Raw genomic sequence first — 47,242 nt, forward strand, 5'->3', positions numbered from 1 at the left:
AAGAAGGTCTTTGACCAATGGGGACTCGTGTCGTTGCTTGATACAGTATTACGGCTTCAGTGCCGACCATGAACCGCCGTATACGGAACCGTACGTACGGTGGTGTGAGAGGACGGCGGGAGTAATCCCGCCTCCTACTCGATCCTGTTTCCTGTCCAATAGATCTCCTGCAGTCGATGCAGATATACTGGCATCGTGCCGACTGGAGATGCGCCGGAGCGAACGTCTGTAAACCGCTGAACAGGAAACGAGCTTATGTCTGGAAATGAACCTTTTGACTGGTCATCGACGCCCGCCGCGGTGTGGCGTCGCCATCGCGCAGGTTTGCGCGCAGTGCGAAGACTCGACCCGGTTCAGTGGGGCTCTTTGACCGGCATTGAACGCCAGCAACAGGCGCTTGCGCGCAACACGGAGCGCTTTCTTGCCGCAGAACCTTCAAATAACGCGCTGCTCTGGGGCGCCAGGGGAACAGGCAAGTCTTCCCTGATCAAGGCGTTGCTGAATCGCTACAAGGAAAAGGGCCTGAGAATCATCGAGGTGGACAAGAACGACCTGGTGAACTTGCCGGAGATTGTCGATGACATCTGCGACTTACCATTTCGCTTCATTATTTTCTGCGATGACATGTCCTTTGATGCGGGCGAATCCGGTTACAAAGCTCTGAAAAGCGTGCTTGAGGGCTCGCTGGAACTGCCGCCTGAGAACGTTCGTGTCTATGCAACGTCCAATCGTCGCCATCTGATGCCGGAATACATGTCAGAGAATCTCAAAAGCAAGGCGCAAGATGGTGAGATACACCCGGCTGAGGCGATTGAAGAGCAGGTGTCGCTGGCCGACCGTTTTGGTCTTCAGCTTTCCTTTTATGCATTTCCTCAGGATGTTTATCTGCAGGCAGTAGATGCCTTGTTTCCAAACGCGACTGACCGGGAAAATCTGCACCGAGAAGCGATCCGGTTTGCCACCTCCAAAGGGGTTCGCAATGGCCGCACCGCGCAGCAGTTTTATCGGCAGTTTGCGGGGGATGAATTCGCCCGCTAGAGCGGGTTCTCCTGGTGCTTGATCAATAATGGGTGGGCGGGATAATAGCCCGGAAACAGACGCCGTCTACACCGTCACGTGTCTCATTCAGTGCCTCTACGCGACCGCCGTGAAAATCAACGATCAACTGAACTATCATCAGGCCCTGACCAAGATGGCCTTCTTCCCGCTCATCTCGTACCGACACGAAAGGGCTGAAAATACTGGTGTCGGGATGGTCAGGCAGTGTTGATCCGGCGTTGAAAACGGACAGGGAAACAGACGGCTCTGCCTGTTCAAGACCGATAAGAATCCGTTCGTTGTGCGGAGTAAAATCCCGGGCATTGTCCACCAGTTTATCAAGCAGTTGCACCATCAGCTCGGGAGAGCCGGTCAGGCGGATGCCGGATTCCGGGCCGGTATAATGAAACTGATGATGTGGGTCCAGAGACTGGTAGGCCGCCGTTGCCTGGTGGATAACATCGGCAAGATCGAACACTTCTTTTTCAGCATGATCAAAGCTCTGCTCCAGCCGGGTTGCCTCGCTCATGCTGTGCAGAATCTGGCGCAGTCGTTCGGTGGCTGCGGCTGCGCGCCCGATGTATTGCGAGCGTTCTTCTTCGGTGTTGCTGTGAGACAGATTTTCCAAAGATGAACGTACCACGGCGACCGGGGTTTTGAGTTCGTGGGACAAACGCCGCGAAAAGCTCTCCAGATACCGGTTATAGCCGTGCAGTCTGTCGGCCATTTGGGCGAAATGGTTTTGCAACTGCCCCAGTTCATCCCGGGCTCCGGAATCCGGCAGAGTGCCGATAATACGTCCATCCTTATCAATGCTGGCGCTGACCGCACGTTGTAAACGGGCAATACGCCAGGATAACCAGCTTGCGTAACCCAACAATACCAGGGTCAGGGCAATGATGATGACGGTGCTGCGAGCAATGACTGAGCCCAGAGTAGAGCCAGACAGCGTCAGCAGTTGATCCAGGGATTGCTCCAGCACCAGAGTCCGGCCGCCGAATACGGGCTCGGTGGTCATCAGCCAAACACTGTCGTCACCGTGACGGACCAGACCTTCTCGGGGAAGGGTGTTCATGTCTAGCTTGCTGGCATCGGCCGCTATAGCCGTGGGCTTGGGTTGGTAAAGCCGCACCAGAGCCCGAAGCCCGTTGAGACTGGTGTGTTCAATAACCTGCAAAGGGCTGAGAGCTTCAAATTCCGGCCGTACCTGGCGGGATGGTGTCGCCTGCTGTGCAATGACCCAGCCCGCTGGCTCCACCAGGCGCACTAGCTGCCCTCCGTCCATTCCCGGCGAAAGGTGCCGTTCCAGCAATGCGTTCCGCGTGATCAGAATCGGTAATGGATCCGTGGACGTTGATGTCTGCGTTGAATCCGCATTGACCTGCCACTGAGCGGCAAACCCCAGACGGCTTCCTTGAGGCGGGTTGGGCAGCTCCAGCTCGAGCTGCCAACCGTTGCCTGCAGGTTGCCAGGCCCCGTTCACCCTGTAGTCCGGTGTATGTTCGGGGCCCGTGGTGGCATAAACCTGGCCGGGTGCGGGTGTGCGGATTAACCATGAATCAGGACGAAGGTCGGGTTCAACCGTTCCGTCCGGGGGCGCGAGCCAGATATTGAGCCGGTCATAGGGTTGGTCGGGATCGCCCGGATTGAAGAACACAGGTTGACGATTGTTGATGCGTATCAGCAGGTACAGATGGCGTTGGTCGGTCGCTGCCTGCCAGTGAAGAGTGGGTTGCCCCGCGCGTTCAGATGACGGGTCGGGCTGTCCCGACGGTTGCCAGAGCTGATTCTGTTCGCCCTGATCGTAACCGGGCCAGTCGTCGCTGTAGCCGTCCAAGTTAAGAGGCGCGTTCAGGTTTTCCACATAAATCGCAGGGGTTTGCGGTGCTATCAAAGGCTGGCCAAGGCTGAAGTCTCCGGCGATGTTGGCCAGTCGTTCCGCCTGATCCTGCAACTGCTGAAGGGCCTGCTGGCGCAGCGCCTGGTCCAGCTCAAGCACAAACTGCAAGCCAGCCCAGGGAATCAGCAACATTAACAGACTGGCTACAAACAGTTGGCGCTTGAGCGTCACGACTCAGAACTCACGGGCATTCCAGCGATAGCCCATTCCATAGGCTGTCTGGATGCTGTCAAAGGTGCCGTCTATCTGCAGGAATTTGCTCCGGATGCGTTTGATGTGGGAGGTCACTGTGTTGTCATCCAGAAACGTGTTGGCAGCTTCCATCAGTTGTTCGCGGCTGCGCACGTGGCCTGGATGCTGTACCAGTGCGTGCAGCATCCAGAATTCTGTCACGGTGACATCGATAGCCGCCTGGTTCCACGCAACCGTCATGCGATCGACGTTGAGGCTGAGCCGACCGCGGATGACCACTTCTTCCGGCTTCTGAAGCGCCTCTGCCCAGGCATCGGCCCGGCGCAGCAGAGCAGTCACCCTCGCCAGCAGGTGCTCCATGCTCATGTCCTTGGTGACGTAATCGTCAGCGCCCAGGCGCAGGCCGTGAACGGAATCAATGTCGCTGTCGCGGGCCGTCAGAAAAATGATGGGCAGCGTTCCGGAGAGTGAGCGCAGGTCCTGGCACAGGGTAAACCCGCCTTCCGGTTCATTCCCCAGGCCAACGTCAATAATGGCAAGGTCGGGCAGGCTCTGGCGCAGCACCTGCCATGCAGACGACCGGTCACCGAAGGTGGATACGCGATACCCCCGGCGTTCAAACGCGGCGCGGTAGTTGTCGCGAATGGCGGGTTCGTCCTCAATCAGGACAAGGTGTTTCTTCATGGCGTTGGCGTGATCCGTCGATGCTGAGGCCCTATTTAAACACGGCGAGCGGTGAGAGCAAGGTTAGCTTGCGGTGTTGCCATAATTCATCATTTTTTGTGTGCGGAATGTCCGATTCTGCCACGGGAGCTCCTTTTCGAATTGCTGAAATGACGGTGTCTTGTTTGTCATGCAGCCAAAGGATCTTGTCATGATGTTTTCTGCCATTTCGTCGAAGCATAGCTCTGTATCGTTTCTTCAGAGTCCGCCGTCCCGAGCGGCTGAGGCCTCTCCCGAAACACGCTGTGAATACGTCCGTGTACGCTCGGCTCCGCCATCCATGGCTCCGCACGGTTTCGTGAGAGGCCTCAGCCGCCCGGGAGGGTTTAGCGCAGGGCGCTCGATACGTGTTCGGCGCTTTATGGAGGGGGTCAGTTTGTGGATGGCCATATTGCTGCTGCTGTTTGTTCAGCCTCTTTATGCCGAAGCTAGTACCGGCGGTGATGACACGGCGGGTGTTCTGCATTTTGTGGATGATAACGGCCAATGGCAGGAACCGGCGTTAGTGTTAGGGAGTGATTTTGATGTTCAGGTCAGCGGGCTGATTGCGGACAGTAAATTGGTACGCACTTTTCGGAACACCAGTGATCAGTGGCGTGAAGGTGTGTTCGTGTTTCCGCTCCCGGAGAAAGCCAGCGTATACGGGCTGGTCATGAAGGTGGGGGAGCGCACGATTGTGGGGGAGGTTCAGCCCCGGGAGGAGGCGAAGAAAACCTACGAGAAAGCCCGGGATTCCGGGCGTTACGCCGCAACCGTTGAGCAACAGCGGCCCAATCTGTTCACGACCCGTGTGGCGAATATTCCGCCGGGTGGCACGGTCAGCGTGGAACTTGATTACCAACAACCGGTGCGTTATCAGGATGGAATTTTTGAGCTGAGTGTGCCGACAACGCTGACGCCAAGGTACATGCCGGGCGAGCCCTTGGCTGCAACGGCACAGCAGTGGCAGGGTGGCTGGGCAGTGCCGACCACGGAGGTGCCGGACGCCGATGCCATCAGCCCGTTCACGGTTGATGTGGCGGATGTGGCTGCTGACAGTCATCGGGCGTCGGTTCGGTTTACGATTGATGCCGGTCTTCCTTTGGCGCGGGTATTCAGCCCAAGCCACGAGGTAAAATCACAGACAGATGGCCAGGTGGTGACGGTTCAGCCTCAGACCGGGAACATTTTAATGAACCGTGACTTCGTACTGCGTTGGCAGCCCCTTGCGGGTCAGGAGCCAAGCGCCGCTGTTTTCCATGAACGCTGGAAAGGAGAGGACTATCTTCTGGCGATGTTAGTCCCCGGGCAAGCCGGTAACGTCCGCTTGCCCCGGGAGCTAACGCTTGTGATTGATACGTCCGGGTCCATGGCTGGCGAATCCATACGCCAGGCTAAGGAAGCCTTACAGCAGGGCTTGGGGACGTTGGCTCCCGGTGACCGGTTCAATGTAATTCAGTTTAACTCCCAGCCCCATGCGCTGTTCACACAGCCCGAATTAGCAACAGCCAACAACCTCGCGCGCGCTCGACAGTACGTAAGCCAGTTGACGGCGGATGGCGGCACGGAAATGGCCTCGGCGTTAACCATGGCGCTCGAGAGTGCCGGCGAGAGTGCTGGTGAGAGTGCTGGCGAACCACACGAAGCCCGGTCATTAGAGACATCAGAGACATCAGAGACATCACCAAGGGTGCAACAGGTGGTGTTTATGACCGATGGCGCGGTTGGCAATGAGTCAGCGCTGTTCAGTCAGATTCGCCGTCAGTTGGGCGACCAGAGGTTATTCACGGTCGCTATCGGTTCGGCGCCCAACAGACATTTTATGCGTGAGGCCGCGCGCTGGGGTCGTGGCACTTATAAGGCGGTGCAGAGTTCTGCGGATATCAGCGGACCGTTGACGAGGTTGTTTACGGCCATGGAGTCGCCGGTACTGACGGATATCGAGGTGAGCTGGCCGGGTCAGTCCGCATCGGCACGGAAAAACAGTTTTCCCCTGCGCCCAGGCGATCTGTTTCAGGGCCAGCCCCTGCTACAAGCCATGCGAGGCGTGCCGTCCGCCGGTGAGTTAACAGTGTCAGGCCGGTTGCCGGGTGGCGTTAAATGGCAGCGACGACTGGATTTGCAGCAGGCTGCGGTTGGCTCGGGCCTTCATCGTTACTGGGCGCGCGAAAAAATCGACAGCCTTCTCGATGAGGCACGGGTGAACGCACGTGAGCCAGACAAAACAGCGGTGACCAAGTTGGCGATCGAGCACAGTCTGATGTCGCCTTACACCAGCTTTGTGGCCGTAGACGCAACGCCGGCCAGCGACTCTGTCCGCGCCTCTCTCCGAAACCCCGAAAGCGCTTTTATAAAAGACAACCTGCCAACCTTGCGTCCGGCGGGAAGCCAGCCCAGTATGACACGCTATCCGCAAACCGCCACAGCAGCGCCTCTGTTTATTGCTCTTGGGCTGCTCGGGTTGATGTTTTCTGTTGCTATCGGGCTGTTGCAAAGGCGGGCGTACCCATGAGCCGCTTCATGTTGCTGCTCATGACAAGTTCTGCTGCTTTGCTGGTTTTCGGGCTGTGGATTCCGCTGAAAGCCGTGGTGGCCCAGGAGCTGCTGGAGATTGCCTGGGCTGAGAGCCAGGCTCGGCAAATCGAATCCCGGCCGTGGCCTTGGGCCGATACCTGGCCGGTCGCAAAGCTGTCCATGCCAGCGTTGAACGATTCGATGATCGTGCTGGCGGGTGTTCATGGCGAAAGTCTGGCCTTTGGGCCTGGTCAGATGATGGGGATAGAAGGTCAGGAGGGCGCGGTGATTATTGCCGGCCACAGAGACACCCATTTCCGGCCCCTGAAATACCTGGAGCCGGGTAACGAGCTGCGGCTGCAAAGCCGTGACGGGCGCTGGCAAAGTTATCGGGTGTTCGAAACCAGAATTGTGGATAGCCGTTCCGAATTCATCAATACCCGCGCGCTACCGGCGCACACTCTGCTTCTGGTTACCTGCTATCCATTTGACAGCCTCGAGGCTGGTGGACCGCTCCGGTATGTCGTAGAAGCACGAGCTGATGATGTTCCCCGCCCGAACGTCACAGGGAAAGCCGACACTGTTGCAGGCCTGTAAACTTGGCGTACACTTGTGCGCCAAAATCCTGTTACCGAGTTGTCTCTATGGGTGTTTTACGAAGTCTGTTGGCCTGGTTGAGTGTTCCGGTGATCTGCATGTTTGCTTTGCCAGCGTATATTGTGCGGCCGTTCAACCCCGACAACAACCGACTGCTGGGCTGGACCATGGCGCGTGTTGGCAGGGCAATACTGGGCATGAAGCGCCCTCTTGACGGCGCCCACAACATGCCCGTAGACCGGCCGGTTGTGGTCATCGCGAACCATCAGTTTAACGATGATCTGTTTGTGATGGGTGATCTCATGCCACCGCGCACGGTTACGGTTGGAAAATCAGCGCTGATCTGGCTGCCGTTTTTTGGTCAGGTATTCTGGCTTGGCGGCAATGTGATGCTTGATCGCGCGCATTCACGCAAAGCGATTGCGGCCATGCAGGCCACGAGCAACGCGATTATTCAGGATAACAAAAGCCTGTGGGTATTCCCGGAAGGCACCCGCAGCCGTGGTCGCGGTTTGCAGAACTTCAAAAAAGGTGGATTTTACGCAGCGGTAATGGCCGGGGCGCCGATTGTTATGGTGTGCAACGGTGAGTACCACAACAGAACGCTGGGCTGGTCGGGCAGGCGCGAGCCCGTGGCCATTCGCATTTTGCCCCCGGTTGAAACCGTGGGACTGACCGTCGACGATGTTCCAGCCCTGATTGCGAGCTGCCACCAACAGATGGCAGACGCTGTAGCCTCCCTTTGACGCACAGGACCCGTTTAAAGCCACATCGGAAGAGGTTGAAGCACCCGTAAAAACAGGGCAGTCTTCGCCACACTTGAGGTTTTTTAAAGAACTCCCCAACAATGTTCTGCGATGAAAGGTAAGAGCTAAATATGATTGTTCCTATTACTGGCGTGTTTGCAGCTGTTCTCGGTATTTTGTTGTTGGTGCTTTCAGTTCATGTTGTGAAGTTTCGCCTGAAGCACAACAAGAACCTGGGTGTTACCGATGATCGCGATTTTGAAGTCGCCGTTCGCGCCCACGCCAACCTTATCGAGTACGCGCCGCTGGCGCTCATAATGTTGGGCCTTGCGGAGCTGAATGGCGTGTCCAGCGGCTTTGTTTACTGGACAGGCATGACGCTGGTGACCGGTCGTATTCTTCATGCCTGGGGCATGGTTAATGGCCATGGTGAGTCGCACAAGGCACGGGCGATTGGCATTGTCATGACCTGGCTGGCCATTTTGGCGGCCGCGATTCTTCTGCTTTGGAATGTCTGGCAGGTGTATGTTTGAAAGAGTGAGCCTGATGGAGTGACTCAGCGCCGCCGGGGTCGCCCGTTCCGGCACCGGGCTGATGTCTCGTGCTAGAGCGCTTTTGCCATATCGAGAGTCAGATATTCGAGCTCTACCCGGCGGTTGGCGGCCCGATCATCGGGCGTCGCCAGAGGACGAGCCGAGCCCCAGCTTGCAACGAGAATGCGCGACTCGTCGATGCCTTCTTTAACCAGAAGCCGGGCCACCGCGCTCGTGCGCAGTCGTGAAAGAAAGCGATTGTAGTCCTCGGCACCAAAATTATCGGAGTGGCCGTGAATTTGAACACTCACGCTCGGATGCTGGCGCAGATAGGCCGCATGTTGGCAAACGGTGGATCTGTCTGGCTGGTCCAGTGAGTGCTTGTTGAAGCCGTAATGAAACCTCATCCGGTGTGGGCGGTTGCCTTGGGTCGCAAGGGCGGCCGCATCAAAGCCAGATGCCACTGCCGCTTTGGCAATTAGCTCCGGGTTGTCTAATACGAGTACGGTCATCTGCAGTATCCTTGCTTCAAATCTTCGGTTTTTATTGTTATTCCTGCTTACTATTGGTCGAGGCAGCAATAACGGCAATTGGCGGATGGTCGACATAACCTCCGCGCTCAAAATCATTTAAGCGCGAAAATAAGACACTGGTATGATAAAAACCTGCTTTTCAGGGACAGATTATGATGAATTGTGACCATCAATGTTGATTATTCCTGCTGAGAACGCTGTTAACTGGAAACGCCCGCCCTGGGTTACCCTCGGCTTGATGCTTTCGTGCGTTCTGGTTTTCCTTTTTTATCAGGCCGGAGACAGTCGCAAGCTCCAGCAGGCAGTCGACGCCTACGTGAGTTCCGATTTGCCATTGCTGGAAGAGCCCGCTTACGAGGACTACCTGCAGCGGAAGATTCGTTTTGAAGGCGAAGATGACCAAGCGCTGGAACTGCAGCGATTTCAGGAACTGAAAGCCGGGGGCGAGCGCGCCTGGCTTGCGGCGAGCCTTTTGATGGATCGCGAGTTTTACCAGTACCTGCTGCGCAATCGCGATATTATCTGGGCCCCGGCAGACCGCGTGCTCTGGCTGGAACAGCGCAGCCGCATTGAAGAAACCTACATGGAGCGTTTGAGCGCTCAACAACTCGGGCTGATTCCGGCACAGCTGTCTTTGGGAACCCTGGTTACCTACCAGTTCCTGCACGGCGGCTGGGGCCATATTATTGGTAACCTGATTTTCTTGTTCCTGCTGGGCTTTACGGTTGAAAAAGCACTCGGCCCGGGCCGGTATCTTCTGGCTTATCTTTTGTGCGGCGCATTATCCGGCGCCGTCTTCACCGTTTTCTCGCTCGGCAGTTATATCCCGCTGGTGGGCGCGTCCGGCTCGATTTCCGGGCTGATGGGCATGTACGTCGCCATTTACGGGTTGAAAAAAATTCGTTTTTTCTACTTTCTCGGTGTGTATTTCAACTACTTTCGGGCGCCCGCGTTGGCCATACTTCCGGTGTGGCTGGGCAAGGAAATATACGATTACTGGTTTGCCGGCGCGACCGGAGTTGCCTACCTGGCGCACGCCGGCGGTTTGGTGGCAGGTGCAGGATTAGTATGGCTGCTGGGTAAAAGTTGGCTTCAGGTAAGCGAGGCGTTTTTTGAGCCGCAAGAGAACGAACAGGACGAACGCTTCACAACCGGCTATGCCCAGGCCATGGCAAGTCTGGGGCGCATGGATTTTGATCTGGCCAGACGCCAGTTCGAGGCCATGCGTGAACAGTACCCGGACAGGCCTATTTTGCTGGAGCACCTGTACAACCTGGCCAAACTGCGCCCGGACAGGCCTGAATACCTGTCTCGCACCCGCGAACTGATGAACGACACCTTGAGTCGCCGGCAGCCCGAGCAAATGATTGCGACCTGGCAGGAATACCTGAGCAAAGGGGAAAGCCATCACCCGCTTGCCGCGCAGGATCACAACCGAGTGTTGTTCACCAGCCTTCGGCAACACGATCTCAAGGCTGCAGAAAAGGCCTTTGAGCGGCTGCGAGGTGCCGATGATCCGGTGTTGACGGCAGAAGCCTGTCGGCTACTCGCCGAAGAATTCGAAAAGCTGCAAATGGCGCCCAAAGCACGCCATTACCGGCAGTTGCTTCAGGCGAGTTGATGGTGGTCGGGAAACTGAGGGACGGGTGTTCCAAAACACGCTGTGAATACCTCCCTGTACGCTCGGCTCCGCCATCCATGGCTCCGCACGGTTTTGGAACACCCGTCCCTCAGTTTCCCTGGTCCGGCGTTGCGAATGACGCCTTGGGACCTTTCAAGAGTTCTCGCTTCTCAATCTGGTCCAGAAACACCGGAATCTGCGGGTGCAATGGGTGATTGGTGCAGCGCTTCTGGATAAACGTCAAAAAGGCCCTCGCCTTTTCCCACTGGCTCAACCCGTTGGCCAACGTTTGTGCAACCAGCAGGTAGGCCGGGGCTAGCTCGTCGCTTTCCGGGAAACGTTTGTGGAAATCCTGCAACAGTCGCAGCGCCTGCTTGAAGTGCCCCTTTTGATAAAGAAAACGAGCGCAGCGAACGGCTAACTCCGGGTCATCCAGTTTGAAACCCGACTCCGCAAATTCCAGAATACCGAGAACGGACGCTATGCCTTCTCCGTCGTTTCGATCCGCCAGCCAGCCCAGAATTCGTGGGTGGTATTGGTAAAGTTCAGTCGCGTCGTTTTGGGCAATTAAAAGCTTATAAAGTTGGCCGATACGCACCGGATCATCCCGGTTTTGTTTTAACGTCTCCTTGAGCATGCTCTGGACGCGATCGTAGTTGCCGTCTTTCAAATTCATATCAATGTCTGCATCAAAGCGGTTGCCTCGATCCCGCTGGTGCCTATCCGCATTGGAGGCATCGTCTTGGGTATCGGCAGAAAATCCTAATTCCTCCTGATACTGAAATAGCAGATAGCCAAGCATATTGAACAGAATCAGCGTAAAGGTGCTGTTCAAAAAGCCGGATAAGGGTTGGGATAACCAGAACGGAAAGTGGGTCAGCGCAAAGTCCTGCGCCACACCGGAGGCCATCGTCAGCAGAATGAGGTAGCCGTACAACAGGAAGTAGGGCGTGCCTATGCGGGAAATCAGCACCGCCAGGTTCATGGGGTTAACCGCTGCGCCCACAGAGCGCTCCATGGCCAGCACCATGATGCTGGCGGGCAGCGCCAGTAGCACAAACGCCAGCGCCAGCATCATCAGCCCCGGGCCGCCCAGCATGGCAGCAGTGCCAACCAGCCCGCCCATCACAATGAACACCAGCAGTTGGAGAATAACGATGTTGAATCCACTGCCGGTAAACGCAACAGACACCGACGGCGGCTTCAGATGGCCCTCGGCCGTGTGGTTGATCACTGCGTAAGTGTATTTGAACAGCGCCAGTGCCAGTACCAGCCAAATCAGGATGCCAATCAGGTTGGCCGGGGCAAAAATCGGTACCAGTGTACAGATGGCGATAACGATTAACGGATCAGTGTGAAAAGGATAACGAAAAAAAGATCCAATCCGGTTCCAGAATGGTACTACCTCAGTCGCAGCACCCAGATACCGCATGGCTTTGCTGCATGCAGGGCATAGCGCCTTGCGCTTTCGAGTGTCGGCGTCTGGCATGCAGCGGGTGCAGTAGTGAATCTGACATTCACCGCAGTGCCATTTGGCAGGGTCGCCCGGGTGGTAATGGCAATCGTGTTTCATGGTTGAAGAAGAGCCTGCCTGGATAAAAATAGGCCTTCATGATCGCAAATATAGTGACTAAAGAATACGTCAAGGTGGCCGCATAACACTGGGTTGGCGATACTTTTCCAAAAACGGGGCAACCTACTTTTTCATGGCAAGACGGCTCATTTGAAACTCATTCCGATTACGTTAGTACTGATCGCCTTTATCCTCGCCGCCGCTTTGCCCTTTGCCCAGAGCCGGCTTGAGCGTGGTGTTTTTCGGGTATCGGAGCTGCGTCACCCGATCTGGATTTGCCACGGGTAAGCGCTGACCTGGCACGGCTTTTGGCAAAGGTTGGGGGTTAAGCGTCCAGGCCAGGTTTTCTAAACAACATGAGTCGCCAGCACAGGTCTGGTTTAAATATGAGGTGTCAATGTGAGTTCAATCAATAACATTCAGGGATTGCGTCAGCAAGAATTGCTCAGAGTGGATCGCACGATCTTCTGGCTGTTACTGGCGCATGTGCCGATAGTAGGCCTGTTGGTGCCCTGGAACTACGGAACCTATAGCTTTGCCATGGTGGCATCGCTTGTAATTGGTGGGCTGGTCGTTGTCGGTTACAGCTTGCTGCGAGGCACTCGGGCCTGCGGCGTGCTGTTTTGTCTGTGCCTGATGCTGTTCTCTGCCACCATGATTCAGGCCCAGCTTGGGCGTATTGAAATGCACTTTCATATTTTCGCTGCGCTGGCGTTGACCATTGCTTATCGTGATTGGTTGCCGGTGTTCGCCGCAGCGGCGTTGATAGCGGTGCACCATGTTGTGTTGACAGCGCTGCAGCTCTCGAACGTTACAATCGGCGACATGCCCATTATCGTGTTCAATTACGGCGGCAGCTGGTCGATAACTGGGTTGCACGCGGCGTTTGTGGTGTTTGAGGCCAGTGTCGTGTCGTTTTTTGCCGTCAGAATGGCCGCCGAACAGGCGCGTTCCTGGAAAATGATTGCGCTGGTCAACGCGTTTGACGACGAACAGGATCTTCGCGGTCGTCTGGATAACCCGACACACGATCTGGCCGCGAGCGCATTCAATACCATGATGGCGCGATTCGCCGAATTGATTGTGTCTGTGCGGGCGCTGTCCGGTCAGCTGCATAACAGCGTTTCAGCGCTTACCGCAGCCGGCGCCTCTACTGGCCGCATTATGGATGCTCAGCAGGTTCAGACCGACCAGGCTGCCGCTGCCACTAACCAGATGACCGCAACGATCCAGGATGTGGCGCAAAACGCGCAGTCTGCAGCCGAAGCGGCAACGCGCTCGGCGAGTGCGTCTACCGAGGGCGCGCGCCATATCAAGAGCGCGATTGTCATGACCGAAGCCACCAACACGGCACTGATCGACGCCTCACGTATGGTCACCGAGCTGGTAGATAAGGTGCAGTCTATCGGAACGTTCATTACCTCAATCAATGATATTTCAGACCAGACTAACCTGCTTGCACTGAATGCGGCAATCGAGGCTGCCCGCGCCGGTGAGCACGGCCGTGGTTTTGCCGTAGTGGCGGATGAAGTTCGTAACCTGTCGCGGCGAACCCAGGATTTCACTACGGAAATCCGCGCCACGATGGATGGCTTGGCAAACGTTTCGGAAGCCACTCTGGCGGCGATCGAAATGGGGCAGACCCGATCCAGGGAAACCCTGGGTGCCATGAGTCAGACCGGCACGGCCATTGCGGATATTGAAGCGGCGATTGCTGAGGTAAACGGCATGAATCTGCAAATTGCCTCGGCCACCGAACAGCAGGCGGTTGCGTCCGGGCAGATAAATGGCAGTGTCCAGCAGGTGGCAGAGCAGAGCCAGAGTGTGCTCCGGGAAGCCGCGAAGTCGCAGGCCATGGTTGCAGATGTTGAGCGCATGATTGCAGAAGTTGATGCGTTGATCGCCGATTACAAAGCGTGATAACGGCTTTTCGGCGAAGGCATTCAGGCGTTCCATTCACCGGCTGAATAACGAACATTGCCGGCGGAGAGTTGAAGTCTGCCGAAACAATGCGATAGTAATAGGATAGCCACTCGTCGCAGGAGGCATTACATGTCGAACGTTACTAAAAATCAGGACAGCCTGAATACTCTGAGCAGTTTGCAGGCAGGCAATCGCACATACCATTATTACAGTTTGCCCAAAGCGGCTGAATCGCTCGGCGATCTCAGCCGTCTTCCTTTTTCATTGAAAGTGCTTCTGGAAAACCTGTTACGTAATGAAGATGGCGTAACGGTAGATCAAAGTCACATCAATGCCATGGTTCACTGGCTCAAAGACCAGCGCTCAGACACCGAGATTCAGTTCCGCCCCGCCCGTGTATTGATGCAGGATTTTACCGGCGTGCCCGGTGTGGTCGATCTGGCTGCCATGCGTGAAGCGGTCAAACGGGCTGGTAAGGATCCTGCGCTGATAAATCCGCTGTCTCCGGTGGACCTGGTGATCGATCACTCGGTGATGGTCGACAAATTCGGCACTCCCTCTGCGTTCGGGCAAAACGTCGCCATCGAGATGGAACGCAATCAGGAGCGCTATGAGTTTTTGCGCTGGGGCCAGCAGGCCTTTGATAACTTTAGCGTGGTTCCGCCGGGAACCGGTATCTGCCATCAGGTGAACCTGGAGTACCTTGGTAAAACCGTGTGGCATAAAAAGCAGGGCGATAAAATCATAGCCTATCCGGACACGCTGGTGGGAACCGACTCCCACACCACCATGATCAACGGCCTCGGCATTCTTGGCTGGGGTGTTGGCGGTATCGAGGCAGAAGCCGCCATGCTTGGGCAGCCGGTTTCCATGCTGATCCCGGAAGTAGTGGGCTTCAAGGTGTCTGGCAAACTGCGTGAAGGCATAACGGCTACGGACCTAGTGCTTACTGTTACCGAAATGCTGCGCTCAAAAGGCGTGGTCGGGAAGTTTGTGGAATTCTACGGTGATGGGCTTAAAGACATGCCTGTGGCAGATCGTGCCACCATTGCCAACATGTCTCCTGAGTATGGGGCAACCTGCGGGTTTTTCCCTGTGGACGAGCAAACGCTCAACTACCTGCGTTTGACCGGCCGTGAAGACGAGCAGATCGAATTGGTTGAGGCCTATGCCAAAGCCCAGGGCTTGTGGCGTGAACCCGGTCATGAGCCTACCTACACGGCCACCCTTGAGCTTGACATGGATGATGTGGAAGCCAGTATGGCCGGCCCGAAACGCCCGCAAGACCGCGTTGCATTGAAGAATATGAAATCGACGTTTGAGTTGCTGATGGCAACCGCCGAAGGTGCGCCGGAGGCGAGCGATGGCCGTGAAAGCAACCTCGAATCGGAGGGTGGCCAAACGGCGGTGGGCGTGGATGACAGCTACCACCACCCGTCGAGCCAGCATCTGGAGCTGAACGGAACGAAAACCCGGTTGGACCCGGGTGCAGTGGTTATTGCCGCTATTACGTCGTGCACCAATACATCCAACCCCAGCGTTATGATGGCCGCTGGCCTGATCGCCCAGAAAGCCGTCGCCAAAGGCCTGAAAACCAAACCCTGGGTGAAGACGTCCCTGGCTCCCGGCTCCAAAGTGGTAACCGACTACCTGCGTGTAGGCGGTTTTCAGGACGATCTGAACGAACTCGGGTTTAATCTGGTTGGTTACGGTTGTACTACCTGTATCGGTAACTCCGGCCCGCTGCCAGACGCCGTTGAAAAAGCCGTTGTTGATGGTGACATCACTGTGGCCTCCGTGCTTTCCGGCAACCGCAACTTTGAGGGCCGAGTGCATCCCCTGGTGAAAACCAACTGGCTGGCATCGCCCCCCCTGGTTGTGGCTTATGCCCTGGCGGGTAATGTGCGCCTGGATATGGACAAGGAACCACTGGGCGAGGACAACGAAGGCAACCCCGTATTCCTGAAGGACCTGTGGCCAAGCCAGCAGGAAGTGGCCGAAGCGGTAGAGAAAGTGAAAACCGACATGTACCGCAAAGAATACGCCGAAGTGTTTGACGGTGACGACACCTGGAAGGCCATTAAGGTACCTGAGAGCAAGGTGTATGAGTGGTCGGAAAAGTCTACGTACATTCAGCATCCTCCATTCTTTGACGGCATGAGTGAAGAGCCTGAGCCGATTGAAGACGTACAGGACGCGCGAATTCTTGCGCTGTTGGGTGATTCGGTCACCACCGATCACATCTCTCCGGCCGGTTCGTTCAAGGCCGATTCTCCGGCGGGCAAATACCTGCAGGAACACGGGGTAGATCCGAAAGATTTCAACTCGTACGGCTCCCGCCGTGGTAACCACGAAGTGATGATGCGCGGCACCTTCGCCAACGTACGTATCCGTAATGAAATGCTGGAGAACGTTGAAGGTGGTTTCACGAAATTTGTGCCCACCGGCGAACAGATGCCCATTTACGACGCCGCCATGAAGTATCAGGAGCAGGGCACACCCCTTGTTGTGATTGCCGGTAAGGAATACGGCACTGGCTCCAGTCGCGACTGGGCCGCCAAGGGTACGCGGTTGTTGGGCGTCCGCGCGGTTGTGGCGGAGTCTTATGAGCGGATTCACCGTTCCAATCTGATTGGTATGGGCGTTATGCCGTTACAGTTTCCCGAAGGCACGGATCGCAAGAGCCTGAAGCTGACCGGAGAAGAAACCATCACCATCAACGGATTGTCTGGTGAGATAAAGCCGGGTCAGACCCTGACCATGACGGTGACGTATAAGGATGGCGCAACCGCAAGCTGCGATCTGAAGTCGCGGATTGATACCGCCAACGAGGCCGTGTATTTCATCCACGGCGGCATCCTGCACTATGTGGTACGTGAAATGCTGAAGTCTGTCTGAGCCCACTGTAGTCCGGTTCAGATCAAAAACGGCAGCTTTTTAACAAGCTGCCGTTTTTTTATGGCTATCGCTGTTTGCCAGCGGCAGGCGTATCCAGAAGGTGGCGCCCTGGCCCGGCAACGACTCAAAACCGATGCAGCCCGCCATCACGGAAACCAGTTCGCGCGTAATGGCAAGCCCAAGACCGGTCCCACCCTGGCTGCGGGTGTCGGAACTGTCTGCCTGGGCAAAACGCTGAAAAATCTGATCCCGGAAAGCTTCGGGAACACCCTGGCCGTTGTCCCGAACAGCAATCGTGACGGTTGGCTTCCCGTCAGACACGTCATGCCAGGCTGACAGATGAACACGCCCCCTGTCTGGTGAGAATTTTATCGCGTTGGAGATCAGGTTGTTCAGCGCCTGCAACAGTCGCTGACCGTCCACCAGCACCTCGGCTTCGGGGAGGTCGGGCGCAAGATCAATGGTGATTTCACGCTGCACGCCATAGGACTGATTAACCGTAACCGCCTGCTCAAGAAGAGGCTGTAAAGGCTGTCGCTTCAGATTGATGTCCAGTTTCCCCGCTACCAGTTTCTCGATGTCCAGCAGATCGTTGATCAGCGTGGCCAACTGCCGGGCATTGCGCTCGGCGATGGCCATCATGTCCCGTGCTTTTGGGGTAAACTCCCCGGCAGTGCCGCTGGCCAAGAGGCCTATGGCGCCGATAATCGAGGTGAGTGGTGTACGCAGCTCGTGGCTGACGGTAGACACGAACTGGCTTTTCATGCGCTCTACCTTTTTGCGTTCAGAGATATCCTCTACCAGCACCCAGAGCAGTTTGCGCTCGGATGAGCTGCGTATCAGCATACTGTGAACAATGGCGGGGTAGCTGCCGCCGTTGCAGTCGACCATTTCCCGCTCGACAGGGCCAAAATAGCCTGTCGCCCCCAACTCGTTCAGCGCCTCGGTTCGCTGCGATGGATGGCTCGGTGCAAGCAGTTTGCGGTAGTCCAGCTTCAGGAATTCGTCCTTGCGGTAACCGGTCGATTTGAGCATGGCGGCATTCACATCGATGATGGTCGCCGTGTGGTAGTCCGCCAGAATGATGCCGCCAGGCGCGAGTTCGAACAACCGGCGAAGCTGTTGTTCGCTCTCTTGCAGCCTCAGCAATGCCTGTTTCTTGCCGTCAATATCTTCCAGATAACCGTGCCAGATGATACTGCCATCGGAAAGTGTCTGCGGTGTAGAGTGGCCTTCAAACCAGCGCGAGGTGCCGTTCTCAGCACGTACCCGAAACTGCACCGACCAGGTTGTCAGCAACCTTGCAGATTCTTCGATAGTGGTCAGCACCGCCGGCAGGTCTTCGGGGTCGATCATCGCGAATATCGCCGCTGCGTCTTCCCGGGCCTGCTCCTCCGTGACACCAAACGAGCGCTCAACGCCCTTACTTGTAAACGGAAAACTCATACGGCCATCAGGATAGCGGCGAAACTGATACAGCCCGCCGGGCAACATGTCGGCAAGTTGCCTGAGCATAATCAGAGATTCATTCTGTTGTGCCAGTTCCTGCTCACGGTAGTGGATAGCCAGTTCGCGGGCGCTGATCTGTTCTTCGGCACAGTCGGCGAGGTCTCTCAGGCATTGGCGCTCCTCATCGCTGAGCGTGCGCGGTTTGCGGTCGATGATGCACAGGGTGCCCAGAGCGTGGCCGTCCGCGCTGTGAAGAGGCGTGCCGGCATAGAACCGGATGTTCGGGTAGCCCGTTACCAGGGGGTTATCGAAGAAGCGTTCATCTTCTCGCGTATCCTCAATCACCAGCGGTTGCCGGTCGAAAATGGCGTGACCGCAGAACGAGATGCTTCTCGGGGTTTCGCTGACGTCCAGCCCGACACTCGATTTGAACCACTGTCGGTCACGGTCGATCAACGAGATCAAGGCAATGGGCGCATCTAACAGGCGTGCGGCCATCCGCGTAAGCCGGTCAAAGCGCTCCTCCAAAGGGGTATCAAGAATTCGCAATTGATCCAGTGCGGTTTGTCGTGCGCTTTCATTGTTTGGCAGATCGGGTGCTTTCACAAGGCCTGGCCCTCCGGTGGCGTGGGATGAATTGGCGAGAGGCGATTCAAGGGCAGCTCCACCCAGAAATGTGCGCCATCACGGTTGTAAAAACCGACATCGCCGTTCAGCAGGCGAGCCAGCTGTTGGCTGATAGCCAAGCCTAACCCGGTGCCGCTGGTTGCACGGGTGGTGCCCACTTCTGCCTGGGCAAAACGACCGAATATCTGGCTCTTGAAGGATTCCGGTACACCCGCGCCCTGATCGCTCACGGTAATGCGCAGCCGGTTACGATCGGTTTTTTCGGTGTGGATGGTGACCAGACCGTTTTGCGGTGAGAATTTGATGGCGTTGCTAATGAAGTTATCCAGAATCTGTCGCAGCCGATGACCATCGGTGTTCAACTGTATTTCAGGTGTGTCACTCAAAACCAGTGTAATGCCGGATTCCCGTGCCGTAGCTTCGTTACTGTTGGCGGTTTCTGCCAGCAGTTTTGGCAGGTTTTCGAGCTGGAAGCTCAGGCGCATCTGGCCGCTGGCGAGCTTGTTGAAATCGAGCATATCGTTAATGAGCAGTTGCAGTCGCTCACCGTTGCGCAAAGCCAGTGTTGCCATGTCTTTGGCTCGCGCTGGAAGCTCGCCCGTTGTACCGGATTGAAGCAGTCTCAAGGCGCCATTCATCGACGTCAGCGGTGTTCGCAATTCATGGCTGACATTGGAAACAAAGTTGTCCTTGAGCCGGTTGTTGGCGTCCCGTTCATCCATTAACTGGTTAAACGCCTGTGCCAGGTCATATACCTCTGGCGCTCCTTGCTCCTCAAGGCGGCGTGAGGATTCGGGTTTCTGGATCATTGAACGTATACGCCCAGTCATCTGGGTAAGGGACGCGGTTGTTGAGCGAAGCGCCACGTACGTCAGCAACAATATGCCCAGTGTTAATCCGATACTGATCTGGAAAAACCGGATGAAAGCCTGATCGGCGGGGGCCGTTGCAAGGGACTTGGGAACCGCGCGAATAAACAACCACCCAAGGCGTTGAAGATGACTGGTTGCATAGATCAGCGTCTCACCGGATTCGGCTTTAACTTCCCCGAAACGAATGCCGGACAGTGCGGCATCAATCAGCAGGTTTTCTCCCGGATCGGGCAGCTCCTCGATAATTTTCCCCGCACCGGAGCCCTCCACGAACAGGAAGTTGTCTGTATCTACCACCAGGAAGACAGCGTCTTTACTGGCGTCTCTCCTTACGTAATCCGGTATCAGCAGCGTTTGATCCATGCGGATGCTGCCGCCCACAAAGCCCAGTAGCTGTCCGTTATCACCCATGATTGGCACAATAAAAATCATTAGAGGCACACCCGTTGAACGGCCGATCACCGGGCGACTGATCACTGGGCGGAGCGTTCGTATGGCTTCTTTCCAATGGGGCAGGTCGCCAAAATAGGTGCCTACTCTGCCTGGCACAAACGTGCTCTCTGCAAGACTGGTAGCGTCGGGTGAGAATATGATCAAACTGTGACGGAACAACTCGGTCAGTTTTTGCTGCCGTTTCAGGAGCCTTTGTAGCTGTGTCAAAGGCAGCAACTGGTTGTCTTCGTGCAGCAGAGAAGCAAACTGGACCAACACGTTAACCCTGAACTCCAGGTTCTGGCTGACGAGGCTGGAAACCCGGGCGGTTTCGTTCGTCTGTTGCGCCGACAAATTGTTTTCAAAGTCCTCCAGCAGTGCTCCGTAAGCGGCATAGATAACAGAGCCCACGGTTGCCAGACTGCCAAGTATTATGATGACGGCAAGGCGTGTTCCCAGAGATAAATGAGTCAAAACCGGCTCCTATCTGGCTATTTTGCGAAAAACTTGCTTTGATTGAACCGTAATTGAGCCAGAATTCACAGCGTTTGCGCGCGATAATCAACAAGAGCCCTTATGCCTCAAAGTCCTTCGTCGGAGGTACGGAAAAAACTGGAGACTCTTCGTAACCGTTTTCGGGACAAAACGGTACGTGAAATAGAAGGGTTGGTCGCCAGTATCTTTAACGCATCCCGGCATCCGGAAGCCATCGAAGAGTTGACCGCAGCCTATCAGCTATTGCACAGGCTGGCGGGCTCGGCGGGCACCCTGGGCTATACACAGCTTGGCGAGCAAGCCCGAAAACTTGAAATCGCTATCAGGCCACTGGCAGACCAGATCGCTTCAGGCGCCGACAAAGAACATCTCCGGCTCCAGTTGGCGCAGCTCCTGGATGCCGGTTGTGACGAGCAGGTTACCGGCCTTGGCAATCTTTTAATAACGGCCGAACCCGTCTCAACCGAGTGGCATCGGCCGAGGCCTGCCGAGGCCGAAAATCAGTCAGTGCTGTTGATCCTTGAGTCTGACCAGGAACTCGCGGAGCTGATATCCCAGGGCTTGGCGTTATACGGCTATCAGTTGCGCAACCTGAGCAATGGCGAACAGTGGCCAGACAACATGGACGATGTTGATCTTGTTATGGTCAGGGATACGCTTTTGCAGGGCGAGGGAGCGGATTGGCTGCACAAGCTGCATAGCCTTCCGGTGATCTGTTTCAGTGACGCCCATGATTTTGCCACGCGTTATCGGTTGGCGTGTCTGGGCGTTGATGCCTGCCTGGATGAGCCTCAGGATATTCCCGCCCTTGCCGACCGAATAGAGCATCTGCTGGCCGAGGGGTTGGCCACACTGACCGGCCGCGTGATGATTGTGGACGACGACAGCGAGCTGCTGGAACACTACCGAGTGGTTCTCACCAGCGGTGGTCTGGAGGTTCGCACTCTGGCCGACCCGTCACGCTTGCTGTCGGAGTTGTCTGAGTTCCGACCGGACATTCTGCTCATGGACGTGCAGATGGGGCGTTATGATGGCCCGGCTATGGCCCGAATGCTGCGGTTTCAGGCCGAGTGGCTCAGCCTGCCTATTATTTTCTTTTCCTCAGAAGAAGACCGCAACCTGCAACTGGATGTTCTGGCCCGTGGCGGCGATGATTTTGTGACCAAGCCGGTATCCGATGAGTTTCTGTTGCGCACCGCCCGGATACGATGCTATCGCGCCAGGCAGCTCGGCAAGCTGGTCTCGCTCGACAGCCTCACCGGTCTTTTGAAGCATGCACTCGCGAAAATCGAACTCAACCGTGAGTACGCGCGCTGTAGCCGCACCGGGCACGATTCCGTTGTTGCCATGCTCGATCTGGATCATTTTAAACAGGTCAACGACTCCCACGGCCACGGAACGGGCGATATGGTCATCAAGGCGTTGGCAAATCTGCTTCGCCACCGGTTACGCAACACGGATATCATAGGCCGTTATGGCGGTGAGGAATTTGTGGTTGTGCTGCCCGAGTGCTCGTTGGAAAAAGCAGTTGAGGTGTTCGAAACACTGAGCCAGGACTTTGCCCAGCTTGTATTCAGTGGCTGCAAAGAGGAGTTTTCAGTGAGTTTCAGCGCCGGTGTTGCCACATTGAACGCTTACGAATCGGGCGAGCAGGCTATTGACGCTGCGGATAAGGCACTTTATCAGCGCAAACGTGCGGGGCGTAATGGCGTTACTGTGGCTTTGCGGGATGTGCGGTGATGCTGCGCCGCGAGCCGGGAAGGCCACAATGAACGTGTTGATTGTTGACGACGATGAGCTCATTGGCGATCTTCTGGAGACGGTCGTGGCGAGTGCCTGTCCGGGCGCTCACATCCAGATTTTTACGCTGCTGCAGTCTGCACTCCGTTACTGGCAACAACAGCCCGCAGACCTGGTCATTACCGACTGGAATTTGCCTGATGGCTCCGGGTTGGAGTTGATTCGTGCCGTCAGGAAAACCAGCGATAGTATCCCGGTTCTTATGATCAGTGGCCGCGCTGACCGTGAGTCTATTCTTGCCGCTGCTCATCTGGGCATCAGTGGATACATCAGCAAGCCTTTTCAGGTTGACGCCCTCCACAAGCGTCTGATCGAGCTGGTGCCGGCTTCGGCCATTCAGCACAGCGGAATAAGCACTCTGGATGAGAAAATGGAGGCGGCCTGTAGCTCTGCGATTCAGTTGCCTGGCCAGATCGATACGGCTGAGGTGCTGATGTTGATGCACAAAGACGACGCGCTGGATGCGGGGATGCTTGCGGAACAATGGAAGCGTGAGCCTGCCCTGATTGCGAAGATGCTGGATGTGGCAAACAGCGCATCTTTCCGGCGCTCGGGCACGTCGGTGAAAACACCAAGAGAAGCGATCAGCGTGATAGGGGTTTCCATGGCGCTGAACCAGGCGCTCGCGCTGTCGTTGGATATTGCGGGCAAGCTTGCATGCCCGCCGTTGGCCGAGCGCGCGCGCCTTGAACAGGAACAGGCGTTGCGCATTGCAGAGTCGGCCCGGGCGTTGGCGCAAAAGATCGGAGATAGCCCTGCGATTTACTACACCGCTGGGCTACTGAGCAGGTCAGGAGAGTTGGCAGCGCTGAAAGTGTTGCAGAATCACTGCGACCAGAGTGGCGAACCGCCGGAGCTTGAGCAGATTGACTCCGCTATTGCCTATTGGGCGGAAAAATTGGGCAATCGAATCAAGGTGCAGTGGCATTTGCCGCTTGATCTCAGGGAGTTGATCGGCGCCGTGTATTTTTTAAGCAAGAGCAATGTCAGCCGTTCAAAATTGGTGATGCGCGCGGCCGCCTTGCTGGCGGCGGAACAAGTTGAAGGCCTCGAGTGCCGCACATTATTGCGAAGGCTCGGGATTGAGCACCGTGAAAAAGGTCAAGACGATGCCAGACAGCAGTCTTAAACGTATTCTGATGATTGAAGACGAACCGGATATACGCACAGTAGCGGAGCTGGCCTTGGAAGCCATTGGCGGATTTGAGCTGACAGCCTGTGAATCGGGCCAACAGGCGCTAGAACGTATAGAGGATTGCCGGCCCCAACTCATCCTTCTGGATGTCATGATGCCGGGCATGGATGGCCCTGCGACACTGAAAGCCATCCGACAGTTGCCCGGGTATGCGGAGACACCGGCCGTGTTTATGACCGCGAAAGTTCAAAGCGATGAAATTCAGGGCTATCTGGCGCAGGGCGCAGCGGGGGTAATACCCAAACCGTTTGACCCACTGGCGCTGGCCGACCAGATAAGGGAAATCTGGAATGAAGCCTGCGCAATCGGTTAACATCTTGCCGGTTTTCACTGTCATTATCCGAAAAGGTTGTCATGTCGTCTTCCCGCAATAACGATGAAATCAAGGCCAGGCTCAACCTGGAAACCTCTCATATACGCTGGCATGAGCTGCAAACCTACTATGCACGGGGCCAGGTTGTGCGCGTGAGCAGCCGTTTGGATCTGCTGGACGTGGCCGCCGAGTTGACGGCCGATAACCGTGCCCAGTTCGAACAATGGCTTGCGACGGGCGCCGTAGGGGAGGTAACGCCTGACACGGCTCGTGCCTGGTACGACTGCAACACCGAACTCTGGGCCCTGGTGGTCGCACCGTGGGTGTTGGTTCAGGATCGCTCAGACCCGACGGTGCATTAATGCTGACGGGTGCGTTGCTGATTCTTGCGCCGCTGTTTTTCGGCTTTGCCCTGGCGTTGAAAAATCGCAGGTTGATGACGATTATCCATTACTCGGTAGAGGCATTGGTGTACTTCATCCTGGCGCTGTTGGGGCTTGGCCTGGGTCAGATGCAGGGGCTGTCGAGCCAGCTTGGCGCTATGGCTGGCCAGGTGTCGGCGCTGGTTATTGTGTTGTTTGTTGCCAATATGGCTGGGCTATGGCTGCTTCACCGATGGAAGCCAATGCTTTCTGAGCCCAGGGATGTTGCCCGTGGAGGTGCCGGTTATCTGCGGTTATTCATGGCCGCTCTGAAGCCTCTGCTTGCGGTTCTGGTGGGTGTGTTATCCGGCTACTTTGTGCTGCCGGAACTTCCGCAAACGGAGCAACTGGCCACTTGGTCCCTGATGCTGCTTCTGTTTTTGATTGGCCTGCAATTGCGCAACGCCGGGCTTTCGTTGCGCAAGCTGTTGATGAACACTCAGGGGTTGGGCATTGCGCTGGTGCTTGTGATCAGTTCTTTGCTGGCGGGCTTGCTTCTGGTTCCTTTGCTGGATATGCCCTGGAACCAGGTGCTCGCGCTGGCGTTCGGGTTTGGCTGGTATTCGCTTTCGGGCATCGTGATCGGTGATTCACTGGGCCCCGCGTGGGGCGGCGTGGCGTTCTTGAACGACGTGCTTCGTGAAATCATTGCGCTGGCTATTATCCCGCTGGTGATTGGCAGCCGGCCCGGCATGGCCATCGGTTATGGTGGCGCCACCGCCATGGATTTCACGCTTCCGGTGATTCGCAGCAACGGAGGGTTGGGCTGTGTGCCGGTCGCGATTGCCTCAGGCTTCCTACTGTCTTTTCTGTCGCCGGTTCTGATGGGGGTTTTTTTGTCTCTGGGCTAGATCAGTAACAGGCAAGTGTGCCTTGGGGAAAACGGCGTCAGGAAAGGAACTTACGCACATCAATTTTGTACTCGTCCGGGTCAGCGGCGCGCACAATACGGTCCTGATTGCCGGCTTTTGAGAGATCAATGGTGCTAACGGTGATCGGCATCCGGAATTTTGTGTGGTACATCACTCGCACGACGGGCAGCCGCTGATCTTCCTCGTTGATTTCAACCACAACACCCAGCCGCCCGCTGTCGAGTAACACCAGAGACCCCACCGGATACAGGCCGATACAGCGGATGAACTGTGTTACCAAGGCCGGATCAAGGTGGTCGCCACTCCATTCAAGAAGTTTTTTGAGACCTTGGGCAGGCGTTAGCCCCCGGTGGTAAACGCGATCGGCGGTAATCGCATCGTAAACATCGGTAATGGCGACCATGCGCCCGTAAATTGAAATTTGCTCCCCTTTGAGACCCTCCGGATAACCCGTGCCATCCATGCGCTCATGATGTTGGGCTGCCGTGATCACGGTGAGTTCGCCAATGCCTTCGGTTGCACACAGAATATCGCGAGAGTGCCGGGCATGAAGCTTCATGACCTCATACTCTTCTGGCGACAGGCGCCCGGGCTTGTGTAACACCTCGTCGGGCGTCAGGATTTTGCCGAGATCGTGGAGCAGGGCGCCTACAACCGTTTGGTGCAAAATGTCTTCAGACAAATTTCGATACTGCCCGAAAATGGACATGAGAACGCTCAGGTTTACCGAGTGCTCAAGCAGGTAGTTATCTTTTTCGCGAATACGGCCCAGACAACCCAGGGCATTGGCATTTCGCGTGACCGAGCTCTGCAGTTCGGCCGCAAGCTGATGAATAGGAGCAACGTCGATGGAGGCGCCTATTTTGGCGCTGCTCATGAAACTGCCCACCAACTCCTGCGCGGCAGAATGCACCCTCAGCGCTGTTGTCATCTCTTCAGAGCGTGAGACCCGGGGCGCGACGCCTGGCTTTTGTTCGCCGGCTTTTTGCAGGGCGTCTTCGTTGCGTTCGTTTACTTCCGCGGCGGTTTCAGAATCCTGGGTGTCGGTGCCCCTCTGCGCGTCGATATAAACGAACTGCACGCCCATCCTGCGGATCTTTTCGATGGTGTCTTCCCGCTTGATAACCCCACGCCTGCGTTGCGTGTTGTGGGGAATCCAGTCGTTGTTAAGGTCGGTGATGTACATGCCGACCTTCAACGCGGAAACAGGAATGCGTTTTATCATTGGGCGGGGAAAAACGTTCGCAAACTGTTCTGGTAGGTCTGAATAATGACCTCTTCCAACGGAAGCTCTTTCACCTCGGCAATTTTTTCGGCCACGAAGGGCAGATAGAACGGAGCATTCTCTCGCCCACGATAAGGAACCGGCGTAAGGAAGGGTGCATCGGTTTCCAGAAGAATCTGGCTGATGGGAGCCATACGAACAATGTCGCGCACGTTTTCGGCCTTGTTGAACGTTGTGATGCCATTAAAACCGAGATTCCAGCCCTGGTCCAGCGCGTAACGCGCAAGGCCCGGGCCAGACGTGAAACTGTGGATGACCCCACGGCGTTTAAGCGATAACTCAAACTCTTTGAGTATCGCGATTGTGTCTTCATCTGCGTCACGGCTATGAATAACCACCGGCCGGTCGTTGTCGCAGGCAATCTGAAGCTGGCGCCGGAACACCTCCCGCTGGATGGCACGGTCTGCGTTGTCGTAGAAATAATCCAACCCGATTTCGCCAATCGCGACAATTTTGTCGTCCTGGGCGTGAGCGCGGATTTCTTGTTCCACCGAATCGTTGTAGCTCTCCGCCTCGTGGGGATGGACACCCTGAGTTCCATAGAGCCACGGAGCCTTTTCGCTGAGTTCGCGCACGTGCGCCAAATTGCCCGGAGCGACGGCAATGGTAATCACCCGTTCGATGTTTACCCGCCTTGTCTGCTCCAGAGTTTCCTCAAGAGGACGATCTTTGAGGTAATCCAGGTGGCAATGAGTCTCGATGATCGGGTGATCGAATACGGGAATCTCGCGACGTTTTTTACTCATGGACGGGTGCTAGGCTCCGTTACAGGCAGTCGGCTTGACTGCTATTCTGGGATTTCAGGCACTCAAGCTTATCAGTTGTCCGTATATTGGCCTACATTGACTGATAAGGAGTTTCCTTGATACAGGACGTCACTCAGGTTTGATTCGGTATGGAGATGCAAATGCACGTTGTCGTGATTGGTGGTGGTGTTGTGGGGGTTACCACAGCCTATGAATTAAATCGTCGTGGTCATCAGGTGACGGTGCTTGAGCGCCATAGTGTCGCGGGTAACGAGACCAGCAAGGGCAACGCAGCCCAGCGCTCCTACGGAGTGGTTTATCCCTGGGCCGACCCGGGCATGGTGTTCAAGGCGCTGCCCTGGCTGTTTAAACAGGATGGCCCGCTGAAGCTGCGATTGCCGCCGTCGCTGAATGCCTTGCAGTTCATGTTTTCCACTCTGCGCTATGCCTGGTCGCCAGGCCTGTTTGGTTTAAACAAGCGCGCAATGCTTCGCCTGGGTATACACAGTCGTGAACGGTTTCTGAAGCTGGAGGACGAGCTGAACCTGGCGTTTGATGGCGCTCACAGGGGTTTGCTGCACCTTGCCAGCACGCCTGAGGGCATGGAAGGGTACAGGAATACACATCGGATACTGAGCGAAATGGGTATCGCCTCCCGGCTGCTGACCCCGGAACAAGTCTACGAGGCCGAGCCCGGCATGGCCGCCAATGGGCCGCTTTATGGTGCGTTGAGTTACGACACTGACGGCACCGGCGACTGTCACCTGTTCTCCCGGGAGCTGGCGAAAGCGTGCGAAACCAACGGTGTTCGTTTCCGGTACGGTGTTCAGGCAGAACGACTCATCGCCAACAGCCAGACGGTTGAATCGGTTATTCTGCGCAACGAAAATGGCCAGCAGGAAACCTTGGCGGCCGACGCCTTTGTGGTCAGCGCCGGCTGTTGGTCGCCGGAACTGGTTCGGCCCCTGGGCCTTAAGTTGCCTATTTATCCGGTCAAGGGCTACAGCATTACGGTGCCCCTGAAACATCCGGAGAAAGCCCCGGTTTCAACGATTCACGACGATAACTACAAAGTCGTATCAACGCGCCTGGGAAACCGCTTGCGGGCCACCGGTTTTGTGGAACTGGCGGATTTCAATCGTGACATTCCCGAAGCGCGCATCGCCACCATCCGCAAATCCGTTGAATCCCGTTATCCGGGCTGCGCTGATCTTGATGCGGCAGAAACCTGGACCGGCTTTCGCCCCATGACGCCGGACGGGCCTGCGATTATCGGGCGTGGCACTCGTCGCAATCTCTATCTCAATACTGGCCACGGCACGTTTGGCTGGACATTCTCAGCGGGCAGTGCGGATGTCATCGCACAGATTATTGATGTTGAGGAGCCGGCTGTTGGTCTGGATGCATTCCGCCCGGGGCGTTATCAGGATTGAGTGTTCACGAACCCGCTGAATCGTATTATCTGCGATGGCAAACACTCAATGACTGGCTGGTGGAGCATCAGCCTATCTGGCAACCAGCGCCGTTTACCGAGCCACGGCCAGCCTGGATTCAACGGTATCCCGGGCTGGCACACATGGCGAAAGAATTCACCGATGCCGAGTGCGATGAATTGGCTGACGCCCCTGGGGCGTGCGCTGAAAAAGTGTCCCGGCACTTGCCGAGTCTGGCCCTCTATTGCCAGATGGTTAATCTGCCTGAGCTATCACCCGCGCCGTCTGATGTCATGAGCGCGATGCTACCGGAAAGCCGGGCAACGGATATGCCGGGGCGAAAACGGGAACAGTCCGGCGCCTTTGCGGCGGCGCTGAAGCCGCTGCGACAGCCTATTCTGGACTGGTGTTGTGGTAAGGGCTATTTATCCAGAACGCTCGCCGCACAAAGCGGAAAACCCGTTGAAGGTTACGAGTGGGATCAGGGCTTGGTAACCGGCGGTAACCGGCTCGCCACTCGCTTCGACGACTCGGTTCATATCCGCTGTCAGAACGTGATGGCGCAGAACCTGGCCATGCCCGTCGATACCCATGGCGTGGCTTTGCATGCCTGTGGTGATCTCCATCGGCAGTTATTGCGGCGAGGGGTTGCCGCAGCGTTGCCCCGCCTGAGCCTGTCTCCCTGTTGTTATCACCAGACCGTTGATAAGGTCGATGGTCAGACCATTGAGAGGCGCTATCACACGCTCTCAGAGCGGACACTGGCTTACAACAACAGGCTGATGCCCGATCGCGATGACCTGCGTCTTGCGGTACGGGAAACCGTAACGGCGCCCGCAAGAGTCAGAAAACAGACCCGCATTCTCAATCAGTGGCGTCTGGGTTTCGATGGTTTGCAGCGCTCGTTGCGCAATGTGGATCAGTACCTGCCGGTGCCCTCCCGGTCACCACAGCGAATCCAGAACGGTTTCCCTGCTTTTTGTCGCTGGGCGGCTGAGAAAAAACAGCTTTGTTTACCTGAACGTACCGATTTCGATGACTGGCTTGCCTTCGGGGAAAAGCGATATGAGGAGGTTCGCCGCTATGAGCTTATCCGACATCTGTTTCGCCGGCCCCTGGAGCTCTGGCTGGTTCTGGATTACGCGGTGTTTCTGGAAGAGCAGGGATATCGCGTGCGGCTTGGGCATTTTTGCGCCCGATCGCTGACGCCCAGAAATCTGTTGCTGGATGCGGTCAGGGTTTGCGGTATTCCACCCGTTCGACACAGCCATCTTTAAAGTAAACGTAGGTCAGCTCGTAAAGTGCGCCGTAGTATCGTGTTTGATAAATCCAGACTTGTTGAGGCCCGCCGTAACTTTCCGATGGGTTACCGAATGCGCTGAGCACTTGTTTCAGGGTCATGCCTTTGACCACCTGTTCCCGAATCAGATAGCGCCGCAGATCCGTGGAGTTGATGAAGCGGCAGGTTTCTGGCTCTGATGCATCTTCGGATGCCTTGTCGGCTGTTTCTTGGGGCCCTGATTCCACGGCCGCCGGGGCCGGCAAATTCTGGTTGAAGCGACCACCAATGTGATTATCCAGCAGTTGAATGGATTCCGCGTTCTCGCCACAGATGGTGTCGGCAAACACCGTGTTGCCTTCGGCATCGCTGCAACGGAAGACCTGAGCCTGAGTGGGCGCGGTGAGCGCAAGTAGAAAAAGCAGGCCTGGCAAGAGTCTGAGCATGGATTACTTCCGGTAAACCGTCAAAAAGAAGGGCGCCCTGGGGCGCCCTTCCTGACTTCTCTCACTTCAGTATTCGCTCAGATGTTCTAGCGACGAATCTGAATGCGCGCTTCAACCCGACGGTTTTCGGCACGGCCTGCAGCGGTGGCGTTGGATGCTACCGGCTCTGATTCGCCGTAGCCTTTGGCGCTTACGTCCGCAGGATCCACGCCCAGCGAGTCTGTAAGGCGGTCTGCTACAGCTTCAGCACGACGTTGTGACAGGCGCTGGTTATAGCTTGCTTTGCCTGTGTTGTCGGCATGGCCGGCAATTTCTACAACGGTGCCCGGGTTTTCCTTGAGGGAATTTGCTACCCGACGAATTTCGTCATCATACTCGTTACCGATCTTGGCGCTCTCAAGTGGGAACTGCACCTCAACGGTAAATGTTTCGACCGTTTCAGTGACACCTTCACAACCTGAGTCATCGACTTTTGCGCCAGCGGTTGTGCCCGGACAAAGATCCTGACTGTTGACCACGCCGTCGTTATCGCTGTCGAGTTCACAGCCACGGCTGTTCACTTCGGCACCGCGAGGGGTGTCGGGGCAGGCATCACGAACATCGGCTACGCCGTCGTTGTCTGCATCCGGCTCACAGCCAGTGCTGTCCACAGTTGCGCCAGCGGGAGTGCCTGGGCACTGATCACGGGAATCGGGCACGCCGTCCTCATCTGCATCCTTTGGCGCGGCGTCTCCGACAGTGCGGCTGAAGGCAACGCTGATGCCGAGAGAAACCTGGGTATCAAAGGTGCTTTCGTCGATGCCGTGGAATTCGCGCAGGTCGCCACGCAGGGATATCAAATCGCTTACGTTGTAGCGTAAACCGGTACCCACGTTAACGCGGGTCTCATCGTGGTTGGTGCCAGCAGTGCGAATGGCACTTGAATCATCCTCACCAAAGTTGGCATGACCCGCACCCGCAGAAACATATGGGTTCCAGGCTTTGTCCTGACCAGCGAAGTAATAGGTGCCATCCAAGCGGATTTCGTCAAAGTCGGACGAACCGGGGGCGTACTTCCGATCTGCATCGGCGCGGGAGTAGATGGCTTCAATCGCCCAGTTCGGCCTGAACCGGTATTCTATACCGACCCCAAACGTACCGGTCTCGCTCAAGTCGCGGGCATCGTCAAAAAGCTGATAGCCGGCGAAGGGGTTGATGTAGATCGTTTCCTTGCGCTCATCAGCCATCGCTGATGCAGCAAAGGTAGTAGCGATGGCAGCCATCGCAATCGGACGCATGATGTTCATGCAGAACCTCCTGTTCGATTATCATTGTTTAAGTGCTGTTTTTGTCAAGCTAAAACAATCAGCGAGCACACTTACGCGCAATCTAAGCTAAAGGATTACAAAAAACAAAGAAATGATGGTTAATGTTACATTAGGAAATATACGTGGTCACAGGACAGTTGCCCAGGGTATCAACGCTTTACTGGCGTGGAATGCTGAAATAAAGATGGGCGCTCTTTTTACTGAAATTGAGCTTTTCCCCGCTGCCAAAATGTACCTCGAATGAACTTTCGTCTTCTGCAATTACCGTTCCCGTCCCGAAAATGGCGTGATTGAGACGCTGCTGGTGCCACACGAGTGCCGCCGCTGTGTCTGAGGCCTTGATCTCGCCTTTCAGAGTCGTGTTCTCGTGGGCCGCGTAACGTGAACTGATCGGTGTCAGCGGCGCGTTCAATTTCAGCACCCGGTCGGTCTCCGGCGCCCGTTCATCGAGCCAGCGGCCAAACTCGTTGGCCAGGTCAAAACAGCATTCTTCAACAAAGCGGCTGGGGCCCTGATCGCCATCCAGGTGAGGTTGTTGACTTGCGGGCCGTGTGATCAGGTGCAACGTTTTCCGGGTGCGGGTCATGGCGACGTACAACAGCCTGCGTTCGCTTTCCAGAGACGCCCGGGCGTCATCTTGGGGCCTCGGGCTGTGGGGCAGATATTTTTCCTGCAGCCCCGGAATAATAACCCGGGACCACTCCAGCCCTTTGGTTCGATGAATGGTTGAGAGCAGAACCCCTTTGCCGGTTTGCTTCTCGCCGGCTTGCTTTTGCAGGGCTTTGAGGTGCGCGAGGGCGCCGCTGGCATCGACGTCCAACCCTTTCAGGTACTCGCGGAAGCCGTGAATCGTATCAATGCGTTCTTCTGCGCTGTCGTGGGTCAGCGCCAGGCTGCGAACACCTTCATAGAGATCTGTGTGCTCCGCGTACACCGTTATCAACCCTGCAACAGGGCCTGAATAGCCGCGCAACTGTTGCAGGACCTCACCCAGCTTGCGCAGTTTGCGCGCGGCCATGGGTGCTAACGCGCTGAAGTCCAATGCCTGCAAGCGTTCGTGCCAGCCGCTGGAAAACCCTGCAAGAAAGCGCGCCAGTTGTTCAAGTTCGGCCTCTTTAAGGCCTACGTGTGGGAAACGCAAAAGCTGCCGGGCCAGTTCCAGTCGATCCTCCTCAGGCAGTTTTTCCAGCGTTCCGCAAACCACGTTCAACAGGGCCGTGATGGCCTGGACCTCTCGGCTGAAAAGCGCCCCTTTGCCAGCGTCAATGCGATAGGGAATCTGCCGCGCCAGCAGCTTGAGCTCAATGGGAACACTCTGGCTCCAGACCCGAAACAGGATAGCCGTTTCCGCCAAAGAGCCTGAAGAGGCATCGTCTGCGATCTGGCCAAGGATGTGCAACACGGTGTCCGCGTCGTTCTCAGCCCGGTGCAAGGTGATCTGCGTGGCGGGGGTTGAAGAATGCGAATGGCAAAGCACATCTTTGCGCCCGGTGTTGTGGCTGATCAGATGGTTGGCTAGCAACGCGACGCGATGGCCGTAGCGAAAGGTGTAGCTCAATGTCTGTTCCAACGGGCTTTCAAACTCGTCGCTGAAGCGCTTGAGAATAAACTCAGGTTTGGCGCCCCGGAACTCGTAAATGGTCTGATCCGGATCTCCCACGACCGTTACCCTGGCCCGATCGCCGGCAACGTAGCGCAGCAGCAAATGCTGAATCTCGTTGGTGTCCTGATACTCATCCACCAGAATCAGATCCATCTTGTTGCCCACCAGCCGTTGCAGGGGTTGGTTCTGATGAATCGCCATCACCGGCTCGTACAGCATATCTGCAAAACTGATCCGGCTTTGCCCTTTGCGCCACTGCTCAAAGCTGTGAAACAGGTCAATCAGGTAGCGGTGCTTATCGGAGTAACCCAGTTCCTCAAACACGATTTCGGCCGGCGACAGGGTGGTCTTTACCAGATCAATAAAGCCCGTAGCCGTCTCCACAAAATCTTTCTTGTTGCGCCGGATCTCATCCGCCAGATCCTCCGGCGCCAGCCGCCGTGTTAACAGCCAGGCCTGAAAGCTGATCTCCTGTTCGGTCAGAATCTTGTCGGAGAAGCCGGGCAGGTAGCCCTCCCGCACAAACCGCTTGTACAGTCGTAGCCCCATGGCGTGATAGGTGCGTATCTCTGGCAATGCCAGGCCGCTCTGGCCGCACACTTCCTGCAACTTGCGCTCGAAATCCACCCGGGCACTGCGGTTGAACATCAGCACCAGCACACGGCCGGGATCGTGGCCCTGTTGCAGCAGATAACGGATGCGCCAGGCCAGCGTGGAGGTTTTGCCGCTGCCCGCCACGGCGGTGATCACCGAGTGCTCATAGCCGGCGGTTATAATGGCCCGCTGCTCATCGGTGAGAAAGTCGGGAAGATCCAGAGTGGGGGATTCGGGAGTATGAGTTGGCATAGATGCTATTGTACGGGCCAACTGGTAGCGCGGGTACCTGTCCCGCATAATTGCGGTCAATCTGTTTAGTTTACCTTATCAACCCATCATGGTCGTTGAGGGGAGGAATCAGAGCAGGGCCCTATCCAAAATACGCTGTGAATACTTCCCTGTACGCTCGGCTCCGCCATCCATGGCTCCGCACGATTTTGGATAGGGCCCTGCTCTGATTCTTACTTAGACAATTTCAGGAGATGAATATGCAAACAGAAAAATCAGTCAACGTATTGGGCGAGAAACTGGAAACCTGCGGCACGGATCCGGAAACCGGATTTTATCGCGATGGCTGCTGCAACACCGGGCCGGATGACCATGGTTCGCACACGGTGTGCGCCGTGGTAACGGACGAATTTCTGGCATTCTCCAAGGCGCGTGGTAACGACCTGAGCACGCCTGTGTCTGCGTTCGGATTTCAGGGTTTAAAAGCAGGAGACAACTGGTGCCTTTGTGCCGCGCGCTGGCATGAAGCCTTTGAAGCGGGCAGCGCGCCCAGGGTTCGATTGCGGGCTACGCATCAGTTGGCACTTGAACACTGCGCTCTCGAAAACCTGAAAACCCACGGTGTCGATCTCAGTTAATGACGTCCGGAACGGTAATGCCTGACATCGCCGCCTGGTGCTCATTGCAGGCCAGCCTTGTGGCCAGGGGTGAACGCCGGCTTGTACTGCTGGAGGGCGGGCGTGACGCCGCCGTGCAGTGGCTTCAGGCGCTGTTGCCATTTCTGGAGATCGAAACCGGGCTCTGGGTTGGGGTGGAAGGCGACGTGCCGGATAGCCGGTTGACCGGTATTGAACCTGCGAAGGCGCGGCAGTGGCTGGGCCGTGAAACGTCGCTGATAGTTTGGGATGGCTGGCAGGGCAATCCGCCGGATGCGGTGGCGGCGTTATCGGGCACCCTCAAAGCTGGCGGATTACTGTTCTGGCTCATGCCTTCGCCGGCGGGGTGGGGAGCGTTCTGTGATCCGGATTACGCGAGAACCGGGCTGGATCACGGTCAGGCCCACCCTTTTGCCGAGCGTATGGCAGGCACTCTGGCCGCAGACTCGTCGGTAATCCGGGTAAAAACCGATTCATCAGAGGCAACAACCCTTCCGGAATTGTCTGAACCCGAATGTGGGTTCAGGGTTGCCACAACGCCGGATCAGCAGGCGCTGATAAAGAAGCTGGTCGCATTCGGGCTTGGGCGCCGGCGCCGACCGTTGGTGGTGACGGCTGACCGGGGGCGGGGTAAATCGGCGGCGCTGGGCATGGCCGCTGCGCAACTGCTGCAACAGGGGCGTCGGCAGGTTCTGGTGACGGCGCCGTCACGAGACAATGCGAACGCTGTGTTTGAACACGCCCGGGAAAGCCTTGGGGCTGAGGTACTGAATGCCAGCATCGGCTGCATAGAAACCGTGTCTGGTGCACAACTGCGTTTTATTTCGGTTCGGGACTTGCTTCGGGAAAGGCCGGAGGCTGAGGTGGTGATGGTAGACGAGGCTGCGGCTATTCCGGTCTTCCTGCTGAAACGCGTGCTTCTGGGGTGGCCTCGGGTGGCGTTTGCGTCCACGGTTTACGGCTACGAGGGAGCCGGGCGCGGATTTGCCATTCGCTTTCGCCAGATTCTTGACGAGAAAACGCCGCAGTGGCAGTCACAAACGCTTTCCCGGCCGGTGCGTTGGGCCAACAACGATCCGCTCGAGCCGTTAATATCCGACCTGTTTCTGCTTGGGGCGAAACACAACCCGGGTGAGGTTTCGCAAGTCGGGTCCGGAGAGTCGGTCATTGAGCCCTGGCAGCCGGCTCAGGCTTCCGAGGCGGAGCTCGCTGATACCTTTGGCCTGCTGGTGGAGGCCCATTACCGGACAACCCCTGCAGACCTTCGACAATGGATGGACGATCCCGCCGCCAGAAGCTGGCGCGCTCGCATAAATGGCAAAACCGTAGGTGTGCTCTGGGGCGCGGTGGAAGGTGGGCTGAGCAAAAAGTTGGCCGAGCAAGTGGCCAGCGGCAAACGGCGGGTTCGTGGGCACCTTTTACCCCAGTCCCTGGCCAGTCACAGTGGCTTTCCGGACGCCGCCAGTCAGCGTGGTTTGAGGATTATTCGCATTGCGGTCACAGCGCAGGCCCGGCGTTTCGGGATCGGCCGCGGTCTGGTGGCGGCGGCGATGTCAGGTGCGGCGCAGGAGGGTCTGGATTTTACCGGCACGAGTTTTGGCGGTGGTTCTGATCTTTACGCGTTCTGGGCCGGGTGTGGGCTGCTGTTAGCGCGCGTTGGGCTGCAGCAAGAGGCTACCAGCGGGGCGTACCCGGTACAGATGATTCACGCTCTGAGTGTCGAAGGGCGGGCTCTGGTTCGTCAGGTGCGGGCTCGTTTGGGGAGGCATTGGTTGGCTTTGGTGCCATTGAACTGGAGAGACCTGGAGCCAGCGCTGCTGGCGAACATGACATCCGATTTGCAATCAGAGCACCGGCCAGACGCAGCGGATATCCGGGATTTGCATAACTTTGGTGACGGCCACCGGGGTTTCCGGCTGATGGTGCCGGTACTGCGGGAACTGAGCCTGGCGCCCGGCGTTATGAGTTGGCTTTGCGAACATGCAGAGGTGACCCTCTGGTGCCGGGTAGTTCTGCAGGGATGGAGCTGGTCCGAGCTTCAAGAGGAAAGGCTTTGCTCTGGTCAGCGCGATGGCGAGATTCGCTTGCGCGGTGTGGTTCAGGAAATTTTGCGCAATGTCACTCTAGCTGCATAGGGTCGGTTTCATCGTCCCACACGGGCAGAAAATGGGCTTCAATAACATCTTCGGATACCTCGAGGAGGCTGGCAAAAGACCACTGCGGGTTCTGGTCGCGATCAATCAGCCTGGCGCGAATGCCCTCAGCGAGATCTGGTCTGCGAAGGCACTCCCACACCATGGCCAGCTCCATTCGGAAAACATCCTTCAGGGACATCTGCTGGGCTTTTTTGAGCTGATTCCAAATCAGCCATGCCGATAACGGATTACCACCTTTCAGCGTTTTCATGCAGGTGCGCCACCAGTCATCGTCTACAGGTGCCATCAGCAGTTGGTTAATAATGTCCGGCAGATCAGGCCCCGCACACAACCGTGCAATGTCCCTCTCGTGTATTTCCAGGTGGCTTGCGGACAGTTCTCGATAGTCTGACACTTCCAGATGATTCAGTAATCCTGACAGGCGGCTGTCGTCGGCTACGGCGTGGCCACTCCAGCGTTCGGCCTGCAGCTGTGTCAACAAATCTTGCCGTCCATGACTTGGCAAGGCCATTTCAGCCAGGCCAACTCGCAGGGCGTCGGAAACGTTCAGACGGGCACCGGTCAGGCCCATAAACAGCCCCAAGCGGCCCGGCAGGCGATTCAGAAACCAGCTGGCGCCAACGTCCGGAAACAAGCCGATGGCTATCTCGGGCATCGCCAGAATCGCGTCCGGCGTTAACAGACGGTAGCGACAGGCCGCAAACAGGCCCAGGCCACCGCCCATAATAATACCGTGCCCGATCGCGACCACCGGTTTGGGGAACCGATGCAAGGTGTAGTCCAGTTCGTATTCGCGCTGAAACACGCTGAATGCTGCATCCGGATCATCAGCGCCCGTCAACGATCGGTAAAGATCGCGAATGTCCCCGCCTGCACAAAAGCTCTTTTCCCCGGCGCCTTGCAGCACAACCACACAGATACGCGGGTCCTCAGACCAGCGCCTGAGGCTGTTCCGGATGATGACGATCATCTTTTCAGTGAGCGCATTCAGGGTGGCCGGGGAATTCAGCGTCAATAAGCCGATGTGGCCCTCGCGACAGGGAAGTTCCTGAACTTCTACACACATGGGTTGGAGTCTCCGGATTGCAAATCAGTCTCCGATGCGATTTTTTTCGTAATGTCTTTTCAGTTGGGTGAAGGTTACAAGCCGTGAATGCAGGGCCGGTTACATTGATCTATGGCATTTGCGCTGTGACACGGCTGTGCTATAACTTTCAAACAGTTATTGTCCGGTCTACGGTGCCGGTTTAAAAGAAACGTAAAATAATGATGAGAGGCTAAACATAATGAAACTCAAACTCTATGCTGTTGCAGGACTTTTTGCACTAAGTGCGGCGGTTCCGGCGGTAGCGTCTGCGGCCGGTGATGCGGCAGCCGGCAAGGCAAAAGCTGCGGTCTGTGGTGCTTGTCACGGTCAGAACGGCGTGGCTATGATTCCAAGCTATCCTAATCTGGCAGGCCAGCACGAACAGTATCTTGTGCTGGCGCTGAACGCCTACAAAAACAAGGAGCGCAGTGGTGGTCAGGCGGCCATCATGCAGGGCCAGGCGGCGGCCCTGAGCGACGATGACATTGCCAACCTGGCGGCTTATTTCTCAAGCCTGCCTGCCGGCGGCAAGTAAGCTGTACACATCAACACAGCAGGTCAACCTGCTGTGTTGATAATGCGATAGCTGGGACGATAAGCCGACGTGCCCGGCAGTTTCATGCGGTTCTGGGCCACAAACTGCTCCAGCATAGCCTCCAGAGGCTTGATCAGGGTCAGGTCCCCGGAAATCTCAAAAGGCCCGTGCTCCAGGATCTTTCTGACACCGCCTTCCTTCACGTTACCCGCCACTATCCCGCTGAACGCTTTTCTCAGATTGGCTGCAATAAGATGAACCGGTTGGTCGCGGTGTAGCTCAAGCGCCAGCATGTTGGCGTGGTCAGGCTCAAAGGGCAGTTGGAATACCGGATCAATTTTCAGCATCCAGTTGAAGTAGTAGGCATCCTGCATGGTCCGGCGGAAGGCTTCGACATCTTTCATGCCATTCTTCATGGCCTGCGCGACCCGCACGGGGTCATCAATGATGATTTCGTATTTGCTGGCGGCATCGTCTCCGAGGGCGTTACGGATGAATTTGTCGATCATCTCGAAATACTCGGCGTTTTCCGGCCTGCCGGTAAAAACAACCGGGAAGGGCAGGTCGGCGTTGTCCGGATGCAGAAGGATGCCCAACAGATAAAGGATTTCCTCGGCGGTGCCGACGCCTCCGGGAAAGACAATAACGCCGTGGCCGCAGCGTACAAACGCTTCCAGGCGTTTTTCGATATCTGGCATGATCACCAGTTCGTTAACGATGGGATTGGGTGCTTCTGCGCCGATGATGCCAGGCTCGGTGATGCCAATGTAGCGACCGTTTTTTACCCGCTGCTTTGCGTGGCCGATGGTAGCGCCTTTCATGGGCCCTTTCATGGCGCCCGGGCCGCAGCCAGTGCAGATGCTCAGCTCGCGCAGGCCAAGTTGATGGCCAACTTCCTTGCTGTACTGGTATTCGTCATGACTGATGGAGTGCCCGCCCCAGCAAACAATCAAGTCGGGCTGACGGCCCGGCTGCAGAACCCTGGCATTGCGCAGGATATGAAAGACCATGTTGGTCAGGTCGGCCGGCTCGTTGCTTTTCAGGATCCGGGCAAATTGCGGTGACGAGTGAGTGTAGACAATATCCCGAAGAACCGAGAACAGGTGCTCGCGAATGGCCCGCAGCATTTCGCCGTCCACAAACGCGTGGGCAGGCGCGTTGATCAACTCCAGTTTAAGGCCCCTGGGCTGAGGAATCAGGCGAATATCGAAATCCCCATGGGCCTCCATCAGGTTATGGCAGTTATCGGTCACAACGCCGGTGTTCAGAACGGCCAAAGCGCACTGTCGGAACAGCCGATACAGGCCACCTTCGCTTCTGTCTTTGAGTAGATTAACTTCGTGATTGGAGAGTATTTCCAAGCTGCCCTCTGGTGATATGAGGGCATTGATGGTGGGTTCGGTCATTTAGGGAAAAGCTCCTGAGTGTCGCGGTAGTGCCGGATTATACAGTATCCGGCACTACCGCGACCTGTGAGTAAGTTAACCTTTCATTCCTTTGAAGAACTGCTGAACGTTCTCGCTGAGGGTGTCCAGATCGTAGCCGCCCTCCTGAACAATCAGCGTTGGCAAGCCAAGTTGCCGCACGTGAGTGCTGAGCCGGCAGAACCCTTCCGAGGATACCGATACCTTGGCCTGGGGGTCATCTTTGTAGATATCAAAACCCAGAGTCAGAACCAGGGCATCGGGCTGAAACAACCGGATGGCCGACAAGGCCTCTTCAAGCTTTTCGAAAAAATCATCTTCGGATGATCCGTGGGGCATTGGCATGTTGATGTTGTAGCCGTAACCCTCGCCTTCGCCACGTTCGTTCTCGAAGCCGGAAACCACGGGGTAAAAGTTGGTCGGGTCGCCGTGAATGGAAATATACAGCACATCGCTGCGGTCGTAGAAAATTTCCTGGATGCCCTGGCCGTGGTGCATGTCTGTGTCGAGGATGACCAGTCGGGGGAACCGGGATTTCATATGTTCGGCAGCAATGGCCGCATTGTTGAGATAGCAGAAGCCGCCTGCGGCATCCTTACGGGCATGGTGCCCCGGGGGCCGGCAGACAGCGTAGGCTGTGCGATCGCCTGCGATCAGTGCGTCGGCTGCGCCAAGGGCCGTCTGCGCCGACCAGTAAGCGGCGTTCCAGGTGTGCTCACCAATTGGGCTGCTGCCGTCCGCCTGATACCGGGCGGCTTCCGCCAGGATACCGGTCAAATGATTCGGGGAGCGTACAAAAATGTTGGACATCACCTCGTCCCCCCAGTCGTCCATCTTCACCCAGCGACGATGCGCAGATTCAAGAAAGCGCAGATACCCCAAATCGTGTACCCGGGAGATCGGCCCTGCCCCGTGATCGGTGGGCTCCAGCACCGGTATGTTCATTTCTTTCAGGCCCTCCAGCATCTGGCTGGTGCGGTCTGGTACTTCCTGGGGCTGACGCATCTGGCCCCTTGTGAAATAGGATCTGGGCGAATGCTTGTCTTGGGCGGGGTGGAAAAATGCTTTCATTATCCGAGCTCCTGGATTTTCGATGTTACGAGTATAGGCACTGTTCAGGGGTTTAGGTTCTGGTCAGGGGTTTATGTTCTGGAAGTATAGGCACAGACAAAGGATGGTCAAAAGCCCGGTTATCGACTTTACAGGTAGAGATTCTGCATTCACTATGGAAGACATACTCAACCGACGCAACTGTGCACTGTCACAGTGGCAAACACTGACAGTAAAGGAGCCGAAATGATCGAGTCACCACTGCTGGAAAAGCTGACTGGCTACATCGGCGGTCGCTGGACGGATAACGAACAGGGCAACACCTTTGATGTATACAACCCGGCGACGGGCAAGGTGATTGCGCAGGTTGCTTCCATGTCGGAAGGCGAGGTGAAAGCGGCGGTCGACGCAGGTAAATCTGCGCTAAGGCTGACCAGCCCTTACTCCATCGAAACCCGCAGAAAATGGCTGGAAGATATTCGTGACGCTCTGAAAGCAAACAGGGAAGAAGTCGGCCGTATTCTGTGCATGGAGCATGGAAAACCGCTGAATGAAGCCCAGGGCGAGGTGGAGTACGCGGCCGGATTTTTTGACTATTGTTCAAAGCATATTCAGGCGCTGGACGCCCACACGCTTCCCGAGAAGCCCAAGGACTGCAACTGGACCGTGCACTATCGGCCAGTTGGCGTGACCGGGTTGATTACACCCTGGAACTTTCCCATTGGCATGATTGCCAAGAAGCTCTCGGCGGCCCTTGCGGCTGGCTGCCCCTGTGTGATCAAGCCAGCAAGTGAAACACCGCTGACCATGATCGCGCTGTTCAAGCTTCTGGACCAACACGTAAACTTGCCAGACGGCATGGTGAATCTGGTCATGGGTAAAGCCAGCGTGATTGGCAAGGTTCTGTGCGAGAGCCCTGATGTGCCTATGTTGAGCTTTACCGGTTCCACGGAAGTGGGTCGTAAGTTGATTCTGGATACCGCCGATCAGATCAAGAAACTGGCCCTGGAACTGGGCGGTAATGCGCCGTTCATCGTTTTTGACGACGCAGATCTGGACGCTGCCGCAGACAATCTGATTGCCAACAAATTCCGTGGCAGCGGGCAAACCTGCGTGTGTGCAAACCGGGTGTTTGTTCATGAAAAAGTAATGGATGCTTTCGGTGAAAAGCTTGCAGAGCGCGTTAACAAAATGACCGTGGGCGACGGTATTGCAGGCGATGTTGATCTTGGCCCGCTGATCAACAAGGCAGGCTTCGATAAGGTCAAGCGCCACCTTGAAGACGCGCTCAGCAAGGGTGCGTCTCTGATCGCCGGTAAACAGCCTGGAGACCTTGGCGAAGGACATCTGTTTTTCCCGCCAACGGTCATCTCCGGCGTAACGCGTGACATGTGCTGCTCCCGGGAAGAAACCTTTGGCCCTCTGGTGCCGATGGCAAGTTTCCGAACGGAGGACGAAGTGATTGAAGCCGGCAACGATACGGAATTCGGCCTTGCGTCTTACGTGTTCACCGCCGACGTGGAGCGAGCCCAGCGGGTTGCGGCCGGTCTGCGATTTGGTCACGTGGGTTGGAATACCGGCACCGGACCAACCCCCGAAGCGCCGTTTGGTGGCATGAAGGCATCCGGCACAGGCCGCGAAGGCGGGCTTGAAGGACTGTTCGAGTTCGTTGAAGCGCAAACGGTACCCCGCGGGTTCTGATTTGGCGATGTAGTGGGATGCACTGGAAAGAAAGGCGAGCGATGGCTCGCCTTTCTTGTTTTCAAGGCCGGCAAAGCAGGCGCTCTTCAAGGCTGATATACTGCTGACCTGTTCATTTAACCAGTAGCGAAAGTGTTCCCTATGGATGTCTCCCACATTATTGATTCCCTGAATGATGCCCAGCGAGAGGCGGTGACGGCACAGAACGATCATCTGTTGGTTCTGGCTGGCGCCGGGAGCGGTAAAACCCGGGTGCTGGTGCATCGTATGGCATGGCTTATGCGGGTTGATCGTGTTCCGCCCACCGGTATTCTGGCGGTTACGTTTACCAACAAGGCCGCCAAGGAAATGCGTTATCGCATTGAGCAAATGTTGGATATTCCGGCTCGGGGCCTATGGTTCGGCACATTCCACGGCATTGCTCACCGCTTGCTCAGAGCACACTGGAAAGACGCTGGATTGCCAGAAAACTTTCAGGTTCTGGACAGCGACGACCAGCTTCGAATGGTCAAACGGGTGATGCGGGAGGCGCAGATTGATGAGAGCCAGTTTCCCCCGCGACAGGCCCAGTGGTTTATCAGCAGCCAGAAAGACGAAGGCCTGCGGGCGGATCACATTCAGGAAAACCCGGGAGATCACTTTACCTCCACCATGGTGAAGGTTTACCGCCGCTACGAGCAGCTCTGCCAACAGAGTGGGCTGGTGGATTTTGGCGAGTTGTTGCTGCGCTCCCATGAACTGTGGCTGCACCGACCGGAATTGCTGGCGCACTACCAGCAGCGTTTTCAGCATATTCTGGTAGACGAGTTCCAGGACACCAACACCATCCAATACGCCTGGCTGCAAGTGTTGGCCAGCAACCGCGTTCCGATGACGGTAGTGGGCGACGACGACCAGTCAATTTACGGTTGGCGCGGTGCAAAAGTAGAAAACATCCAGCAATACCAGCGGGATTTTCCCAACGCGCGCCTGGTGCGCTTGGAGCAGAATTACCGTTCCACACAGCTGATTCTGAAAGCCGCGAACTCGGTGATTGCCAACAATCAGGGCCGGTTAGGCAAGGAGCTCTGGACGGATGGCGTGGAAGGTGAGCCCGTCAGCCTTTACGCCGCCTTCAACGAGCAGGATGAAGCCAACTACATTGCGGACACCATCGCCGGCTGGGTTGATGAGGGTAACCTGCGCAGCGAATCCGCTATCTTGTATCGCTCCAACGCTCAGTCCCGGGTATTGGAGGAATCGCTGATGCGCCAAGGTATTCCTTACCGGGTGTACGGCGGCCTGCGCTTTTACGATCGCCAGGAAATCCGCAATGCGCTGGCCTATCTGAGACTGGTGCATTATCGCCGGGACGATGCAGCCTTTGAACGGGTGGTAAACCTGCCCACGAGGGGGATCGGCGCCAAGAGCCTGGCCGATCTGCGTGCATACGCGTCCAGTCAGGGTGTTTCCCTGTGGGAGTCGGCTGAACGATTACTCGAGGCCGGACAAGTGAAGGGCCGAGCAAAAACAGGCCTGCAGGCGTTCATTGGCATCATTGAAGAATTGTCGATTGTCGTCGAAGACGCGTCTCTTCAAGGCCTCATGAAACAGACCATTGAGGCAAGCGGTCTTAAAGACTACCACGCCAGTGAAAAGGGCGAGAAGGCTCAGGCCAAGGTTGAAAACCTGGAAGAACTGGTCAACGCCCTGGCGGATTTTGAGGTGGAAGAGGGCGTTGATCCGCTCTCCGAATTTATCGCACGGGCAGCGCTGGATGCCGGTGAATCTCAGGCCGGAGACCACGAAGACAGCGTGCAGCTCATGACCCTGCACTCGGCAAAGGGCCTTGAGTTCCCGCTGGTGTTTCTTGCGGGCGTTGAAGAAGGGCTTTTCCCCCACAGCATGTCGCTGGAAGAGCCAGGGCGCATGGAGGAAGAGCGCCGTCTGGCCTACGTTGGCATTACCCGGGCCATGAAAAAGCTGGTGATAACCTACGCCGAATCCCGACGGTTGTACGGGCAGGAAAAATTCCACGCGCTGTCCCGGTTTGTGCGGGAAATTCCGGGCGACTGTCTGCAGGAAGTGCGTTTACGCAACACGGTAACGCGCCCGGCGATGATGGGCCGGCCAAACGAGGGCCTGTTCAGCCAGGATTCTGCAAAGCAGTCCGGCTTCAGCCTGGGCCAGCGGGTGCGGCATCCGAAATTTGGAGAAGGCGTTGTTCTGAACGCCGAAGGCAGTGGGCACCATACTCGGGTGCAAGTGAACTTTGATGAGGGTGCCAAGTGGTTGGTGCTGGCTTATGCGCCGTTGGAGGCCTGCTAGGAGTCTGCGCGGTAGAAGTGTTTTGAGCCAGATGCTGCCCCGGCGAGGCTGGCCACAAAGCTCATCCACCGCTTTTTTTAGCACACCATTTATGAACTTTGGTTCTGAAAAATCAGGCGGGTGACAGTGTGCCTGCATTCGGCTACTATCATTTTGCATTTTTTGGTCATCTAAGGATAGATGAAGGCAGCCATGAAGGATTCCACAGCCCGGGGCGAATACGCTCACATAACCACATCGTTTTACCATCATGTAAACCCACCGAACGCCAGCGCTTGCGGCTATCTGGTTGATCAGGCAAAGAACCCGGATGTCTTACGCCTGCTGTTTGAGCACGACCCTGTGCCTGTTTACGATGTGCCGTATATTCACTCGGAATATCAGGAACAGACCTACGACGGCCCACTTATTATCCAGTCCACCACAGCCCAGAGTGAAGGATGGCTCCATAGTTGGATGCCCGAAGGCAAGGCGCTGGCACTTCAAGGCAAGGAGCCTATTGGTCAGACACACTGAACGCACTGACAACATTAACGCATTCACAGGAAGGAACCTGAATGACACCCGCAAGCAACCTGCCCTTTTCACCCAGCTCGACGCCTCTGGGTGCCTACGGCGCACCCATTTGCACACACGAAACCGCAAACGTGCTGTTACGCCGCTCCGATAACCTCAGGCGACCGAGAGCTTTTATCAATGCGGGCACAATCGAGGATGAAAGCGGTAATGCGGTGACCGCCGAATTGCATAATGGCTCAGAACAGACGCCAGAAAATGCACAGGCCCGCTTCACCGAACTCGTCACGGGCAAGGCCACATGGCACTGGCCTGGGGAGCCAGAAGGAGAGCACATGATCGGGTTCGATACCGTGAGCGAACAACGCCGCTTCGCCCCCGGCAATGCCCTCGGTGAAGGTATAGACCTCACCGTTATCCAGGGTGAACGCAGAGCAAGGGCCATACACTTACCGCCACCGGTGATCATTGATTTACGCGAGTCAGCGCCCGCAGCAGATGACTTGCTGACCGACGAACAGCTGGATTACTTTCGGGCAAACGGCAACAACGCGCTCATCTACGTACACGGCTACAACGTGCCCCATGGCGAATGGGGGCGATTCCTGAACCGCAAAGATAGCCACAAACGATACGGTGGCCATGGGCCAGTGCCCGCCAACGTATGGCATCCCCATAAAGCCACAGCATGGCAGGATGCCGAAGCACTGTCGGATACCAGCGCCACCCCACCGAAAGAAGATAAACTGAATGGCACAGGCGCCCACAATTGGGCGATTCATATGGAGTACCAACTAAACCGTGCCGCGGGCTTTGATGGCCAGGACTGGATGCCATACAGTCGCATCATCAACATTTCCTGGCCAGGCGACACGGGATCCACCGATTTCATGCAGGCGGAGCTGAATGCAATGGCAGCAGGCCGGCGCCTGGCCCCGTTACTGGTGCAGTTGGCAGAGGCAGGCATTGCCATCAACCTGATCTCCCACTCGTTGGGTGCCCGGGTTGCGCTCTCGGCCTTGAACATTGTGGGCTCTATCGGAAAGAGCAACTTGGTCGACCACCTCTTTCTCTGGCAACCCGCCGTTGCCGATAACGCGCTCACCAACGACAGCAGCCGTGACGCACACCCCTTGGGGCTGGGCGTATTCCCGTCCGCCCACAGCGCCGCCCGCAAGATTGTGGTGTTGCACTCCCGTGGCGACGGTATTCTGGGGGCCGACAACAGCGAAGATCGTGCCTGGTGGCAGAACGCCATGTCAGCGAAACATCCGATAGTCGCTACCGCATGGATCGCCGCGGCCGCAGACGACCCTATGGACGATATAGCCGGTTACTTACGGGGAGCCTACGATAAAAAATGGTGGTCCTTTCCGAGTTTTCTGGATAACGGTTTCGGGCCGGCCGTGGAAAAACTCTACAAAGACTACCTACCGTTAACCTTCGACGCGCGAGAAACAACGCACCCCCAACGATCTATGTATGTACCCGAGACCCTTAAAAAAACCGTCAAAGAAAATTGGGCCAGGTTGGAAAAGGACATTCTCGCCGAAGCGAATGCTCTCTGGCAGCCCTGTATCGACTGCTTGCGCAACGGGGAACGGCCGCCTGAGTACACCCTGTTGTCACCATTGAACCA

The 47,242-nt window shown here is 56.4% G+C and carries 36 protein-coding genes; 22 read left to right on the forward strand and 14 right to left on the reverse strand.

Going from position 1 to position 47,242, the window contains the following annotated elements; all coding sequences use genetic code 11:
• Nucleotides 1-255: 255 nt before the first annotated feature.
• Entirely contained in the window at nt 256-1,038 is a 783-nt protein-coding gene (locus ENI00_RS03685; protein WP_304098970.1) for an ATP-binding protein, read from the forward strand.
• A gap of 22 nt (nt 1,039-1,060) precedes the next feature.
• Here ENI00_RS03685 and ENI00_RS03690 read toward each other — a convergent pair whose 3' ends face one another.
• Together ENI00_RS03690 and pdsR are read right to left on the reverse strand one after the other, a co-directional pair.
• Complete coding sequence (locus ENI00_RS03690) at nt 1,061-3,109, reverse strand: ATP-binding protein (RefSeq protein WP_304098973.1); 2,049 nt, start codon at nt 3,107-3,109, stop codon at nt 1,061-1,063.
• Nucleotides 3,110-3,112: 3 nt separating this feature from the next.
• Entirely contained in the window at nt 3,113-3,814 is a 702-nt protein-coding gene (gene pdsR / locus ENI00_RS03695) for a proteobacterial dedicated sortase system response regulator (protein WP_304098978.1), read from the reverse strand.
• A 190-nt stretch (nt 3,815-4,004) separates the two neighbouring features.
• On the opposite strand from pdsR, the gene ENI00_RS03700 reads away from it, so the two are divergent.
• The 4 genes from ENI00_RS03700 (at nt 4,005) to ENI00_RS03715 (ending at nt 8,222) form a co-directional block, all read left to right on the forward strand.
• Entirely contained in the window at nt 4,005-6,344 is a 2,340-nt protein-coding gene (locus ENI00_RS03700) for a marine proteobacterial sortase target protein (protein WP_304098981.1), read from the forward strand.
• Entirely contained in the window at nt 6,341-6,943 is a 603-nt protein-coding gene (locus ENI00_RS03705) for a class GN sortase (protein WP_304098984.1), read from the forward strand. The genes ENI00_RS03700 and ENI00_RS03705 overlap by 4 nt, the downstream gene beginning before the upstream one ends.
• Before the next feature lie 47 nt (nt 6,944-6,990).
• Nucleotides 6,991-7,689, forward strand: coding sequence for a lysophospholipid acyltransferase family protein (locus tag ENI00_RS03710; protein ID WP_304098986.1), 699 nt, complete (start codon nt 6,991-6,993; stop codon nt 7,687-7,689).
• A gap of 131 nt (nt 7,690-7,820) precedes the next feature.
• On the forward strand, nt 7,821-8,222 hold the full coding sequence (locus tag ENI00_RS03715) for an MAPEG family protein (RefSeq protein WP_304098988.1): 402 nt from the start codon (nt 7,821-7,823) through the stop codon (nt 8,220-8,222).
• Between the two features lie 71 nt (nt 8,223-8,293).
• On the opposite strand, the gene ENI00_RS03720 is transcribed toward ENI00_RS03715, so the two are convergent.
• Nucleotides 8,294-8,734 (reverse strand): OmpA family protein, encoded by a 441-nt coding sequence (locus tag ENI00_RS03720; protein ID WP_304098990.1) that lies wholly within the window; start codon nt 8,732-8,734, stop codon nt 8,294-8,296.
• A 193-nt stretch (nt 8,735-8,927) separates the two neighbouring features.
• Here ENI00_RS03720 and ENI00_RS03725 point away from each other — a divergent pair, with 193 nt between their 5' ends.
• Nucleotides 8,928-10,376: a rhomboid family intramembrane serine protease gene (locus ENI00_RS03725; protein WP_304098992.1), complete on the forward strand. Its 1,449-nt coding sequence runs from the start codon at nt 8,928-8,930 to the stop codon at nt 10,374-10,376.
• Between the two features lie 109 nt (nt 10,377-10,485).
• On the opposite strand, the gene ENI00_RS03730 is transcribed toward ENI00_RS03725, so the two are convergent.
• Nucleotides 10,486-11,949, reverse strand: a complete 1,464-nt coding sequence (locus ENI00_RS03730) for a B-box zinc finger protein (RefSeq protein ID WP_304098996.1) — start codon at nt 11,947-11,949, stop codon at nt 10,486-10,488.
• A 399-nt stretch (nt 11,950-12,348) separates the two neighbouring features.
• Between ENI00_RS03730 and ENI00_RS03735 the strand changes: the two genes are divergently transcribed.
• Nucleotides 12,349-13,869: a methyl-accepting chemotaxis protein gene (locus ENI00_RS03735; protein ID WP_304098999.1), complete on the forward strand. Its 1,521-nt coding sequence runs from the start codon at nt 12,349-12,351 to the stop codon at nt 13,867-13,869.
• Between the two features lie 132 nt (nt 13,870-14,001).
• Complete coding sequence (acnA, locus tag ENI00_RS03740) at nt 14,002-16,770, forward strand: aconitate hydratase AcnA (protein WP_304099002.1); 2,769 nt, start codon at nt 14,002-14,004, stop codon at nt 16,768-16,770.
• A 39-nt stretch (nt 16,771-16,809) separates the two neighbouring features.
• Here acnA and ENI00_RS03745 read toward each other — a convergent pair whose 3' ends face one another.
• Together ENI00_RS03745 and ENI00_RS03750 are read right to left on the reverse strand one after the other, a co-directional pair.
• Complete coding sequence (locus ENI00_RS03745; protein WP_304099006.1) at nt 16,810-18,825, reverse strand: ATP-binding protein; 2,016 nt, start codon at nt 18,823-18,825, stop codon at nt 16,810-16,812.
• On the reverse strand, nt 18,822-20,624 hold the full coding sequence (locus tag ENI00_RS03750; RefSeq protein ID WP_304099009.1) for a sensor histidine kinase: 1,803 nt from the start codon (nt 20,622-20,624) through the stop codon (nt 18,822-18,824). The genes ENI00_RS03745 and ENI00_RS03750 overlap by 4 nt, the downstream gene beginning before the upstream one ends.
• 102 nt (nt 20,625-20,726) lie before the next feature.
• Between ENI00_RS03750 and ENI00_RS03755 the strand changes: the two genes are divergently transcribed.
• The 5 genes from ENI00_RS03755 to ENI00_RS03775 are packed head-to-tail and all read left to right on the forward strand — an operon-like array spanning nt 20,727 to nt 25,226.
• Nucleotides 20,727-22,385: a diguanylate cyclase gene (locus ENI00_RS03755; protein ID WP_304099012.1), complete on the forward strand. Its 1,659-nt coding sequence runs from the start codon at nt 20,727-20,729 to the stop codon at nt 22,383-22,385.
• A 28-nt stretch (nt 22,386-22,413) separates the two neighbouring features.
• Nucleotides 22,414-23,574: a response regulator gene (locus ENI00_RS03760; RefSeq protein WP_304099015.1), complete on the forward strand. Its 1,161-nt coding sequence runs from the start codon at nt 22,414-22,416 to the stop codon at nt 23,572-23,574.
• Nucleotides 23,555-23,953, forward strand: a complete 399-nt coding sequence (locus tag ENI00_RS03765) for a response regulator (protein ID WP_304099019.1) — start codon at nt 23,555-23,557, stop codon at nt 23,951-23,953. The genes ENI00_RS03760 and ENI00_RS03765 overlap by 20 nt, the downstream gene beginning before the upstream one ends.
• Before the next feature lie 41 nt (nt 23,954-23,994).
• Nucleotides 23,995-24,315 carry a DUF2288 domain-containing protein gene (locus ENI00_RS03770; protein ID WP_304099020.1) on the forward strand — a complete coding sequence of 107 codons (321 nt, stop codon included), beginning with the start codon at nt 23,995-23,997 and terminating at the stop codon, nt 24,313-24,315.
• Entirely contained in the window at nt 24,315-25,226 is a 912-nt protein-coding gene (locus ENI00_RS03775; protein ID WP_304099022.1) for a lysine exporter LysO family protein, read from the forward strand. The genes ENI00_RS03770 and ENI00_RS03775 overlap by 1 nt, the downstream gene beginning before the upstream one ends.
• 37 nt (nt 25,227-25,263) lie before the next feature.
• Here the strand turns inward: ENI00_RS03775 and ENI00_RS03780 are convergent, their stop codons facing one another.
• Both ENI00_RS03780 and ENI00_RS03785 read right to left on the reverse strand, forming a co-directional pair.
• Nucleotides 25,264-26,472, reverse strand: coding sequence for an HD-GYP domain-containing protein (locus tag ENI00_RS03780; protein WP_304099024.1), 1,209 nt, complete (start codon nt 26,470-26,472; stop codon nt 25,264-25,266).
• On the reverse strand, nt 26,469-27,278 hold the full coding sequence (locus ENI00_RS03785; protein ID WP_304099026.1) for a TatD family hydrolase: 810 nt from the start codon (nt 27,276-27,278) through the stop codon (nt 26,469-26,471). The genes ENI00_RS03780 and ENI00_RS03785 overlap by 4 nt, the downstream gene beginning before the upstream one ends.
• A 161-nt stretch (nt 27,279-27,439) precedes the next feature.
• Between ENI00_RS03785 and ENI00_RS03790 the strand changes: the two genes are divergently transcribed.
• Nucleotides 27,440-28,711 (forward strand): D-amino acid dehydrogenase, encoded by a 1,272-nt coding sequence (locus tag ENI00_RS03790; RefSeq protein ID WP_304099029.1) that lies wholly within the window; start codon nt 27,440-27,442, stop codon nt 28,709-28,711.
• Nucleotides 28,708-29,988 carry a methyltransferase gene (locus tag ENI00_RS03795; RefSeq protein WP_304099032.1) on the forward strand — a complete coding sequence of 427 codons (1,281 nt, stop codon included), beginning with the start codon at nt 28,708-28,710 and terminating at the stop codon, nt 29,986-29,988. Before ENI00_RS03790 ends, ENI00_RS03795 begins: the two co-directional genes overlap by 4 nt.
• Here ENI00_RS03795 and ENI00_RS03800 read toward each other — a convergent pair.
• From ENI00_RS03800 to ENI00_RS03810, 3 genes are all read right to left on the reverse strand, one after another.
• Complete coding sequence (locus tag ENI00_RS03800) at nt 29,945-30,436, reverse strand: DUF4124 domain-containing protein (protein ID WP_304099035.1); 492 nt, start codon at nt 30,434-30,436, stop codon at nt 29,945-29,947. The two genes, ENI00_RS03795 and ENI00_RS03800, sit on opposite strands and share 44 nt — an antisense overlap.
• Nucleotides 30,437-30,522: 86 nt before the next feature.
• A complete protein-coding gene (locus ENI00_RS03805; RefSeq protein WP_304099038.1) occupies nt 30,523-31,722 on the reverse strand; it encodes an OmpA family protein in 1,200 nt (399 codons plus the stop codon).
• Between the two features lie 178 nt (nt 31,723-31,900).
• Entirely contained in the window at nt 31,901-34,240 is a 2,340-nt protein-coding gene (locus ENI00_RS03810; RefSeq protein ID WP_304099066.1) for an ATP-dependent helicase, read from the reverse strand.
• A gap of 191 nt (nt 34,241-34,431) precedes the next feature.
• Between ENI00_RS03810 and ENI00_RS03815 the strand changes: the two genes are divergently transcribed.
• Together ENI00_RS03815 and ENI00_RS03820 are read left to right on the forward strand one after the other, a co-directional pair.
• On the forward strand, nt 34,432-34,809 hold the full coding sequence (locus ENI00_RS03815; protein WP_304099041.1) for a DUF2237 family protein: 378 nt from the start codon (nt 34,432-34,434) through the stop codon (nt 34,807-34,809).
• A gap of 17 nt (nt 34,810-34,826) precedes the next feature.
• Nucleotides 34,827-36,962 (forward strand): tRNA(Met) cytidine acetyltransferase TmcA, encoded by a 2,136-nt coding sequence (locus tag ENI00_RS03820; protein ID WP_304099044.1) that lies wholly within the window; start codon nt 34,827-34,829, stop codon nt 36,960-36,962.
• Here ENI00_RS03820 and ENI00_RS03825 read toward each other — a convergent pair.
• Nucleotides 36,946-38,049 (reverse strand): enoyl-CoA hydratase/isomerase family protein, encoded by a 1,104-nt coding sequence (locus ENI00_RS03825; protein WP_304099047.1) that lies wholly within the window; start codon nt 38,047-38,049, stop codon nt 36,946-36,948. The two genes, ENI00_RS03820 and ENI00_RS03825, sit on opposite strands and share 17 nt — an antisense overlap.
• Nucleotides 38,050-38,269: 220 nt before the next feature.
• Between ENI00_RS03825 and ENI00_RS03830 the strand changes: the two genes are divergently transcribed.
• Nucleotides 38,270-38,605 carry a c-type cytochrome gene (locus ENI00_RS03830; protein ID WP_304099050.1) on the forward strand — a complete coding sequence of 112 codons (336 nt, stop codon included), beginning with the start codon at nt 38,270-38,272 and terminating at the stop codon, nt 38,603-38,605.
• A gap of 23 nt (nt 38,606-38,628) precedes the next feature.
• Here the strand turns inward: ENI00_RS03830 and ppnN are convergent, their stop codons facing one another.
• A complete protein-coding gene (ppnN, locus tag ENI00_RS03835; protein ID WP_304099052.1) occupies nt 38,629-40,011 on the reverse strand; it encodes a nucleotide 5'-monophosphate nucleosidase PpnN in 1,383 nt (460 codons plus the stop codon).
• Between the two features lie 75 nt (nt 40,012-40,086).
• On the reverse strand, nt 40,087-41,100 hold the full coding sequence (locus ENI00_RS03840; protein WP_304099054.1) for a histone deacetylase family protein: 1,014 nt from the start codon (nt 41,098-41,100) through the stop codon (nt 40,087-40,089).
• A gap of 225 nt (nt 41,101-41,325) precedes the next feature.
• Between ENI00_RS03840 and ENI00_RS03845 the strand changes: the two genes are divergently transcribed.
• The 4 genes from ENI00_RS03845 to ENI00_RS03860 all read left to right on the forward strand — a co-directional run.
• Nucleotides 41,326-42,780 carry an NAD-dependent succinate-semialdehyde dehydrogenase gene (locus ENI00_RS03845; protein ID WP_304099056.1) on the forward strand — a complete coding sequence of 485 codons (1,455 nt, stop codon included), beginning with the start codon at nt 41,326-41,328 and terminating at the stop codon, nt 42,778-42,780.
• A gap of 141 nt (nt 42,781-42,921) precedes the next feature.
• Entirely contained in the window at nt 42,922-45,087 is a 2,166-nt protein-coding gene (gene uvrD, locus ENI00_RS03850; protein ID WP_304099058.1) for a DNA helicase II, read from the forward strand.
• A 192-nt stretch (nt 45,088-45,279) separates the two neighbouring features.
• Nucleotides 45,280-45,603 (forward strand): hypothetical protein, encoded by a 324-nt coding sequence (locus ENI00_RS03855; RefSeq protein WP_304099061.1) that lies wholly within the window; start codon nt 45,280-45,282, stop codon nt 45,601-45,603.
• A 41-nt stretch (nt 45,604-45,644) separates the two neighbouring features.
• On the forward strand, nt 45,645-47,242 hold a 1,598-nt coding region (locus ENI00_RS03860; protein WP_304099063.1), incomplete at its 3' end, for an alpha/beta hydrolase.

The organism is Marinobacter antarcticus (assembly GCF_011049865.1).
GTDB lineage: Bacteria > Pseudomonadota > Gammaproteobacteria > Pseudomonadales > Oleiphilaceae > Marinobacter > Marinobacter antarcticus_A.

What these genes read in the sequence shown, in the direction of transcription:
- uvrD (WP_304099058.1), top strand. Translation starts at nt 42,922, where the DNA reads ATGGATGTCTCCCACATTATTGATTCCCTGAATGATGCCCAGCGAGAG.
- ENI00_RS03730 (WP_304098996.1), bottom strand. Translation starts at nt 11,949, where the DNA reads ATGAAACACGATTGCCATTACCACCCGGGCGACCCTGCCAAATGGCAC.
- ENI00_RS03710 (WP_304098986.1), top strand. Translation starts at nt 6,991, where the DNA reads ATGGGTGTTTTACGAAGTCTGTTGGCCTGGTTGAGTGTTCCGGTGATC.
- ENI00_RS03820 (WP_304099044.1), top strand. Translation starts at nt 34,827, where the DNA reads ATGCCTGACATCGCCGCCTGGTGCTCATTGCAGGCCAGCCTTGTGGCC.
- ENI00_RS03840 (WP_304099054.1), bottom strand. Translation starts at nt 41,100, where the DNA reads ATGAAAGCATTTTTCCACCCCGCCCAAGACAAGCATTCGCCCAGATCC.
- ENI00_RS03825 (WP_304099047.1), bottom strand. Translation starts at nt 38,049, where the DNA reads ATGTGTGTAGAAGTTCAGGAACTTCCCTGTCGCGAGGGCCACATCGGC.
- ENI00_RS03685 (WP_304098970.1), top strand. Translation starts at nt 256, where the DNA reads ATGTCTGGAAATGAACCTTTTGACTGGTCATCGACGCCCGCCGCGGTG.
- ENI00_RS03790 (WP_304099029.1), top strand. Translation starts at nt 27,440, where the DNA reads ATGCACGTTGTCGTGATTGGTGGTGGTGTTGTGGGGGTTACCACAGCC.
- ENI00_RS03770 (WP_304099020.1), top strand. Translation starts at nt 23,995, where the DNA reads ATGTCGTCTTCCCGCAATAACGATGAAATCAAGGCCAGGCTCAACCTG.
- ENI00_RS03805 (WP_304099038.1), bottom strand. Translation starts at nt 31,722, where the DNA reads ATGAACATCATGCGTCCGATTGCGATGGCTGCCATCGCTACTACCTTT.
- ENI00_RS03830 (WP_304099050.1), top strand. Translation starts at nt 38,270, where the DNA reads ATGAAACTCAAACTCTATGCTGTTGCAGGACTTTTTGCACTAAGTGCG.
- ENI00_RS03705 (WP_304098984.1), top strand. Translation starts at nt 6,341, where the DNA reads ATGAGCCGCTTCATGTTGCTGCTCATGACAAGTTCTGCTGCTTTGCTG.
- ENI00_RS03780 (WP_304099024.1), bottom strand. Translation starts at nt 26,472, where the DNA reads ATGATAAAACGCATTCCTGTTTCCGCGTTGAAGGTCGGCATGTACATC.
- ENI00_RS03755 (WP_304099012.1), top strand. Translation starts at nt 20,727, where the DNA reads ATGCCTCAAAGTCCTTCGTCGGAGGTACGGAAAAAACTGGAGACTCTT.
- pdsR (WP_304098978.1), bottom strand. Translation starts at nt 3,814, where the DNA reads ATGAAGAAACACCTTGTCCTGATTGAGGACGAACCCGCCATTCGCGAC.
- ENI00_RS03700 (WP_304098981.1), top strand. Translation starts at nt 4,005, where the DNA reads ATGATGTTTTCTGCCATTTCGTCGAAGCATAGCTCTGTATCGTTTCTT.
- ENI00_RS03800 (WP_304099035.1), bottom strand. Translation starts at nt 30,436, where the DNA reads ATGCTCAGACTCTTGCCAGGCCTGCTTTTTCTACTTGCGCTCACCGCG.
- ENI00_RS03785 (WP_304099026.1), bottom strand. Translation starts at nt 27,278, where the DNA reads ATGAGTAAAAAACGTCGCGAGATTCCCGTATTCGATCACCCGATCATC.
- ENI00_RS03715 (WP_304098988.1), top strand. Translation starts at nt 7,821, where the DNA reads ATGATTGTTCCTATTACTGGCGTGTTTGCAGCTGTTCTCGGTATTTTG.
- ENI00_RS03845 (WP_304099056.1), top strand. Translation starts at nt 41,326, where the DNA reads ATGATCGAGTCACCACTGCTGGAAAAGCTGACTGGCTACATCGGCGGT.
- ppnN (WP_304099052.1), bottom strand. Translation starts at nt 40,011, where the DNA reads ATGACCGAACCCACCATCAATGCCCTCATATCACCAGAGGGCAGCTTG.
- ENI00_RS03815 (WP_304099041.1), top strand. Translation starts at nt 34,432, where the DNA reads ATGCAAACAGAAAAATCAGTCAACGTATTGGGCGAGAAACTGGAAACC.
- ENI00_RS03720 (WP_304098990.1), bottom strand. Translation starts at nt 8,734, where the DNA reads ATGACCGTACTCGTATTAGACAACCCGGAGCTAATTGCCAAAGCGGCA.
- ENI00_RS03810 (WP_304099066.1), bottom strand. Translation starts at nt 34,240, where the DNA reads ATGCGGGACAGGTACCCGCGCTACCAGTTGGCCCGTACAATAGCATCT.
- ENI00_RS03765 (WP_304099019.1), top strand. Translation starts at nt 23,555, where the DNA reads ATGCCAGACAGCAGTCTTAAACGTATTCTGATGATTGAAGACGAACCG.
- ENI00_RS03725 (WP_304098992.1), top strand. Translation starts at nt 8,928, where the DNA reads ATGTTGATTATTCCTGCTGAGAACGCTGTTAACTGGAAACGCCCGCCC.
- ENI00_RS03775 (WP_304099022.1), top strand. Translation starts at nt 24,315, where the DNA reads ATGCTGACGGGTGCGTTGCTGATTCTTGCGCCGCTGTTTTTCGGCTTT.
- ENI00_RS03855 (WP_304099061.1), top strand. Translation starts at nt 45,280, where the DNA reads ATGAAGGATTCCACAGCCCGGGGCGAATACGCTCACATAACCACATCG.
- ENI00_RS03760 (WP_304099015.1), top strand. Translation starts at nt 22,414, where the DNA reads ATGAACGTGTTGATTGTTGACGACGATGAGCTCATTGGCGATCTTCTG.
- acnA (WP_304099002.1), top strand. Translation starts at nt 14,002, where the DNA reads ATGTCGAACGTTACTAAAAATCAGGACAGCCTGAATACTCTGAGCAGT.